We start from the raw sequence: 54,601 nt of genomic DNA, 5'->3' as shown, positions 1-54,601 counted from the left end.
CCGTCGCCCCAGCCGTAGGAGCCGAACAGCGCCGCGCGCTTGCCGCCGAGGCTGTGCTTGCAGGCATCGAACATGGGCTGGAACTCCATTTCCTCCAGCACCTCGGCGCCCATGGCGGGGCAGCCGAAGGCGATGGCGCCGTAGGCATTCAGATCGCCGGGTGCGACCTCGGCGGGCGTGAGCAGCACAGCCTCTGCGCCCGCGGCGGTCATGCCCTCGGCAACGGCACGCGCCATCGCCTCCGTATTGCCCGTACCGCTCCAGTAAATAACAGCAGTTTTCATGTTTGTAAGTTCCTTTCTTTTCATGATTTTATATGATCAAACCGCGACGGCAAGCTGCTCCAGCTTCAAGCCGCTTTGCCAGAGTGTGCAGTAGATCTCCGTACATTTTTTGTATTTTGCGAACAGTGAGCGCGCCTTTTCCTCGTCGCCGTAGACCTTCCAGAGCCCCGCGCACTTGAAATCGTTCGCACGGTGGTCGATGAAGCCCTTTACATCCTCCGGCGGGTAGCTGAGAAACAGCCCTACCTCATGCGGAAACTCTCCGCTCTCGTCTCCTTTGAATGTTTTCCGGTTAGCATACTCTAACCCTATAGCCCTTGAGAAGCCGCCCGAAGGCGGCTCTTCAAAAATCACCGACTGCCGCCGTGAACGGGCGTCATGGTTCTCTGCCAAGTAAGCCTCGGATGCAGACCGGCATTGCTGATGTCATCGCCGCCTTACTTCCTTCCCACCAGCAACGTTGAGCCGCGAAGCATCAGGCGTTTGGCCTCCTTCGGCGTCATAAAGCTGCCATCGGTCGTGTCCATCAGCTCCACGCGCTCATAGCCCATATCCCTGAGCTTTTGGACAAATGCCTGCATATCGCCGTATCTACCGGGCGACATCAGGTCGTGGATGGCAAACGTTCCGCCCTTTTTCAGCACACGTAACGTTTCCAACAGAAGCGCCTGCTTGTCTTTCCCCGCGATATTGTGATAGACATAATTGCTGGTCACCGCGTCGAAGCTCTCGTCGGGGAAATCCAGCTTCACTGCGTTCCCACGTTGGAACGAAGCGTTTTTCACGCCCTCCGCAGCAGCGTTTTTTTCGCACAGCGGCAGGCTGAAGGAGGCGTATTCCTTGCCCCAGCGGTCGATGCCGACCATTTTTCCCTGGGGATTGCGCTTTGCACAGGCAATGGTCAGCGCGCCGCTGCCGCAGCCGATATCCAGTCCCACGCCGCCCTCCGGCAGCGTGATATGCTCCGCCGTGCCGTCAATGATCTGCTTTGAGAGCTTGCGCTCGCCGTCATAGGAAAAGCTCCGATAGGCATACACGCACCACTGGGTGTACTTTGCACAGACGACAAAGGCGACTCCGAATACCACGCCCAGCACGACGCGCAGCTTTCCGCTCACTTCGATGCCGAATACGCCGAAAACCAGCAGCAGCGCAAGCGATAGTGCTGTTCCCGCAATGAGCGAAAACATCATTCCCTTGGGGATCCAGTTTTTGTAGTCAGGCTTCATTCTTGGACTCCTTTCTTTTCTAACGGTCCTCATGCGAAAATCCCTGCGGTCGTCGCCGCGTCTCAGCGTTTTCGTTCGATGCCGGGTGCAGACCGCGTCATAGGTAATATCATAGCTGTCGCAAAAGCAGCGGCACCTCCGCGCCTATCCCAGCGCCACATCCAGCGTCATCATGACGCTGAAGCCCACGGCAAAGAAAATCGTGCCGATGTTGGAGTGCTTTCCCTGTGACATTTCAGGGATAAGCTCCTCCACCACCACATAGAGCATGGCGCCGGCGGCGAAGCTCAGCAGATACGGCAGTGCTGGGATCACCAGCTGCGCCGCAAGAATCGTCAGCACCGCGCCGATGGGCTCCACCACGCCGGAAAGCACACCGCCGAGAAATGCCTTGCCCTTGCTCTTGCCCTCCGCCCGCAGCGGCATGGAGATGATCGCGCCCTCGGGAAAATTCTGAATGGCGATGCCAAGGGACAGGACAAGCGCGCTTGCCGCCGTGATCTGCGCGTTCCCCGCAAGGAAGCCCGCGTACATGACGCCAACTGCCATGCCCTCCGGAATGTTATGCAGGGTCACCGCCAGCACCATCATGGTGGTGCGGCCCAGCCTGCTTTTCGGGCCCTCTGCCTGCTCGCTGCCCACATGAAGATGCGGGATCAGGTGGTCGAGGGCAAGCAGGAACAGCACACCCCCCCCAAACCCAACAAAGGCAGGAAGGAAGGACAGCTTGCCCATGCCCTCCGACTGTTCGATGGCAGGGATCAATAAGCTCCAAATCGACGCTGCCACCATCACCCCGGCGGCAAAGCCGGCAAGGGCGCGCTGCACCAGATCGCCAAGGGATCTTTTCATAAAGAACACGCAGGCCGCGCCCAGTGCCGTACCCAAGAAAGGGATCATGATTCCAAGAAAGGTTTCCATTTGTCTCACCGCCTTTGCGTTGCAGTATTATTTGTTCTTTCTGAACCCCGCCTCGTCCCGGTATTCGGGATGCGCCTTCAGATACGGGTCTTTATCGCCGCAGATGGTATAGTCGCATCGGCAGCCGTCCACGCAGGTAGTCGTCCGCACCAGTCTTGCGTGGAGCAGTTCCATGGACGCATAGTCCACATTGCAGAGGGCAGGCATGATGTCTGTAAGACCGTGCCGGATGGCAAACTCCGCTGCCGGACACGATGTAAACTCATAATAGATGGGCTTGTCGGTTTCATAAGGTGCAACCGCCATCTCGTAATCGTGCCATTTGTCGCAGCCGCCTTTCGCCCGCACAAACGCTCTGTACATCAGCTTCCTCCAGAACGGCTTGTTGCAGTCCACGAACCGCAGCTTGCGGAAGATCGGCAGGATCAGATTTTCCTCCATCTCCTCGATCTCGCGGAAGGATGTGACGGCCTTGCAGACCACATAATAGCTCATGATGGCGATGCAGTCGTAGGTGCCGCCTACGCCGTTGTGGAAGTTCCGTTTGCCGCCCAAGTCGGTGCGCCAGTCGGAGAGGAAGTCCGCATACTGCCGCTGTACCTGTTCCCAAACCATCTCCCGCTCCGCTTCCGGGTAGTGCAGGGCGATCTTCGCCCGTATCTCCTTCTTGCAGGACCGGGAATACAGCACATGGCATTTGCGGTCGAATAGGAGCTTCTTGTCCTTCATCTGCCTGCTTCTCCCTCATTTCCGCGCCGTGACGCAGAGCCAGCCTTTCTTTTTGTGTATCTGCACATCGTGAAAGCCCGCCTGCTCCAGATGCGCCTTTAATTCAATGTCCTTGTAGATGGTCATGCCGCCGATGATCTCCGTCCACTTTTCGTCCCTGTCTGTGTCGCCGTTGCTCTCGTTGCAGATGAGAAATGTCCCGCCGGGCTTCAGCACCCGATAGACCTCCCGGAAGCACTGCGGCAGATCAGGCCAGAAATAGACGGTTTCAAAGGCCGTGACCGCGTCGAACCAGTTGCCCGCAAACACCATATCCGCCACACTGCCTTGCAGAACGGCGCAGCGACCCTCCACGATGGCGGCCTCATTGACCTTTTTGGATTTCTCTACACTGACGGGTGAATAGTCGATGCCCTTGACGACGCCCTGCGGGCATTTTTTCAGCAGTCTCTTCATGTTCGCACCGCCGCCGCAGCCGCAGTCCAGCACCCTGGCGTCCGGCGCAAGCTCTAAAAACTGAAGGCCCCACCGAGCCACGGCGCTGTGACCCAGATTCATCATGGCGACCATGATTTTCCCGCCAAGGCCTACGGGCTTGCGGGTATTTTCAAAGAATGACATCTTACCCCTCCGATTTCACACATTCCGCATAGGTCAATGGGAACGAAGCTTTCAGCACAGCGCTTTTCCGCACCGTCCAGCCGTTCTGCCGCAGGAAGCGCAGGTACTCCTCACTCGTCCACCTGCTGTGAAGAGGGAAGCCTGCCAGCCTCATGAAAAATGCCCTGACCTTGCCGGAAAAGGAGTTTTCCGCGTGGGTGAAGGTGGGCGCGATGAGCACGCCGCCGTCCTTCAGTACCCGGCGGATCTCGGCAAGGGCCTTCTCCGGCTGCGGCACGATGTGCAGCGCATTGGACACGATCACCACATCGAAGGATTTGTCCGCATACGGCAGGCGGAACATATCCTGCACCGAAAAGTGCAGCTTCGCCGAGCGGTTATCCCGTCTGGCTTCGACAATCATCTCCGCGGAGGCGTCCGTCGCCTCGATGTGCGCCGCCGCGTTCACGATGTTTTTTGCAATCAGCCCCGTGCCGGTCGCCAGCTCCAGCACCGTTTTCGCTTTCACGACCGTCCGGATGTGCGCACACATTTCGTCATACGCCGCCCGATCCTTTCGCATAAAGCGGTCGTACCGACCGGCATTTTTGTCCCAAAAGTTCTTTTGTTCTTTCATAGCTGTTGCCCTTATCTCTTCTTTGTTTATTTGCCGCCTTGCGCCTCTCGCAAGACCTCACATCGCCGCTAAATTTTCCCGTGCGGGCATCTGTCCCGCCGCTCTCTGGCGTCTTCCAGCAGGGCGGCACACGCCGGGCAAAGTGTCTCACCCCTTGTCCCATGCACGCCCCGGCAATATCGGCGCACCATGAGGGTAACGGTTTCGATCTCCTTTTCCTTGTTCAAGCTTTATGTTCCTTTCTGCTCTGTATTTCAGTTAGCCATCTCTAACCGCTTGGTGGAAGAAAAGGCAGGTCGCCTGTGTGCAGTCTGCCTTGGCTTCAGTCGCATATCAACCCCGGTTATCACAACGCCGTTGTCAGCGCAGAGACCGTCAGCAGTTACTCAAGCAACTGATATATACTGCTTCCGTCCATCATCCCTCGGGCCGATCCGGTGTATCGGCTCTTTTACTCTTGCTGTTCCAGCGTGTCCAGCAACTGGCTTATGCTCTTTTTCCCGAACAGCACCTTTTCGCTGTTCAGCACGAGACAGGGTACGCTCATGACATTATACGTTTCCTTCAAGGCGGGGAAGTGATTCAGATCGTATGCCTCTGCCCTGACATTAGGGTTGAGGGCGGCTATGTGCTGGGCTGCAATCACCAGCTCCGGGCACATGGTGCAGGAAAGCGAAACGAATATCTGCATATCTGTGGGTGCGTCAAGAGCCTTTATTCGGTCCATAGTTTCCTCGTCAAGAGCCTGTCCCGGTCCGGCCACGTTATAAAGCCCCATGATAAAAGAAGTAAATTCGTGTCCGCCCGGTACCCCGTGGAAGGCGAGACCGGAGTCGCTGCCGTCAGAGCGCAGCACACGCACCAGCGGCACATGCTCAGCGCCGTCGGTAGATTTCCTTACTGTGAGTTTGGGTGTGAGCTGCGCAAGCTCCTCCATGTAGGAGCGGAGTTCCGTTGAAATAGCCTTCTCGTCAAGGTAAAGCTCCAGTATCAGGGGCTCCTGCATCCTTTCAAATACTGCCTCAAGCTGCTGCATTACCTGCTGCGGGAGCACCCCCTCGGGCTGAGCCTCGCCGCCGGATGCCGCCTTCGTTTCTTTTATCTCAGGCTTTTGGGGGCGGAGCCCGGTTTTTTCCTGCATGGCTGCGGCATACTTTTCCAGCGCCGTCGCAGCCTTTGCGCCATCGCCCACGGCGGTGACCACCTGCCGCAGCTCCTTCACACACACATCGCCCGCGGCGTATACGCCCTCAAGGCTCGTCCGCTGCGAGCCGTCCGTAACCATATAGCCCCTTGGATCAGTCTCAATCTTGTCCCGGATCAAGGCCGTTTCCGGCTCGTAGCCTGCAAACACAAACACGCCGAAGGTACCCCCATGCGGTGCGAAAACCGTTTCCTCTCCGGTTTTCAAATCTCTGTATCGTAGGCTCCGCAGCGCCGTATCGCCCGTGGCCTCCACCACTGCGGTATGGGAGCGGACAGTGATCTTCGGATGCTCTTTGGCGGCGCGCGACACAGCCTCGGCGCAGGTGAAATCCTCGCCGCGAATCAGTACGGTGACGTGCTTTGCGTAGCGTGTCAGGAAAACGCTCTCCTCCGCCGCGGCAAAGCCGCCGCCTATGACAAAAACCTCCTTGCCGGTAAAAAACTCGCCGTCGCAGGTGGCGCAGTAGGCTATGCCCCGTCCACGGAACTCCGCCTCGCCGGGAAAGCCTATCATACGCGGATGGGCTCCCGTGGCCAGAAGCACTCCAAAGCAGCGGTATTCTCCGCGCCCGGTCTTCACGGTCTTGACGTCCCCATCCAATTCAAAAGCCGTGACCTCGGCCAGCAGGAACTCTGCGCCGAAGCCCTCTGCCTGCTGCCGCATTGTGTCCGTCAATTCTCTGCCGCTGGTTTTTGCTACGCCGGGATAGTTCACGATCTCATTCGTGATAGTGATCTGGCCGCCGAAATGCTCCTTCTCCACCACCAACACGCGATAGCGTGCCCTGGCAAGATAAAGGGCCGCCGTAAGTCCGGCCGGCCCTCCACCTATCACGATTACATCATAGAGCTGTTCCATCTCCATTACAGCATGCCCACAAGGTCAAGGCTGGGCTTGAGGGTCTCAGCTCCGGGTTGCCACTTGGCGGGGCAGACCTGGTCGCCGTGCTCCGCCACAAACTGGCTGGCCTGAAGCCTGCGGAGAAGCTCGTCGGCATTGCGGCCCACGTTTCCTGCGTTGACTTCGTATACTACGATCTTGCCCTCCGGGTTCACAATGAAGCTTCCGCGCTCTGCAAGGCCGTTTTCCTCGATATACACCTCAAAGTCGCGGCTCAGCGCATGTGTGGGGTCGGCCAGCATGGGATAAGTGATCTTGCTGATGCGCTCAGAGTGGTCGTGCCACGCCTTATGTACGAAATGTGTGTCGGTGGATACGGAATAAACCTCGCAGCCAGCCGCCTTAAACTCGGCGTATTTGTTCTGCAAATCCTCAAGCTCGGTGGGGCAGACAAAGGTAAAGTCTGCGGGGTAGAAGAAGAACAGGCTCCATTTGCCCAGCACATCCTGCTTGGTCACGGTCCGAAACTCTCCGTTCTGATATGCCTGTGCGGAAAAATCGCTGATTTCTTTGTTAATAAGTGACATGGTTTAATCTCCTTTTCTTTTATGATTGGTTTGATTGCCGAATCGGGGGACGGCGCCATTCCATCGTCATGGAGGGCGCGGTGTAGACCCGTGCCTTCAGCTCGCTGTTGAGCATATACAGCCCCTTGCTGTCTCCGCCGAACAGCTCCATCTTGGTGATGAGGTCGGCGGCGTTCTTCTCCTCCTCGCCCTGCTCCTTAATGAACCAGCCCAGCATCTGCATGGCGCGGAAGTCCCTGACCTCGTACGCGGCGGCGTAGATGGCATCGATGCTGGCGGTGACAAGCCTCTCATGCTCCAGCGCCTTTTTCAGCGGCGTCATGTGATCGTCTCGTTCCCACTCCGGTTTTGCAATGGTCTCAAAGGTGACGCCCTCGCCGTTATTCTGCAAATACTGATAGAACAACATGGCGTGATCCCGCTCCTCCTGCGCCTGTACCCGGTACCAGTTCTCAAAGCCGTCTAAGCCTACTGAGGCGTAGTAGTTGGCAAAATCCAGATACAGATAGGCGGAGTAGAATTCCTTGTTGATCTGCTCGTTGAGCAGCCTCGATACGTTAGCGTTCATCGGGTGCCTCCTTCAGCGTTGTTTTCTTCCTGTTCCCTGCAATCGGGACAGATATACCGGATTTTAAGATCATACGAGAGGATATCGCGTCCCAGCGCGTGCTCGATCCGGCTCTGCATATCCGGCAGGTGAACGTCCGCGATTTTCCCGCACCGGCTGCAAATCAAGTGATCGTGCCGTTCCGTTCGGTCGTACCGGTCCGGCGAACCCGACTCCGTGATGCGGTGCAGCAGACCCTCCTCCGTCAAGGTGTTCAGATGCTTATACACGGTGCCAATGGCGATGCTGGGATGCTCCTTTTTCATCTCCATGAACACCTGTTCCGCCGTGGGGTGCCGCTGAAGCTCCGTTACGGCAGCCAATATTTCCTCTGCGTATTTCGGCATACTGCCAGCCCCCTAAATACAAGAATAAGTCTTATTCTTTCGCCTTTATTATACCCATATTTCTCTCTTTGTCAACAGTCACAAGGGTCTTGCGCCCCAAAATTGCTTCAAAAACCTTGACAGCCTCAACTGTATCTGTTATAGTCACAGTATAAACTGTATCAGCGATAAGCACAAATGTTTTGGAGGTGTATTTATGCGTCAGATATTGCTTTTTGCGGCACTTGCCGCCTCGCTTGCGCTGCTGAGCGGCTGCGCGCTGTCCAAGGCAAAAGCGGACACGGCGGAGGACATGACAGGCAAGGCGGCGTATCAGAAGATCAGCGCCGAGGAAGCCTATGAGATGATGGTCTCGCAGGAGGTCGTGGTGGTGGACGTCCGCACCCGGGAGGAGTACGACGGCGGGCATATTGAAAACGCCGTCCTTGTCCCCAACGAGAGCATCGGCAGCGAAATGCCCGAGGCGCTGCCCGATAAGGAGGCGACGCTGTTGGTCTACTGCCGCAGCGGCCGCCGCAGCAAGGATGCCGCCCAAAAGCTGCTGAAGCTGGGGTATCAGAGCGTCTACGACTTCGGCGGCGTCATCGACTGGCCCTACGAACTTGTGAAGGAGGGATAAAGGGTGGACAGTTCCTTTAATCTGGCCGTCCACGCGCTGGTCTGCCTGAGCCACAGCGGACGCTCCCTCAGCAGCGAAGCGCTGGCGGAGAACATCTGCACCAACCCCACCCGTGTTCGCCGCGTCATGGCGGGGCTGAAAAAGACAGGCATGGTGGAGACCCGGGAGGGCTTGGACGGCGGTTACCGCCTGACGGCAGACCCGGCGAGCCTTACCCTACGGCAGGTGGCGGAGGCAGTGAATACCCGCTTTGTGGACTGCGCGTGGCACAGCGGCGACATTGACCGGGACTGCGCCATCTGCTCCGGCATGGCGGGCGTGATGGACACGCTGTACCGGAACATGAACGAGCAGTGCGCCGCGTATCTCTCGCGCATTACCGTCACGGATATTGAAACACAGCTTTTTACACAGGAATAGGAGGATTTTACGATGCTTACCATTACGACCAACAGCTTTGAAAATGACGTCCTGCACGCGGACAAGCCCGTGCTGGTGGATTTCTGGGCCCAGTGGTGCCCTTACTGCCGCCGTATTGCCCCGGCCTTCGACAAGGTGGGGGAGCAGTACGCCGACACGCTCATCACCGGGAAAATCAACTACGACGAGGAGCCGCAGCTCATCGAGCGTTTCGGCATCGACACCATCCCCACGCTGATGCTCTTTAAGAACGGCGAGGTGCTCGGCTCCATTGTCGCACCCGGCTCCAAGGCGGCCATCGAGACATTTATCCGGGAAACGCTGGAGCAGTGAGGATGTGGCTATGGAGCAGATCTATGACATGATCGTCATCGGCGGCGGCCCCGCCGGATACACCGCCGCCCTGTACGCCGCCAGAAGCGGGCTTTCTACCCTGGTGCTGGAAAAGCTCTCCGCCGGCGGGCAGATGGCGCTGACGGAGCAGATCGACAACTACCCTGGCTTTGAAAGCGGCATCGACGGCTTTACGCTGGGCGAAAAAATGCAGCAGAGCGCCGAGCGCTTCGGCGCGGTGACGGAGCGGGCGGAGGTGTACAAGGCCAGCCTTTCCGGGGAGATCAAGACCTTGGACACCAGCGAGGGCGTCTTTCAGAGCCGCACGGTAGCCATCGCCACCGGCGCGTCGCCTCGTCCCTTGGGCGTTCCCGACGAGGAAGTGCTCATCGGCAAGGGCGTTCACTTCTGCGCTGCCTGCGATGGCGCGCCCTATCGGGGCAGGACCGTGGCGGTGGTGGGCGGCGGCAACTCCGCCGCGGCGGATGCCCTGACCCTGTCCCGTATTGCCCAAAAGGTCTACCTCATCCACCGCCGCGACAGCCTACGGGCAACGAAAGTCTATCATGATCCGCTGATGAGCGCGCCCAACGTGGAGTTCTGCTGGAACAGCACCGTCTCCGCGCTGCTGCACGAAAGCCGCCTGACGGGGCTGCGGCTAAAAGACGTCAACACCGATGCGGAGCGGGAGCTTGCCTGCGACGGTGTGTTCATTAGCGTGGGACGCGCCCCGGCGACGGAGCTGTTCCGAAATGAGCTGGCACTGGACAAGTCCGGCTACATCATCGCGGACGAATCCACCCGCACCAGCCTCCCCGGCGTGTTCGCCGTGGGCGACGTGCGAACCAAGGCGGTGCGGCAGGTGGTCACCGCCGTATCGGACGGCGCGGTAGCCGTCCACTATGCGGAGGAATATCTGGCGGAGAATCGGTAAAGGGGCTGCGAACGATCCTCTCATCGGCAGTTCATGTCCGCAGGCAACACGATTGCGAGCCTTGCCTCATAGGGGTGCAGGGTAAGAGAATTTAAGGAGACAATATATGTGGCTGTTTTTAGGAATTTCTGCGATCATTTTTACAGGATTTAATTTGATTTGCTCTTTTAAAAGTAAAATGAAAAATGGTTTAGATTCGGAGCTATTTCTTTCACTGCATTGACCGTATGTTCCTTTTATTCAGACGGAGCGATGCGTGTGCTAAATGAAGATTGGGGAGGCTTGATGGATATCATGCCAACCATGAGCAAGGCTCTGGGGGTATGTGTAGGAATATCGATTTTATTAAACTCTGTTTCGCTCTTTAGAGAGAAATAACCACATCTCTATCCCAAGGACAACGCCCTCGGCTGCACACGGCAGGTCTGTGCCTTTGCCGTAGCCTACGTGAAATTTGAAAAGCTGAACGCCAATGCTTGTATATGATAAAGAAGCAAACTAAAAATGACAGCTTTCTCTAAAGATTTCACGCATATTTTAGCAGGAACATCGCCGTTGCGGCAAGCAATGCAAATTAACATTCTATGATTTGAAGTCACTTTGCAGCGTTGATGCGCTTTATCTGGTTTTCTCCACAGCTTCAGCGGAGGATAATATAAGAAATCCCCGATCGGAGTCGGGGATTTCTTATATTGGCAGCAACGCGCAGTCCTTAGTCGAGCACGGAGCTTCCGCTATCCGGGTTTGGACGCCAGCCGTCCATAAGCTCGTCGTTCTCCATGATAAAGGGGCTCGCCGTATTCTGTCCCCATGAGGTGTCATATTTCCCCATAAGATAATCGCTCAGCGCCGTTCGGTCCGCAAAGCGCAGCATCCGGTACGGCTCCTGAAAGGCGACCTTTTCTACAAAGTACAGCGTCCCGTCCTCCGCCGTCAAAAGTACGCCAACATGCCCGACAAACAGCAGAGATTCCTCCTCGGTCGGCTTATCGTGGAAGAATACCGTGATGAGGCGGATCCGTTCATTCTCCCGAAAGGCAACGCCGCGGGATGCCCATTCCTCTTGTACGGTTTGCACATGACGCTTGATCTCCGTGGTATCCTCCGCCTTCATGGAGGAATACAGTGCTTGGAAATCTGCAAGGCTGCTTCCGCCCAGCGCATCGGGATCTGCTTTCAGCGTTTCCTCGTCCACAAACAGCACATCTTCACCGGTATTGATTTGAGAGTCCGCGCTCACGGAGAGGAAGTCCCCAAACAGGCTCATGGCGGTGATCCGGCAGTTATAGCCCGGAAACGTCCCGTTCTTCGCCGTCCATTCGTCCTGCATTGCGTAAGGGTCATATTTCGTATATAGCAGCTCCGCTTCCTCAAAGCCATCCGTAAGCCATTCCTGCTTCACGCTGTCATTAAAGCGGTCCACACGGCGGAAAAAGCTCTGAATACGCCCGTCCGACACGCCTGTGTCGGAGAGCAGCTCCTTCAAAAGTTCCCTTGATCCGCTGTCGTTCAGGTTCGTGTACTCGATCCTATCCAATGCCGGTCGCTGCTCGGCCGCGCCGCAGCCTGCAAGTATGGCGGCAATAAGCACAATACATAAAATAAAAATGCCATCCCGTTGTGATCTCATAGTCCTAATCTATCCTTTCTTTGGCGATTGCCCGGTTTGCTGAGGTTATTATAGCACCGAGCCATAAATCTTATGTTAAGATACAGATGCTGGGTTGTTGAAGCAAGCAGTTTTCTTCACTTCTCCGGGTGTTCTGACATGAGAAGTATTATCTGGAGTCGGCGGCGTATAGGAGTATCGAAGCAAAGAACCAAAAAGCAAACGCTCATGAGTGCTTTCAATAAAGGGCGGCTGCGGAGATGTTCCTCTCCGCAGCCGCATTATGGTTTGTCAGCGCTTCAGCAGCACCTTCAGATCCTCCTCCGGCGTGGTGACCGGGGCAATATGAAAGTTTTCCACGAGATAGTTCAGTACATTCGGCGAGAGGAACGCCGGCAGGGTGGGGCCAAGGCGAATATTCTTGATGCCCAGATGCAGCAGCGTCAGCAGGATACACACCGCCTTCTGCTCATACCACGAAAGCACCAGAGACAGAGGCAGGTCGTTGACCCCACAGCCGAACGCCTCCGCCAAGGCCAGCGCGATTTTGACAGCCCCGTAGGCATCGTTGCACTGTCCTACATCCATCAGCCGCGGCAGCCCGCCGATGGTCCCAAGCTCCAGGTCGTTGAAGCGGAATTTGCCGCAGGCCAGCGTCAGCACCACAGTGTCGGCAGGCGTCTGCTTGACAAACTCAGTATAGTAGTTCCGTCCGGGACGGGCTCCGTCACAGCCGCCCACCAGGAAAAAGTGTCGGACGGCGCCGCTTTTTACCGCACCAATCACCTGCTCCGCCACGCTCAGCACCGCGCCGTGGCCAAAGCCGGTCATGACCGTGCCGCCGCCGTTGATGCCGGTGAATGGCTTGTCCTCGTTGTAGCCACCCAGCGCCAGTGCCTTTTCGATGACAGGGGTGAAATCCTTGTCCTCACCGATGTGGGTGATTTCGGGATAGGATACCACCGCCGTGGTGAACACACGGTCGGCGTAGCTCGCCCGTGGAGGCATCAGGCAGTTTGTGGTGAACAGCACCGGCGCGGGGATGTCGGCAAACTCCTTCTGCTGGTTCTGCCACGCCGTGCCGAAGTTGCCCTTGAGGTGTGGGTATTTCTTCAGCTCCGGATAGCCGTGGGCTGGCAGCATTTCGCCGTGCGTGTAGATATTCACGCCCTTGCCCGCCGTCTGCTCCAGCAGCAGCTTCAGGTCGTGGAGATCATGGCCGGTGATGACGATGAACGGCCCCTTCTCCACCGTCAGCGGAACGGTCACGGGCGTGGGTGTGCCATAGCTCTCGGTGTTGGCCTTGTCCAGCAGCGCCATGCACTGGAGGTTCTTTTCGCCGACCTCCATCACGATGGGCAGCAGCTCGTCCATGCCCCAGTCCTCGCCTACGGCAAAAAGTGCTTTTCCGAAGAAGCGGTTTACCTCCTCATCGGCATAGCCCAGTACCATGGCGTGATGTGCATATGCCGCCATGCCACGCACACCGAAAAGGATCAGGGATTTTAGACTGCGCACATCCTCCTGTGCGCTCCAAAGCAGGTGCATGTCATAGTCGTCGTTCCGCCCACAGCGAGAGGTGCAGCTATAGCAGTTGGGCACCAGCCGTGCCTTTTCCGCATGTACCCGGTCAATCAAATCCCGGATAGTCTTTTCGTTAAAGTTCACATTGGTGACAGTGGTGAACAAGCCCTCGATCATCAGCCGCCAAGTCCCCTCATTCGTATCCGGGGCATTATCTACCGCACGGGACAGTCCAACCAGAGCGCCAGTCAGTTGATCTTGAAGCTCCGCCACCTCAGTGGTTTTGCCGCAGACGCCGGCTTTTCCAGTACAACCAGCGCAGCCTGCCGTCTGCTCGCACTGAAAACAAAACATCCTGTTATCCATTGTCGTTCGTCTCCTTCTGCTTTTTAGTTCAGAACCTGCATCTCCGGGTTCTTCTCCCCAAATTTCTCGCGCAGCGCGTTGCAGATATCCTCCCGGGACTTGCCCTGCTTCTCACCGTTTTTAATGAGCTTGTACGCCTGAAACAGCGCAGAGGGGCCGATCTCGCTGCTGAAAAAACCGATGCCCTGATTCCATGCCAGCAGCTCGAACACGTCGTCCAACGCGGCGCTCTCCACACCGTGGATATATGCCTTTACCAGCTCCCGCGCCGCCTGCCGCATCCGGCCCGCACCGACAGCGTTGGTGAGGGACAGCAGCAGCCGCGTTTCGTAGGGCAGTACGCGCTTCTCACTTTGCCATGTGGTCTCCCAAAAATCCACGGCGATCTGCCCCAGCTTTTCATCGATCATGGGATAGTTCAAAAGAGCCAGCGGCTTGAAGGGAGCGGAGCTGTCGCCTTCCTTATTCTCCACACGGCAGAACCAGACATGGAACTCCGCCTCACCCCGCTGCTCGGTGTGGTGCTCGTAGCCCAAACCCTCCATGACAGCGTACAGTGGATGCGGCTCAAAGGTCTGGATGATGTGTAATCCTTCGCCCACCTCCAACACCTCGGCTCGTTTCCTCAGCCCTTCAAAAAAGCTTCCCTGTATATGGCGCACATCCATGGTCTGAAACCCCTGCGCTTTGTCCTTCCAGTTTTCGTAGCTCATACGGTTATTCTCCTTTCCTCACTCGATAAAACCAGACGTGGTATTCGCTGCCGCTCACCTTCTCCGTGTGACGCTCAAAGCCCATAAGAGCCAACACCGGGTACAGAGGGACAGGCTCGAAGGTCTGGATGATATGCAGTCCTTCGCCGTTTTTCAGCGCGGCGGCCTTTGCCTTCAATGCGGGGAAGAAGTCCATCTTTTTGCCCCGCACATCCATCACTTCGAATGTGCCGATTTTGTCCTTCCAGTTTTCATAACTCATAGTCTTTGCCTCTCTTGCAGAAAGCTCACGCCTCCTCGAAGCTGTCCTTTCCCACGTGGCACAGGGGGCATTCAAAGTCCTCCGGTACCTCGCTCCAGGGCGTTCCCGGCGCGATGCCGCCCTCGGGATACCCCGTGCTCTCGTCGTACTCCCAGCCGCAAACGGTGCATACATACTTCATCGTGCGTCTTCCTTTCTTTTTCTAATGATTTTGTTATTCCTCTTTCAGCCGGCCGTCCACCGTGACGGTGACCACCTGCCACGGAATGAATTTCCCGCTCTGCTGGAGCGCTTTTTTCGCCGCCAGTTCCAGCCCGCCGCAGCAGGGCACCTCCATGCGCACGACGGTGACGCTCCTGATATCGTTCTCCCGGATGATCTCCGTCAGCTTTTCGGAATAGTCCACGCTGTCCAGCTTGGGGCAGCCCACCAGGGTGATGTGCCCCTTGATGAACCGCTCGTGGAAGGCGGCGTAGGCGTAGGCGGTGCAGTCGGCGGCGATGAGGAGCCGCGCGCCGTCAAAATACGGGGCGTTCACCGGCACTAACTTGATCTGCACCGGCCACTGGGAAAGGCAGCTCGTCTGCTGGGCTTGCGGCGTTTCCACGGCGGGCGCGTCCTGACGCTGAATATCCCGGGACTGGCTGCCGGGGCAGCCGCAGGACAGGGTCATGCCCTCTTTCCGCATTTTCCGCTGCTTGTTCTCCATGACGGCTTTTTCGTCGTAGGCGGCGGCCTCCCGCTCCACAAAGGTGATGGCCCCGGTGGGGCAGGTGGGCAGGCAGTCCCCCAGCCCGTCGCAGTAATCGTCCCGCATCAGCTGCGCCTTGCCGTCCACCATGGCGATGGCGCCCTCGTGACAGGCGGCGGCGCAGGCGCCGCAGCCGTTGCATTTATCCTGATCGATTTCAATGATCCGTCGTTTCATGTTCAGTCCTCCTGTTGCTTTTGTGCGTTCATTGTACTATACTAAAAGCAACAAGTCGGTTGAATTTTCAACGAAAGAGGACTTTTTATGAAAGAATTTTTTCCGGTGCTCCATACGGCGGCGCTTTTCTCCGGCATTTCCGACGATGAGCTTGCCGCCATGCTCTCCTGCCTTGGGGCAAGGATCGACACCTTTCCCAAAGGCTCCCGCCTGCTCCGCGCCGGAGACGCGGTGGAGGAGGTGGGCCTTGTGCTGGCGGGCAGCGTCCTCATCGTGCAGGAGGATATCTGGGGAAACCGCAACATTCTCTCCAAGGCCGGGCCGGGGCAGACCTTTGCGGAGGTGTTTGCCTGCGCGCCGGGGGCGGTGCTCAACGTGAGCGTGGAGGCGGAGAGCGCGGTGACGGTGATGTTTCTGCGCGTAAGGCGCGTTTTGAGCGTGTGCCCCTCCGCCTGCTCCCACCACAGCCGGATCATCCGCAACCTGCTGGGCGAGTTGGCGGAGAAAAACCTGCGGCTCAACGAAAAACTCACTCACATGGGCCAGCGCACAACGCGGGCAAAGCTGATGTCCTATTTTTCCGCCGAGGCGCAGCGCCGGGGCGGCTACGAGTTCGACATTCCGTTCTCCCGCCAGCAGCTTGCGGATTACCTCGGTGTGGAGCGCAGCGGACTGTCGCTGGAGCTTGGAAAAATGCGGGATGAGGGCCTGCTCGACTTTCACAAAAGCCACTTTCTTCTCAAGGCGCCAGAGACGGGCGGTCTTCCTCCTTCTGCGCGTTAAGAATCTCCCCTTCAAGCCCCCTTTGGGCGTATTGGAAAGTGCGGATACACCGGGCAGAATATTGGGCTTTTACAGAAGGAGAGCGCAACTACGAACCTTCAGAGATTGACAAGGTAGCGTCAGCTCGTACAATCTGATTTGATCATACCCACAGCCGCTTTGGCTGTGGGTATTTTCTATTTGAACTCCAAAAGCTTTGCAGAACTCAAGGAGCCTAATGCCAAATTCAGTATGTCACCAGCTATGAGGAAAACATCCTTTAGAGAAAGGTCAAAACTCAAATGATTCGGCAAGGAAGATGAACAGTGTCCTTTTGCAATGCCGCTTCCGAAAGATTACAACTTTCCCCCTTAACGAAGACTTTAAGTTAAATCTGTTATACTGCTGCAGTCCCCTCAAAAATACAGACAGGAGAAAAAATTGACCGTATGATGAAAAAAAGATATTTCGCTATTCCCATTCTTGCAATCGCGCTGCATTTTTTGCTGTCCAATCTATTATATTTTCTTGTGGAAAGGCTCGTTTTGGATGTTTTTCATATCCCCCCGCAGCAATTTATGAAACACTCATATTGGGGCGAGATTTTGATCTACGCTGTTCTTATCCTCGTATTCTTCACGCTCTATAAACTGCTTTGGAGGAAAGATATAAGCGAACCGCGCACAGCGACAAATTTCAAAGATGTGCTCGGCAGTCTGGTCGTGGGATTTGGCATTTGCGGGATCTCCGGTCTTTGGATCATGCTGGCAGAACAGCTTCCCTCGCTGCAAAAAAGCGTTGAGGCAATGAACGCCGGTGCTGAAAATATTGCCGGCGGAAATGCATTTGGAACATTTATGATTGCGGTGATTGCTGCACCTGTTGTAGAAGAAATTCTGTTCCGCGGCATTGTGCTTCGCTCCATGCGGAAATTCACCCCCGCTTGGGCCGCGATTCTAATATCATCTGTACTCTTCGGTGCTTATCACCTGAATATCGTGCAGGCTGCCTATGCTACCTTCATGGGTATTGCCGCAGGAATACTTTACGAGAAGAAAAAGAACCTGCTGTTTCCCATCCTCGTGCATTTCGCAAACAACCTCATTACTATGCTGCAGGGCTTTGCGCCATCCGAAGTGAATGAACTGATCAGCATTTTCATTCTGATCATGATCGCTCCGGCAGGGTATGTCGTCTGCCGCTCACTTAGGCAGGGCAAAAGAGCAGATAGCGTGTAAGGTTTTTACACAATGTATAAAGCATACAGCGGCACAGAGCAAACTCTCTGTGCCGCTGTTTTTTAGCTTCGTAATAGATTCAGCATGGAAAAAGGAACCGGGGCACAGTAAGCAGCGCCAAAGCCGCGGCAGCTCTTCTTATCTGACCAGGTATTTCCACAGAAATCTGATCCATCTCCATGGTCGCCGATCAAGGAAGCAGGTACACACGGTTGAAATGACCGTCCCCAAGCCTCCAAAGATATTCAATGACCACAGGGCTTGTGTATGAGGAACACAACCCCTGTGGTCAACATATCCAGGACGAATATCCATTATGACGGCAAAAAGCAGAAGCCACGTCGGCGGATCAAAACCACACCTTTGCAGATATTCGACCACGCGCTCCCTTATCTGCTGTTATGGCAGTCGCCTATGAACTGCGCGGTTCGTTGCATCTTCACATATGCCCTTGGAACAGGTGTTGCTCACATATTCGCGTAGTTTTCCGCAGTAGAGCAGTGTGTGCGGCATTCTAAGGAACTGCATCGGCTGTATGATAGAGGAACGTAACTGTTCCGTGCCGTCAACCCGACTTTTTCTGAGAAGCTCTCCGACAAACTCTGAGCAATAATAGCAGCCCTCCTGCTTCCAGACAATATGGAAGTATGCCAGACATAAGCCAATATAGTTGTAGCCGTATTTCCTCCTCCGCTTCCACATCACATCGAGCATTTCTTTGAGTTCTGCGTGTTGTTCTTCTGTGACACTCACGCTCAGAACCAACACCTTGGTTTCGGAAAAACGCTTGAAGGTACCGGTACGGGGCGACTCTATCACAAAGCCGCCCCAAAACGGATTATAGGGATTCCTGCGGCCAAAAGAGTACATCCTCTCTAAATCTCTGGACAGGCTGATGGAGGCGTGGTTATATTCTGCGCCGGTAATTTGTTTAAGGATCCGGGACAGAAGTGTTCCGGTCTGGCTGATTACGATATACAGCTGTTTATTTTGATTGCTCATATGCGTATCCTCACAAGATTATCCACAGTACCATGCTATTGGCATAAGAGGTGCTGCAGGTCTCGAAGAAGTCCGTTTCGACCATGTTAGCGTTGGTGTGCTGGCTGACCCACTTCATGCTCTCTGGCTCGATCTCGAAGCCTCGATGCAGCGTTGGAAAGCCGAGGCTCATTCGGCAGGTCTTTGTGTATACAGCTGCAATTGTTCGACCTTGAGCGTATTCTCCTCGTTGCCGCCGCTTCGGAAGCTCTCCATTTCCGAGCTCCTGATACACATAATAACCTTATCATTGACCTGTAAATCCTCAAAAGAAATCTTTGTAACCTTCTGCGTGGCAAAGTCGCAATAGGCCATAGGAACGGACGAACAGTCGAGCAGACATTCTTCGCCTAAAGTACTTTCATCGACATCGTCCTTTACCGTTATGGTCTGCTTTTCTGTATCGATTTCCGTGATCACTGCGTTGGCGATCAGAAGCGTGTCATCCTTCAATGAACCGCACCCGGACAGGGACAGCAAGAGAGTCAATAAGCACAGAGCGATGTCGATTCCTCTTAAATTTCTATCCAGCAATGTCGTATCCTCCTGTTTTTGCGCTGTGGGACTTATCCAATCTATGAAAAAGACACTTCTTCCGCCCTTTGCGTCAGGCGGGACAACGCACAGACCGCGTACATATAGCCTGCAAGAATCAGCGGTGCCGGTAGCCCGTAAAGCAGCGGTGCCGGGATGATACGCCAAAACAGCTTGAGCACACCGATCTCCGCGCCGTAGGTGAAGAAGTAGTTCGCCTCCGGGCAGAGCGTGAGGCGTAACAGGAGATTGATAAGGTGCGCGCCTACGGCAAGCAAACCAAAGGTCTTGAGGATCCTCGGGATATCCCTGGGGTCGGGGCGGTAAAAGCCCAGCGTCGCCAGACTCAGGCCGCAAACAACAAGGATTGCGTGGGTCACATAGTAGCCGAAAATTCGCGGCATTAACAGCGAAAAGCCGGAGAATAGAGGCTCCGGGAAGAGCAGCGCCATCAGTGCGCCAAGGGGCGCCACAAAGAAGGAAAAGCCCATGATCGAGCGGTTTCTCTTCCACACGCCCAGCGGAATCAGAAACAGATTGATGTTGCACAGGTGCAGCGGCAGCTCATTGAAAATGCTGAAGCCATTGGGATAGTACGCACGGATATACGCTGCGTCCATGGACAGCGAGAGCTTGTAGCCGGCAAACAGCGCGAGATTAAAAAAGCAAACGCCGATCAGATACCGGGAGCGCCGTGCTTCCGGTTTTCCGCGCAGCAGCAAGAATATGAGCAGTACCGCCGTTGCCGTAAGCAAAAGCAGAAGCAAATGCGGCCCGCGAAAGGGCGTAATAGAAAATTCGTTCATTTCACACGCCGGAACGACTTTCCGGTCCTCTCCTCAAGAAATCGTTTGAATTCCTCCACCGTCCCGCCGGTAAGAGTGTGCTTGTCCAGAGGCTGCGCATAGCGTTTTTTCATCAGAAAGATGATGTAGTCCTGCGACTCAGCCAGTGCGTCGATCAGCTCATAGCGGAACGTGGAGGTAGTGGCCGCCGTAACGACGGTATAGGAATCCTCACCGAATGCGACATGATATTCCTTTGTGCCCGCCAGCGCGTTTTTGCGGGCGATCATGCCATTGAATCGATCCTGAAACAGCAGAACGGACAGCAGCATCACCTCTACCAGCAGGGAAGTCACCGTTCTGACATCAAGCGCAAAAGGCTCTCCATCGAATGGAATCAGCAGCAGAGCGTTGATGAAAAAGACGGTCCAGCCGAAGATGGCCCAAATAATGCTTCTCTTTCGCCGCAGCACCCTGCGCATCGCGCGGGCAGCTACGGTCATAGATTGATTTGTGATATCACTGTGAATTTCAAAAGTCATTCATATTCTCTATCGTTGATCATTTCTGTTTTTGCAGCCTGTCTGGTTCCTTGCAGAAGTGTTCCGTCCAGAGCAGGGTATTTATAGATTATGTTATCATAACAGGAATAAAGTTTATGTTAAGTCTGCCTATTCTTTAAGGGGTCATCTCAAATTCAACACACTGCTTTCCTCATGAGAATTTTTCTGCAGCGGGATAAATGACGTCCTTTGTCCGGCTCTTATAAATTGCAGTCAGGCAGCACCGGAATACCTTTCTCCCTGAAATCGTCACGCTTACTATGTATGCAGCGCTATCACGGTATCACGCCAGCCTTGCGTTCACCAGATGGTACCATGTCATCCCGTTTTCTTCATAGGACTGAAATTCACCGATGACGGTGATCTCCGTCCCCAGCTCTGGATAATCGTCTGGGTAGGTGTAATCGCCTTCCAGCACAAACTCCATGCCCTCGGCACAGCAGGCGGCGGCGTCTGAAATGATGCAGGCGTAGGACACCGGGTCAGGCTGTAAAACGCCGTCTGTCACGAGCTGATAGATGGAAAATTCTCCTCTCGCCTTGACGGTCTTGCCGAGATAATGCGCCGGGTCATTGTAGAGCATATTGTAGACCTCGGAGTAGACCATGGTGCTGCTGAGCACCGTCAGATCCACATCCACTTTGCCGGCAGAGGGCTGTGACGGCTTAGATTTCCCCGGCGTTTCCTGTTCATTCGGCGTTGGAATAATCTCAGTCGATGCAGACAATTCTTCATTGGAAGAAGATGCGTCATTTCCTGCGTCCTTTTCGCGGCCTTTCTCGCAGGCGCAGAGGGAAAGCATCACGCAGGCAGCCAGCAGCAGGCAAAAAAGCCGTTTCATCCCGTTTCCCCTCCCCTTGCGCGGCCAAGGGCCGAACAGATCAAAAATGCCAGAATATCCACCGCCACGATGGTAGAACCCACCGGCGTCCCTGCGAGAATGGAGATCAGAATCCCCAGCGCCGCGCAGCTTACTGACAGTACGGCCGAGCAGACCGTCACGGACCGGAAATTCTGAAAAAGGCGCATGGCGGACAGCGCCGGGAAAATCACCAGCGCGGAGATCAGCAGGGAGCCGACCAGATTCATCGCCAGCACAATGACCACGGCAACGATGACGGCGATCAGCAGGTTGTACAGGTCAGCCTTTGTGCCCACCGCCTTGGCAAAGTCCTCGTCAAAGGTCACAGCAAAGATTTTGTTGTAAAACAGCAGGAACACTGCCACGACCACCACGGACAGTCCCGCACACAGCCAGACCTCGCTTTTTGACAGCGTCAGGATGGAGGTGGAGCCGAACAGTGTGCTGCACACGTCGCCGGAGAGGTTGGACGAGGTGGAAAACAGATTCATCAGAAGATACCCGATGGCCAGCGCCCCCACCGAGATCATGGCGATGGCGGCGTCGCCCTTGATCTTCGTATTTTGTCCCGTGCGCAGGAGCAGCACGGCACAGACCACCGTGACGCCCAGCGTCAGGGGCATATCGTCCGTCAGCCCCAGCACAGCGGCGATAGCCATCGCGCCGAACGCCACGTGGGAAAGGCCGTCGCCGATGAAGGAAAACCGCTTCAGCACCAGCGTCACGCCCAGAAGCGACGAGCACAGCGCGATCAACACACCGACAATGAGCGCGTAGCGCACAAAGGGATAGGTCCAGTAGAACGCGAGTTTTTCAAAGATCGCCGTCATTGTGCCGTGCCTCCCTTCTGCCATGCCTGGGGGAACTCGTTCAGGTAGGCCGCCTTGGTGCCGAAAAACACCGTGTCCCCGATGTGCAGGATGTGGCTTGCATATTGCAGCGCCGCGTTCAGGTCGTGGGAGATCATCACAACGGTAATGCCATCCTCGTAATTGAGCTTTTGAATAAGTGCATACATTTCCGCCGTCACCTTGGGGTCAAGGCCGGAAACAGGTTCATCCAGAAGCAGCATTTTTTGCGTGGCGCACAGGGCGCGGGCGAGCAGCACCCGCTGCTGCTGACCGCCGGAGAGTGTCCGGTAGCAGCGTTTGGCAAGGGGTGTGATCTGCATCTTTTCCATGGCGTCCGCCGCCAGTTCCTTCTCTTCTCTGTTGTAGAAGGGGCGGCTGCCGCAGCGCCCCTGACACCCAGAGAGAACGATCTCTCTCACGGATGCCGGGAAGTCCTTTTGGACAACAGTCTGCTGCGGCAGATAGCCGATCTCATTTTTCCTCAGCCCGTCGCCCGTCAAAATTCTGCCGCCGATGGGCATCTGCAAGCCGAGGATCGTTTTCATAAGGGTACTCTTGCCGGAGCCGTTTTCTCCTACGATGCAGAGATAGTCGCCTGCAAAAACCTCAAAATCAAGGTTTTGCAGAACGGGCTTTCCATCGTAGCCGACGCAGAGCTTTTGACAAGTGAGCTGAGCCATCATCCTACCCCCCTTAACCCAGTGCCTCTTTCAGCACGGAAAGGTTCTGCTCCATGGCAGAGAGGTAAGTTGTGCCGTTTGCCACATCCTCAGAGGTGGTGGACTGCATGGAATCCATGGTCAGCACCTTCTGGTTCTTCCCGGCGGTGCTCTGCACAATGGTTTCCGCGAGCTTGTGGTTCTTGCCCTCAATGGTCAGCACGCAGGGCATCTTCAGTTCGTCCACTTTTTTTGCGAGGAAGGACACTGTCTCAAAGCTGGCTTCGCTCTCGGCGGAGCAGCCCGAAAAGGCGGCGTAGTAGCTCAGACCGTAATCGTCCGCCAGATAGCGGAAGGGGAAGCGGTCGCCAAACAGAACGGTCTTGCGCGCCGCGCCGTCCACGGCGGACTGATACGCGCCGTCCAGCGCGGAAAGCTTTTCGATATAGGCGGAGGCGTTGGCGGCGTAGGTATCCTTGTTATCGGGATCAAGCTCCTGCAGGGCGTCGGAGATCGCACCTACCAACGTTTCGGCGTTCTTCAAAGACAGCCAGACATGTTCGTCAGCTTCCTCCTCATGCTCGTGGTCATGCCCCTCCATGTGCTCGCAGATCTCCTCACCGGTCATATCAGCGGGGAAGAAGGTCGGCCAGGAGTTTTCCGGATCAACGATGGCGTCAAAGCTCTCATTGCTCATCCGGATGTGGAAGTGTTCGGCGGCGGCCGGCTCGATCATGTGGTCGTTGAACTCGATATAGACCGGCGCACCGGAGGTTCTATCTACTGCTTCAAAGCGATACATGGCCGCCTTGGTACCGGTAGACCAGTTCTGAATGTAATAGCCGACATACTGATAGTCAGAGCCGACCTTTTTGCCGTCCTCATAGGTGAACTCAATATGGTCGCCCTCGATATCAATGTTGGTAATGTCCGTTTTGTAGCCGTTCTGATAGTAGGTCTTGTACTCGTCGGCTGTCATCTCGCCTTCCTCTGCCATCGCGGCAAACGCGTCATCCAGCGTTCCGTCCAGCGCAAAGGGATAGGCAGACTGCCAGTCGCCCGCCCAGTCGGACAGGCTTCTGTCCTGAACCTCGTCGTCTTCAAAGGTGGAAACTTCCTTGCTGTGGTCGTGGGCATGTTCCGTTTCCTGCATACCCTCAACGGTCTCTTCTGTTTTCACGGAATCGCCCAGCATCTCCAGCAGGTTGATGACCTTCACATTCTTGTTGGCAGCATTTTTCAGGACGCTCTCCACCCAGCCGTCAGACTCACCGCCCACATGGACGAAGAGGTCGCAGTCGGAAATCTTGACGATGTCATCCGCCGTGGGCTGGTAGCTGTGCAGGTCAACGCCGTTGTCCAGCAGCATGGTTAGGTCGGTGTTCTCGGCCTTGTCGCCGAGAATTTCCTTGACCCAGTCGTATTCGGGGAAGATGGTGGTGACGATCTTTAATTTATCGGAATCGGTTTCACCGTTCTCCGCGGCGTTCTTTTTGCCGCAGCCGGCGAACAGACTGACCGCCATGGTCAGCGCAAGAAAGATGGTAAAAATTTTCTTCATCATACAGATAAAATCTCCGAATTTTTGAAAAATAGGCGCAAAAATACAAGGGCAGCGGCAAAGCCGCAAGAGCCTATCCGAAAACGGATAGACTTCGCCCTTGTAAAAGTCCTATTTTAATTTGAAAGCTTTACCTTGAGAGAAACGAGTGTCAGTGTGCCGATCATCTCTGTGCAGGGTAGGATCGCCTTGCACATGGTATATGTAAACGCAGCAGTGATCGCTGCGGCAGCACCGGCAAGCCCCAGAGATTTCAGCAGATTCTCGCAGACGCCGATCTGATGGCAGATGGCGCAGTCCTCGCCGGAGCAGTCATGGTCGGCTTCGACCGCAATATAGATAGCGGAGGACAGCATGACAACGGCCAGCACGGCCGCCAGCAGGCGCGTCATAAAGCAAAGCTTCTTTGTCATGGTCTGTCCTCCCTTCTGTTCGTTATTTTCCCTTGCAGTCCGAGCAGATCCCATAGAGGATCGTGTCGGCTGCGTCCAGCGTGAATTGCTCGCTCTGCGCCAAGTGCTTTGCAAACAGGGCGGCGTTGCTGTCGGCCATGTGAAAGGTTTTGCCGCACTTCACACAGCTCATGTGCAGCGCGCCCTTGCAGCCCTTGGCGTCAAGATACTGATAAAACGCTTCGTGCGACCCACTTTTTGCGCTGCGGCGCACCTTTTCTTCCGCCTCCAACTGTGCAAGGTTTCGATACACGGCGCTGAGGCTGATTTGTTTCTCTGCCAGCGCGTCCGCCATCTGGCGTGCAGTCAGCAGCTCGTCCGGGTGTTCCCCTAAAAAAGCAAGCAGGGCTCTTCGCTGTTTTGTGTTGTAGATTGACATCAGCTGCCCTCCAATATGCGAATTATTCGCAGATATTATAGCATCATTTCCCCCTTTGTCAATATCATCCCGCGATACCGGCGTCTTTCCGACAGTTCAAGAGCCGTCAGCGTCAAAGAAAACAGCGTCACATCAAAGGCTTCGAACCGATGGGCGCTTACGCGGTCAAAGCAGTCTGCGTCTCACGGCATCCTTCACCGGCTCCAGTTCTTTTTCCATCGTACAGGATAGATCCCATAGCAGCTGACATTCCTCGTTATCCTCTGTGGTCAAGCTGCCTAATTCATCCCACCGCAGAATGATTCGATACAGCGTCAGAGCCTCCTGCTCCGTGAGTCTTAATTCCACAAGAGACGCCTCTCTCAGTTGCTTTTCAACGGGAAATCAGCGGTAAACGATACCGTACATTTCATCGCGTCAGCCGCATCTCATTCTCAAACTGCTCCATGGCCTCCTGCCTGCTGGGGACTTGTGCAAGCGTACAGGAAAACGGCTGGCCGAACAGGGGTTGGGACAGTGTCTCCGCCCAATGCGTCAGCACCTCCGGAGTGAGGGGGCGCTCCTCCCGGAGAAAGATCACCCCGTAATAGGGCGGTACAGACGGGGAAAGCAGCTGTGTCAGCGGGACGCCGCTCCGGACGGAGGCGTTGCAGAAATGCATCTCCGGTGAAAAAAGCGGATAGTACAGCGCCCCGACGAACCAGTCCTGTTCACCGCTTCTGAGCCGCCTTGCCTGCTCCAGAAAGTGCGGATGATCCGGGTTATCCGGCTCCACAAACTCACCGTCCAGAATGGTCTGGTGAAGGGCAGGGAGGTTATGGAAATCAAAGTGGAAAAAGGGAGCCTTTCCCGCCTCGTCCTCGGAAAGAGAAAACTCCGCCGCATGGAAAGGTTCCCAGTCCTTGCCGCAGCGGTAATAGCCCCACCAGTAGTTCCAGTCATAAATATGCAGATATTTTTTTGCTTTGCAGTCCATAGATGTACTCCATTCTGACAATGTGGGCACAAGAGGAAATCACGGGAAACTCTCCGCCCGGCACCAGCAAAGATTCTTTCCAGGCCCGTCCTTTTTGCAAGAGGGACGCTCAAAGGAGGCGCGGTGATCTTCTTATCTGCTCACCGGAATGGAGATCTCGAAAACGGCGCCGGTGTCCCCGTTGCGGGCGCGGATGGTTCCCTTGTGCAGGTGGATGATCTCCCGGGTCAGGGCAAGGCCGATGCCGGATTTTCCGCTTTTGCCCATGTAAAAGCGGTCGAAGATGTGGGGAAGATCTTCCTCGGCGATGCCGTCCCCGTCGTCCTGTATCCGTATTGTCACATGCCGCTTGTCCGCGCGGCAGGTCAGGCGCAGCTGGCTGCGGGCATAGCGCACGCCGTTGGATAGGATATTGGTGACCGCTCTGCGCAGCCGGGTATCGTCGCAGCTGACCATAACGGGCTCCTCGGGGAAATCCGGCACGATTGCGATGCCGCCGGCGGCTGCCGGCTCCACGGCGCGTATGCCGTCGTAAAGCAGCTCCCGAACATCCATCTCGGAAAGGGCAAGCTGCTGCCGCCCCATATCGATTTTCGAGATGTCCAGGAGCTCTTCCACCAGCTCCGTCATGCGGTCGCTTTCCTCCAGGAGCACCTCCGCCGCGCTGCCCGTGTCCATGACGCCCGCCTGTATGCCCTCCGCATAGCCCTGTATCGCCATCAGCGGCGTTTTCAGCTCGTGTGAGGCATTCTGGAAGAAGGTCTGCTGCCGCTCCGCTTCCTTCTCAATATCACGGCCAAACCGGAACCCCAGCAGGCACATGACGGAGGAGATCGCCAGCAGCACCGCAAAGAACGCCCAGTTCAGCGTCACGATATATCGGGTGATGGGCCCAATGTCTATGTACATGATATAGGCGTATGGCTTTTCCCAATCGTCCTGCTCCTCCTGCACGGACATGAATATCAGGTGATGCCTGTCCGTTTTGAAGGTATAGCATTGGTTGAGCGATATATCCCGCCCCTTGTAGTATTCCAGCAGTTTTTTCTCCAGCCGATATGCATCCCTGTTCCAATCACTTGATTTATTGGCATTATCCAGCTCTAAAAATACGATGCTGGGCGTAAGGAAGTGTTCCTCCGTGTCATTCCATCCATCGTCAAAAAAGGATCCATCGTCGGTATAGGGGATGGTGCGGTTTTGATACTGTGCCTCGCTGATGAGCGCCTTTTTTGCCTCACGCACAAAGTGTGCAGGTATAATGAGGTTCACCGCCAGCATGAACAGTGCAAAGAGCAGCAGAGCCGAGCAAAGGATCAGGTACACGATCCGCAGCTTGATGTTTTTCACGTGCGCTCTGCCCCCTTCAGCTTATAACCAAAGCCCCAGATGGTGCTTACGCTGACGGTGCTGCCCGCTTGCGTCAGCTTTTTTCGGATACGGCGCAGGGTTTCGTCGGTCACGCGGGTCTCCACCTCCGAGTCGAAGCCCCACACCGCGCTGAGCAGCTCCTCGCGGGAATAGGCCTTTTCCGGCTGCTTCATCATATAGCTGAGCAGCCGCAGCTCGGTCTGGGTCAGCGCCACGATCGTACTTCCGCAAAAGACGGTGTTTTCCGTAGCGGAATAGCGGATATCCCCGTAATGCAGCTCATCCTCTGCCGCCGCCGTTTTCCCCCTGTCCATCTCCACACGGCGCAGCAGCGCCTTCACCTTCATCAGCAATATCGTTGGGCGGAAGGGCTTGGTGAGATAATCGTCACTGCCCTGACTGATGCCCATGACGTAATCCAGCTCGCTGTCCTTGGCCGTAAGCAGGATGATGGGAATATCGGAAACAGAGCGAAGCTCCCGGCACACGGCAAGTCCGTCCGTGCCGGGCATCATAATGTCCAGTATTACAAGCTCCGCAGGCTCCTGACGAAACGCCTCCAGCAGCGCGTCACCGCTTTCAAAGGAGCGCACGGTATATCCGTCGCTTGCGAGGAAGCTATGGAGCAGCTCCCGGATGCTCTTTTCATCGTCCGCCAAATAGATGGAATGTCCCATGCGTCCTCCTTGAAAGCAGCGCCAAATGCTGCGCGTGGGCGCAGCATCGGCAGGATGTTGATTTTATACTATCAGAAAACCGCCTTTCCGTCAAAGGGGGCAGATGCCGCTTTCGCAGCCGGTGTTGCCCCAGATGGAATTGTACAGCTCGCACAGCCGGCTGTCGATCTCCGTAAGACGGTTGTAGTCGGCGATCAGCGCGTCCTTTTCCGCGTCGGTCAGGAAACTCAGGCTGCGGATGAAGGCGGCCTCATCGTAGTTGTCGAAGTCGTAGTCGTCCGGAAGATCAAAGTACGCTTCATCTACCTTGTCCCACAGGTCGGCGTGCTTTTCGCAGACGCGGTCATACTCCTGCTCCAGGGTGTCGATCTCATCCAGCACCTTGGGGTCGGCCTTTTCCAGCGCCTTCTCGTAAAGCGGCATATTGTCGCAGTCGGGCAGCTGAGCGTACAGTGCCTCCATTTGGGCGTCCAGCTCATTCAGCTCCTTGATGTCTGCCAGAAGCGTTTCCTTCTCCGCTTCCGTCAGAGCGTTGGTGCTGCGGATAAATGCCGCCTCGTCAAAGTTTGTGAAGTCGTAGTCGTCGGGCAGGGCGTTGCAGATTTCGTCCAGCTTTTCCCACAGCGCTGCGTTTCTTTGGAAGATGGCGTCGCTCTTTTCCTCAATCGCCTCGATCTGCTCCCAGATGGCGTCCTCGTTCTCGGTTGCGATGGCAGTTGCAGGCTCTGCCGTGTCAGGCGCAGCCGCCAAAGCTGCGGTTGATGCGCCGATGGCAGATACCATCAATGCCAGTGCCAGCATAAAGCTCCAAACAGTTTTCTTTTTCATGCTATTTTACTCTCCTTTTTTATTGTTTGGTTGTGTATCAACCATGTCCGTAGCATACCAGGGATCGTCTTGGATTTCCCCCGCGAAAGTGCAGGGAAAGTGTCACAAATTCGTCACAGCGCCTGTGTTATACAAGGAACACCCACCCGGAAGCCGACCGATGGGTGTTCGTTTCAATCAATTGTGGTGCTGAATTTGCCCGCCCCCGCAAGCATAAAAACATGAGCTTCTGCTCCCTGCTTGTTCTTTCTCTGGCTTAATCTCCGATAGAGTGGGCTGTTCCGGTGGGGTCATATTGAACCCCTCCTCGGTCCAGCAAATAGACGTGATCCTCCCTTGGCGGAACGATACAGTCTTTCTCTTTATTCGGGTAAAGAGGTTGGTATCACATTATGATACCAACCACTTTTGCTTTATTTGAGCGTATAGAGGTTGGAGGTGTTGCTCCCGTTGGGGCGGTATCGGGGCAGCTTGGCAAGATAGCCGTGCTGCTCCAAATCTGCCAGCGCCCGCTTGACGGTGCTGCGGGAGAGGTTCATATCCCTTGCAATCGTCTTGATCCCCGGCCAGCAGCTTCCCGCGCTGTTGGACCGATCCTTGAGATACATATAGACAGATACAGCCCTGGGCGGTAGGAGCGTGTCGGCATAAATGCTGTCAAAGTAGCTCACCGATCCACCTCCTGCCGGGGAAGATTATACGGGGTGCGCTTGTGCGGCATACGGTCATAGTCGATGTCCTCCGCTACCACCATCTCCTGCACGGGCGCGTCGTGGAGCTGCCCCTCACCCTTAACGGAGCGGTTGGTCTTCTGCTCCGTCAGCTTGAGCGGGTACTTCCGCACGATGGCGCGGGTCAGCGCATCCCGATCGGCATAATAGACCTTCCGAGCCACCTGTTCCTCCACACGGTATTCCTCCTCGAAGGTGATGCCCCATTCGAGGAACAGTCGCAGGCGGGTGCGCATGGGGTGGCATCCGGTCTTCTGCACGATAAAGCTGCCTTTTGGAATCGACTTGAGCTCATCCGCCGTCAGCAGGGGGCGTTCCATCATCTGCAGGCTCTGGCTGGGATCGTTTTTCCCGCGGCTCACGGAGCCGGAGAGCACCGTGCGGCTGCCGAGGGCTTTGGAGAAGGCATCTGCCGCCTCACTGTTAGGAGCAAAGCCGCCGCAGATCACATCCTGGCAGTTGTCCATCAGGATGGATGCGCCTTCTTTTCCGTAGTTTTTTACAAGCTGATCCACTGACTGGATGATTGGTACCATCATCAGGCGGCGAGAGCGTCCAGCACTGAAAAGCGGCAAAATATCAAAGGGCGGCATGGTACCCAGCTCATCGCAAAAGAGAATAACACGATTTTTCAGTTTGCCGCCGTTCTCATCCGCTACCGCGAACAGCTCACGGGAGAGATTCTGGATCATCAAGCCAGCCATGAAGTTCTTCGTCTGATCCTCCTCCGGCAGGATGAGAAAGATGGCGGATTTCTCCGCAGCGAACATTTCAGCGTCAATGGCACTGTCGAAGCACAGAATTTGCTCCAGCTCACTATCGAGGAACGAGTTGAGCCGGGACAGCACCGTGGACATGACTGATGCCATCGCCTGCTCGGAGCTGTTGAGTGCGGCGCCTGCCAGCCAGCGCGCTTTGTGCTCGGACGGCAGCTTATCCATGAGCAGTTGGAAACGGGAGCGTCCCCGCGCACCACGCGCCGGCTCCAGCAGATCCTGCACCAGCTTGAATACCGACACGATGTGCCGCCGCTCCTCCGGGTGCTCCTCATCCGGTGGCAGAAACTCTGCAAGCAGCAAGATCGTGGAAGACAGCAAGCCCTCCGCCGCATCGTAGAAGAAGGCGTTCTGCCCGTGGTCGGAGTTTCCCTCCGGGCTGACGATGGACTTGGCAAGGATCTTGGCGTACTTTTCGGCTTTGGCGCGGGCAGCGAGGTTATCCGGTTGCTTTCTGGCGATGTCCATATAGCGGTTGATGAGCGTCAGCAGGTTGTTGCCGTCCGAGCGGGTGGGATTACGCAGGTCTATAACGGAGATATGCTTATAGCCGTAATACTTTTTGGCAATAGAGCCGTAGTTGCGGGCGAGATCACCCTTGGTATCCAGCGCCAGAAAGCTCATGCCAGACGCGCAGGCATATTCAAGGTTGGGATAGAGGAAGAATGCCGTCTTGCCCGCGCCGGAGGCGGCGATCATCAGGCAATGGATGTCGTCGCTGTCCACCAGCGCAGTCAGTTCATCTTTCTTGCCCTTGCAGCCCAGCACCAGCCCCTGTTCTGCGGGAAGGCTTACTCCCTTGCGCCAGTCTCTGACCTTGAACGGCACGTGGGCATAGGTCTGGCGGATCTCCTTATCGGTTGCCCAACGCGCCGTGCCGTGCTGCCCGTCACCCACGGTGCGGGACTTGATGCCGCTGAGAGTATAGTGGTAGGACAGCATAGAGAGTCCACCGATGACAGCGAACATCCCCAGCCCTGCCGCGACCAATATTCCGATGTTGGAGCTTTTGATCGTGTCCCACATTGTCAGCAGAAGGTTTGGCATAGCTCGCTCCTTTCCATGTTGTTTTCCTGTTCTGCCTTGAGATCATCGTTCCAGTCCTTTTGCTGCGGTACGAGTCGAACTGCATTGAGATCGTGTTCTTCCAAAAGCGCAGCCATACGCTCACTGGCGGCATGACCGGCAGCGTCATTGTCCAGGCAGAGGTACACCTGCCGGAGCTGCGGGAGCTGCCGCAGCATCTCCAGTACGGGGATGGAGGATGTCCCGCAGCAGGCCACATAGTTATGCTCCTGCCACCCATCCGGGAAAAGGGAGATGTAAGAGAGCAGGTCGATAGGGGCCTCGAAGACATAGAGTGTGTCATCGCCGCCGAGATAGTGAAAGCTGTGCTGCGGGTCGCTGCCCTCAATGTTGCCGCGATAGCTTTGCCCCATGGTATACAGCCCACGCTTATGCCCGTGACGGGGAACGCCGTGTTCATCGAATCCGACGAACACGGCGTTGTGGTATTCCTTTGTCCCGTCCTTGGATCTTTCACAGCTCTCGTAGATGAGCCTCTTGCGCACAAAGGAATTGAGTATCTCGCGGTCGATACAACGCTTTTGCAGCAGGTAGGCATACACACGGCGCATGGACTCGCTCTGCGGCGGCAGTACGAAGGGCTTTGCAGGCGCTGGCACCTTCTCCTTTGCCGCAGGGTAGCTTCCGCCGAGATCATCGCCGAGGAGCAGAGACATGGCGTCCGGGTAGCTGAGTCCATAGAACTGCTTGACGAAGCTGATGGCTCTGCCGCCCTGCTCGGTGGCGTGATCGAACCACTCGCAGCCGCGGATGGTGATGCTGTGGTCGCTGGCAAGGCGTTTGTCCCTGCCGGATGTGATGAGCTTTTCTCCTCGGCGGCGGAGGAACTCCTCCAAGTCCACCGACGCGGCTCGTTCTTTCTGCTCGGTTGTAAACGGAATGTACTTTGACATAGTCCCTCCCTTATTGTGTCTGTTGCGTCAGTCCGCGATCCTCATGGTCATCCGCCTTGTGTCCCATCGCCATACGCTTCTCCTGCAATCTGCGGCGACGCTTCTTGTCGATCTGCATTCCTGCATAGATGGCAGGCTGGGCGGCGTTCTCGCGGAATATGCGGCTCATCTGATGGAGCATCCGAAGGATAGCGGTTCCCGCCGCCGCACCGGAGAAGTCCTCCTGATGGTCAATGAAATATTGAGCGTAGGTGTTGCCCTGTGCCGCTGCCTGTGCGAAATAGCGCAGAGCTTCTTCGCGGTCTGCTTTTACCTCCTGTCCCAGCAAATAGAGCTTTCCCAGCGTGTATTGGGCAAACGAATTCCCTTGCGTGGCAGAGCCCTTCAGAAGCTGAATGGCCGCATCTATATCCTTCGGCACACCTTCCGCGCCGGTGAGCAGCAGCTTGCCGAGCCGGTATTGCGCGTATGGATCGTTCTGCTCCGCTGCCTGCCGCAGCCAGTGAAGGGCCTGCGGGAATTGCTCCTGCTCCAGCAGCAGTTTGCCCAGCGCGTATGCGGAGCAAGTATTTCCGGCCTCCGCCGATTTTTGAAACCACTCTGCCGCCGCTTTTCGGTCAATCGATATGCCAAGCCCGTCCTGATATGCCTTTCCCAACTGGTGTGCCGCGATGGTATAGCCCTCCTCCCACAGACGGTGGAGTGTGACCAATCCCATTGACTTCTCGCTGGGATCTGCGTCCGCAGCATCTAATACGCTTTTTGCTCTGCGGTAAAACCGAGCCCGCTGATGGATCATCCGCTCCGCACTTGGATCTGGAGGAACAGGCGGTTCTTCCGGCTCCGGCTCATCCTGCATGGCATCATCCTCGAAGGTGAAGTGCATCTCCGAGAGGCGGAGCGTTTCCCGGATGACCATGTTGCGCACAGTCTTGAACTCCTTTTGCTGCGACAGCGGTACACGCTGCGGCGGTGTCTGATTATAGTCAGTGCAAAGCTGCTCTCGGAGATCCTGCCATAGAGCATAGGCGGACGACACCCGTTCGTCCTTCGCCAGTTCGTCCACGATCTCATCCACGATGCGTTTGACACGAGGCGGCAGATAACCGTAGACCTTTTTGCCGCTGATTTCCCGAAGCCGCTGGGCGAGATCTGTCACCAACAACTCCAGCTTATCGCTTTGCAGAGTACCGGTTGCCATCTGCCCGATGAGCGTTGCCATCCGTGCTTCCGCTTCCTGCCGGAGCAGGCCGCGCTGTTCGTCCTTCTGCTCATAGATGTGCAGGCGGTCGTTCCGGTAGATCGTGCTGACCAGCGCGGACTTGATGCTGCGGATACCCTGCCGGGAGAGGTAGCCCTCCTTCGGATCGGTTGAGAAGAGCACCATGTGAACATGGATGTGCTTCTCCTTTTCGTGCATAGCTGCGTACCAGCGAAGGCGGTCCGGGTGGATCTTATAGCCCTTGGCGATGTCCGTGATAGATGCGTTGATGAACTCCTGCCAGTTTTTAAGGTCGGTATAGCCCAGCCGCTCCGCGTTCTCACGGGAGAGGGAGATGACCGGCGTCCACACATTCCCCGTGTGCCGCGCCACCTCTGCCACGGCATTCTCCAGCGACGGGACCTTGCCATGGGCATCCCACAGGCCATGTTCGCCCAATGCTTTTACGCCGGGACGGTTTGCGACATAATCCAGATAGTTTTCCCGGCCATCCATGGGCTCGATAAAGTCCTCGTGGATCTGCGCGATGAGCGCAAAGGCAGTCTGCCGGTTGGGTGTGTTTGCATAGTCCTCATGCTCCGGCAGCTCCCTTGCCTCCGGGAAGCTGCGGAGCAGACGCCGGATGTACTGCTGCTGTTTCTTTGTAACAGGAAGATGGGCATTGTCATCCTTGAGAAGCTGCACACCTTCGCGGGTGGCGAAGTAGCGGGTGCGATGGGCCAGCCGAGCGGCATCTCTGCCGCCCTTCATGTATGGAGAGATAAATATCAATCTCGCCATGTGTCATCCGGCAGCTGCCGTTGGACATCCTGGGCATCCTCGAACCTGATCTGACCATTGGTGCGCTTTACCTCGTCCACCACATACCCGCGCAGGGCGCGGCGATCCTCCATCGTATCCCGGAAGTGGGCGGCGATGGTGTGCGCCATGATGCCCTGCTCTACCGCGCACTTGAAGAGAATGCCGTTGGTGCGGTTGGTGCTGTCCGCGATGATCCCGCGCAGCGTTGCCACCAGTGCGTCCGAGAGATACTCGGAGGTGTCCTCTGTTCCCAGATAGCCCATGTAAAAACGGACCGCCTTTTCAATGAATTCGCTGCGACTCCTGCAGTTCGCCTCCTCCAGCCATGCGTCCATGCGGCGAATGACGCTGGGCCGCAGCCAGATCGTGGTGCATTTCTTATTGTCCTCCATTTTTCCTCCTTCCTTCCGCTGCCATCGGTCAAAAACGCCGGAAAGCCCTGCAAACGCTGCACTCCTCCTGCGGACCGACATCGGTTCATCTTGACAGAGCCTCAAACCGACATTGGTTTGTGACCTGTGAAAAAGCCCCGCACTGCGGGGCTTTGTGGACAGCCCGCGGTCGCTTCCGACTGCGGGCGTTTATCTTGTGCTTTTATCGAACAGGTGGGTTCCCAGCACAGTTCCCCATAGGAGGGGCGAAAGCGGGGGCAAACAGCGCCGATGCCTGTCCGGGGTGCAGGGATGCCACCCTCGCCCCCAAAGCCGCACACAGCGGCTCACAGGGGGCATAGCTGGCGAAACAGAGGAGCCGCCCTCCGGTGGGCGGCTCCTCCTGTGGGGTGTGGTCAGCTGACCGGCTCCATCCAAGCCTGCTTTTCCGCCGGCGTCTTTTCGATCCAGTCCAGCAGGTTCTGATACTCCTCCAGCCACTTTGCCATCTCGAACAGCCTCGTCCTGGCGTATGCACTGTCTGTGCGCAGAGTTGTTTCAAACAGATCCCAGATGTTATCCAGCGTTTCAAGGCCGCTGGCATTCATGGGCAGTTCTTCCTCCGGCAGCACATGTGTCACCGTGCCATTTTCTCCCGCGGCAAGGATGGCCGCCTGTTCACGCTCCAGCAGTGAGGCGACCTCCTGCGTGTCACTTACGGGGATGCCCCACACCGTCCCAATGTGGGAGATGCACTCTCGGTGGAGCTGCACATCTGCGGTGGGGTGGAGCACCAGCAATGCCAGTCCCTCTTTTGCGATATTCATCTGCAGTTCCTTTGCGTTATCAATTGTCATGCTTGTTTCCTCCTGATTTTTGATTCGGGCAATGCCCGTGCAAACACAATGGCACGGCGCAGGGAGAAAAGCTATCCACGAAAAGCAACAAAAAATCCATGGCCGGTTTTGTGAAAAGCCAATGGAAACCGCAGTTATTACATGGTTTGCTCCTGCGCGGTGTTCCGCATCTTTTAGATAAGCCGCGGGTGCAAAAGGGAGAGCCACGCCAGTTGGCACGGCTCTCCGGGCAGCGTATTCGATTTCACATTCCCAGCACCGGTGAATCGCGCTGCTCCTGTTCCGGTGTTAGGATAACCAGCCAAGAGAAACTCCGCTTTCTTTTCCTTTACGATCACAGCTGCAGCTCCGCAGTCTGTGCCTGCTCCTCGTGAAGCTGTTGGGCATACTCGCGCAGGCTCATGCCGGTCTGTTCCATGCAAAACGCATCCATCTTCCGCAGCAGGACATCCTTCTCTGCTGCGTTGAGCGGATAGCTCCAGCTCTCCTCGGAGCCGTCACCCTTGCAGAGCGTCAGCTCCAGCGTGTCGCAGGGTCTATCCTCCGCGATGTCGTAGTTGGCATAGATGTTGAGCCAGTCATCGTTTTTGTCCGTGAGGACGAAGGTTCCGAAGGCAGCGTCCACATCAAAATCTGCGTCCACATAGAAGTTGAGCTTACCGTTCTCCTCCATCATAATCTCATCACTGAAGGAAAAATTCCGCGCGGAGAGATGTCCCGCCGAGGTGATCTCTTTGCCGCTGAGATGATCCAGCAGCTTGCGCCACTTATCATCGCTCGACGCGAATTGCGACCGGGTGGCATGGTACACCGCCGCTGACACATCCCGCATCGCCCAGGTCTGCCAACCGTCCATGATGTGAACGGCGGAGAACTCCCGCTTGTCGAAGTTGAGATCGAACACACCGCGCACCTTACCGGTGTTCTCCATACGAAGGGCGGTCAGGGCGTCAAACTCTTTTGCTGTGATGGGTTGCCCGCCGAAAAACATTCCGATAAATTTGTCCGGTGCAGCACCATTGCCCTTTGTAAGATAACCGCGCAGCTTTTTCCCGACCGCCAGCAGTTCCTCGCCGAGCGAGGTCTTGAAGTACCACTCCTGCCCGCGCTCCGTCACATGGTAGGCGGCGTAGGTGCGGGCACCCTCTTTCTTTGCACGCTGCGCGGCGGCTTCCGACTGGATTGCACAGCTGATACGTGCATACTCTTGCTCCGGGAGCTGGTTGCACAGCGTATCCAGCACATCTTCCAGATGCTCCTGCAAGGTTTCACCTTTGAGATGCTTCTCAATGGCATCCTTCCAACGCCGGTCGATCCACAGTGTGATGTCTACATGATCCGCCATCTCAGTTGCCCTCCTTCACAGCCGCAGGCTTCGGCTCACTGCTCTGCGGCTTGGGTGCGGCGGGCTTGACCGTGCGCTTGGGTTTCACCGCCGCGGGAGCGGCCTTGCTGTCCAGATACTCCCGCAGCGGCTCCGGCACGGTTTTTTCATACAGAGCGTTCAGCGCATCCTCCAAGTGCTCCTGCACAGAGGAGTGTTCCTTGCGGAGCGAGAACTCCAGTGCGCCCAGCTTCTCATCGTCAAAGGTGACGGTGACAGTTGCTTTTTTCATGTGCGTGTCCTCCTTCTATATGCTATTTTCGGCGTTTTTGTGTTGTGGGTGATGTAACTACCCTCGGCACGAGACAAGTGTTGTTGAAACGCTGCGCGCGCAGGGGTCATAGCGGCTTACTTGCCGCTTTCCGAGCCCTTGCAAGAGCTGCTTTTTGCGCTTCACTTGCGATCCGCGGCGGTACGATCTTTATCCATGATTTTGGAATGGTGTAGTCAACTGCCCGTCCGCTGCGGGACGCCTTCACGAGCCTGCAGTCCTCCGGCCTGTCACGCGCCAGTGCTGCCAGCTTCTGACGCAGTGCCTTGTTGTGGGTGTAAATACCGGCGGTCTTTTCTTCCTCGTTGAAGTTGATAATGGTTTCCTGCTCATAACGAGCCATGTTCATGCAACGCACCTCCGATCACAGCATCAGCGGCTCATTGAGTAACTGCTGATGCTCATCCTCATATACTTCGATGAGCAGGCTCTGGAAGAGCTCACCCTCATCCATGGTCCGACGCTCCATCCAAGCCTCGCTCAGAAGCTCCAAGGGCTTCTCCTGGCGCAGCAGGAAGAGCATCTTCTCTCGGGAGAGATCTTCGCCCAACGCCATCAGCTCGGCGCGGCAGGTCGCCATGGCGGAGATCTCGTCTGCCGCCATGATCAGCTCACTGCGGGGAAGCTGATTTAGGCTGTTCATATATGCGGCCATCTCGTTCTCTGTCTTTTGGAACAGAAGCTGCCAAAGCGCCCGTGCCGTCCGCTCTGTATGGGGCGCTGTATCTTGTCCACCGACGAAGAGAGCAGAGGTGTTTCTGATATCGTCCATATTCCCCTCGTTTCTCACATTGTCATTTCCGGTTGCTGCGCTTGCCGGATGTCCTCGCAGAACCGTAGGATCGTGTGACTGAACCCCATGTCATAGTTTTCAGCCTGCTCTGCCTGCCACGCCTCTCTTACAGAGGTAAGCGGTTTGTCATTAGAGAGAAGCAGGATCAACTGCTCCCGTTCAAAAGCTGTGGTGAGCAGGGCATTATAGCAAATCCTGTTTGCCTCGATCTCCCCGGCGTTGGCAATGAGCTGCCCCTGCGTCATGCGGTAGAGGGAATCGGTGTATTCCCGCTGTTCACGCTCGATGTGTTCAAATAGGAGCTCCTGCAGTTCCGATGTGGTCTGTACCGACTCTCTCTGCACGATCTCCTCCGTAAGAAACAACGCCACATCGATGACCTCCGCGTTGCGGAAGGTGAGGTCGCCGCGGTAGCCGATCTTCAGCCCTGAAAATTCCTTCGCCGCCTGCACCAGCTCTTTCGGGCTGCCGGGAGGGATCTCCTGATTCCAGCGGTACCAATTATCTTCGTAGCCGCAGGGCGTGAGCTTGAGAAGAACATAGTCCTCCGGCACAAATTTGGGATAGCGGCAGAGTTGCCCGCTCACGGCATAGTAGGGCTTTCCCTCACACATTACGGTCTGCTCCATGTACGCTTTCATTTTGCCGAGGCTCTCACAGAACCAGCACTCGCTGTCCATGAAGCGGCGGATCTTGCCGTCGTCCAGAACGCTGTCGAGGTTTTCCATCCTCGTCAGATGATAGACCACGGACGGTGGGATTGCTTTCACATAGGCCATGTCCCATTCCTCCTACATCTTCAGCGTGGGCATTGGACCGCCTCCGAACAGGCCGTCTGCCGCCATGTCGGAAATCTCCTGTACACTCGCACCCTGCTCTGCGGCCTCTGCTGCCGGAATGATCTCGTTACTCAGCAGGGCGTTGTCCGGTACATGGATGGTCTGATAGATCGTGTTCACCACTTTGGGATCGAATCGCTCAGAGATCTCTTGAAAGGCCGCGACCAGCGAGACCGCTTCTCGCTCAAAGCCGTTTTCCACACCGTCTGCCAACTCCTCAGCGAAGGCGATCCACGCTGCGGTGGTGTGCGCATCGTGCTGCGGAATCAGCTTGTCCAGCATGTCTGCATACTTCCTCTGCGGTGTTCCCCCTGCCCATTGGTATTGAAAATGCTCTTGCTGATCATCCTGTCCGTAATCCGCAGATTCCGGTGTAGTACTGTCTAATTCTTGAGCGGCGTATTGCTGCACGAACGAATTAAACAATTCCAGCGTTTTCTGCTTTGCCTCCCGCACAGAATAGTACGGTCCAATCGTTTCAGCACACTCCATTTTGTCGTCGCGCACATAACCATAATAGTGATTACAGAGGCTTCCGGGGTCGTGTGCATATCGGCGCTCCATCTCTGTATAGATAACGACCTGAAATCGTTCATAGGTCGTGGCGGGGTCGCGTCCCTCGAAGGTGTATCGCGGTGATCCGTCAGTAAAGTCTGCGCCTTTTGTCCAGACGACTTTGTTCTTTACTTCATCTTTTGGAAATTCCATTCGATCCTCCTCAGTCATAATTGATATACGGCACCTTCAGCCAGTGCGTCCAGCCGCGGCCCACCAGCTCCGTTTTGACGACACCATACCTTGTCCCCATAGCTTCGACGACCTGACCGCCGCCGATGTAAACACCGATGTGTCCCTCATGCCAAACCGCAAGGCCGGGAATGTCCGGCATTGTGCTAATGGGGCCGGATTCCCTGGCGTTATAGTACATCTGGTTTGCGCCGATATCCGGCATCCCATGGGTACCATAGTCGATGGTCATCGTTTCCGGGGACAGCCAGCTGTAGCCCTTGATGAGCCCTACGCAGTCGGCGGTCCTGCCGCCCAGCCAGTGACCACGGATGAAGTTCTCATGATTGCCAACACCGTCCGGGTATTGCGACACCTTGTAGGTGAGGAGTGACTCCGTCAGCATATTACCATAGGTGCCCCAGACATAGCCCCAGCTGGACTCCCATGCATGAACCGCATAGGTAACAAGATCGGCGGCATTCTTGGTAGTAGGATCTGTAAAGGTGGAGATGTCCAAGTCGATACTGCTTCCATCCCCGCGAAGGAACTCGCCGCTGTAGCTGCCGCCGCCTGCGGCACCGGCGATCATGGTATAGATGTGGTTGATGTTGCTCTTGTCATCCTCCGTGATCGTCCGGCCCAGCTCCGCTTCCAGATTGGCATACACCTGATATAGCGAAACCGGAACAGCGACGGTGTATTCTTCTTCTGTACTGGTGACCGTTCCGTCCTCGTTCTCAACTTCTACCGTGCGAGTACGGGTTTCCCAAGTGTAGAAGCACTCCACAAAGCGGTTTGCCGCCCGTCTGCCGGGAGCGTTCTCGCCAAAGCAGAGGGCATAAAAAACAGCCTTGACTCGGATCGGGTCAAGGCTGTTTCCGCCTTCCGTCCGCCCGTTGACGGAGGCGACCGCCGAATCCAGAAGAGAAAACGCGGAGCGCATCTCCTCAATATGATACCGGAATGCTGCGGGTACTTCTGTTGAGTAACTCACGCCATAGAAGGCTGCAGCTACCGCCTGGTTGTTGTGATCTGCACCGCCTGTGCCGATGGAGCACAGCGCGGCGATCAGGAGGATGACGGGCGAGAGAACAGCGACCAGCCCCCAGCCGATCCCTTTGCGGAGCTTCTCGTTGGAAAGGGCTGTCGCCGCGGCTTTGGCGATCATACCCGCGGTTACTGCCATCAGCGGCCACCCGCTGTGCCAAACAGCTTTTCCTTGTATGCAGGGGCGTGTACCTCCAGCAGATATCGCTCGTTGCCGCACTTGTACAGACACACGCCACGCTGGGGAAACTTGATGAGATTGTATTCCGCCTCATCCAGCTGGAGCATCTCCATATAGCTGCGCTTGTCGATGGAGCCTGCGTTGAACAGGAACTGGTGAGGCGGGATGCTGAATAGCGGCTTTGTCATCTCACGGATACCCTCCTGGTCAAAATCCTCCAGATTCTGACTTGCCAGCAGCATGGCAGATTCCTTTTTGCGGACACGCTTGAGGCAGTTTCGGATGTACTCAATGGCTGTGGGATTGGACAGCCAGATATACAGCTCGTCCAGCGCCGCCACGGTATTGCCCTCGGTCAGCAGCTTATCCGACAGGAACGACAGAATATTGAATAGCATGGCGTTGCGGACATTCTTCGCTGCGCCCAGCAGTCCTTTCACACCGAAAACGAGGAAGCGGCTGGAGGTGATGTTGGTGTGCCCATTGAAAAACTGCGCGTCCGCGCCCTTGCACATGGAGTGCAGCCCCAGCAGCACCTCACGCAGGATCTGCTCGGTGTAAAGCTGGTGGGCGGCCATGTCATAGCTTTTGTACTCCGCCTCGATCAGGTCATAGAGATCAGAGAGGATGGGATAGTCCTCCGAGCGCATACGGCGGAAATTGGTCCGCTCTGTGATGCCCCATTTTCCATACAGCTTGGAGAGCATGATCTCAATGGTGTCGATATGGGCATCCGAGAAATCCTTGTAGGCGCGGAAGAAGTCCTTGAGGAAGGAAATGTGCTGCGCCAGCAGGGTGCTTTTTCGGAAGGCTTCCGGGGCGGCTGTATCGTCCGGGTCGCCGCCGTCATCCCAACATTTCGGCTCCAGCACATTGATGATGTACTTACCGGCCATAAGGTCGGCAAAGCAGCCGCCGACAGCCTCGCACATTTCCTGCTGCTCATGCTCGGCATCCAGCGTGATAATTGATTTGCCGGACTCCAGCAGATTGAGGATGAGGAGCTTCATCAGATAGCTTTTCCCCTGACCGGAGTTGCCGAGGATAAGGATGTTGGCGGAAGTCTTGTCCTCGTCACGCTGGTCGAAGTCCACGAGGATGTTGCTGCCATACTTGTCCCGTCCGACATAGAAGCCCTTTGCGTCCGTTTTACCGCTGTAATTGAAGGGATAGAGATTTGCTACAGAGCTTGCCGGCAGGACACGCTCGAACTGCGCTCCGAAGGCATTGTATCCCACAGGGCTGGCGCAGCAGAAGCCCTGCTGCTGGCGGAGCAGGAGCCTGTCCACATTGAGTTTGCTTCGCACCAGCTCCGTCAGCACATCGGTCTGGAGCAGCTTGAGCGTGTTATGATCCGAAGCGGTCAGCTCAATGTAAACGGCACAGTGGAATAATGGCTCCTTGTTGCGGTGGCGGCTGCCCTCCATGGAGATCATGTCCTGCAGATTGCTTTCCGCCGTGATCGTCTGCTGCAGATCATTTGTGTTGGAGCTGCCCATGCGGTTTTTGTTGGCGGCATTCTGGATGATGCGCTTTTCCTCGGCAGGGGTGAGCTGCCTGGTATAGATACGCAGGGTGATCCCGTCCTTCTCGCCCAGATGCCGCAGCAGAGCCTGCTCGTCGGTCTGGGTAGGGTATTCCCGCAGAGCCCACACGCAGCGGAAGGTGTTGCCGCAGATGAAGTGGTCGGGATTAAACTGCACCACGGAGGGTGCGATCATATCCAGGAAGGATTTGATGCGGAGACCCTCATGGTTTTGGGATATGGTTTTTTTCACTTGTTTTTTCAATATGGCTGTTCCCCTTTCTGCATAGCTTTACATGGTAAGCTGTGAAAAACCCGGTGCTTCAAGCTGTCCTTCTCGGCGGTATGCGTGGCACATACGGTCGATGTAGCTTCGGATCATATCCTCTGGGTCCGTTTCAGCCGTGATCTCATCAGAGTGGATGCAGAAATCGTCGATCTGCTTGTCGTCCGATGCGCGGAACACTTGGCAGTAATAGCCGCCCTCGTTGGGTCCGCAGTCCTCCATGTAGTCGATGCGCAGGTGTCTATACTGCATACGCTCACTCTCCGAAAAGCACCCAGCGTTCGCCGTCGTGATCCTCGTACCGCTCGGTGGTCACGTTCTGCTCAAAGTAGACTCCCAGCATCCTTTTGAGATCCTCCTCGGTGGCACGACGGACGGTGAAGCCGTTATCCTTGATGCTTTTTTCGATGCGGGAGAGGTAGCTGAACACATCGGATTCCTTTTTACCCTGCAGCCGGACGAGGATATAGAACTCCCGGCTGGATGCCATGAGCACCTGAATACGATCCAGGTGCTTGCTGTCCTGCTCCAGTAGCTTTCGAATGACGGGCAGCTCCTCCTCGTTTGCCCGCTGGCGATAGAATGCCTTGTTGTTCTCAAAGGACTCCTTGGAATTTAACGCCAACATCTCGATCTCCGCCATACCCTTGACCACATTGAGCAGGGCATAGATCCTTGCGCCCACGCCGGCGTCCGGCAGAACGGAGATATTGGTGGGCTTGATGGCAAAGAACACCAGCTCCCCCATGCGGGTGGCGATGCCATAGTCGGTAATGACATCAATGCCCATGAGCTGCCGGGTGGACTGCTCACGGGCATCTTTCTTTTTCTGCTTTCTGCTCATGGGTCGAGCCTCCATTCGTAGTATTGTTGTTTTGTCAGCAGGAAGGCAGCGGCATAGCGGATGAAGTCCAGAATGCTGGTGCCCTCATGCCGGATCGTCAGGAAGGCGAAGACCGCCGTCACCACCAGCGGCAGGGCGATGCCGGTCTGGGTCAGCGCCAGGACAGAGAGAAGAAGCCCAACGCCGATGATGCCGATGTCCCGCAGCTCCCACAGCCACAGCGTGGCCTTTGCGGACAGGTTGTCCGGGTAAATGTACATGGCTGATTACCTCCAATGAGAATGAGGGAGGCCGCGGGTGTTCCCGCGCCTCCTATGATGAATGGTCACTCCGCTTCCGTGTCATCCAGCGCATTCTCGATGAGCTGGATGAGGAACTGCTTTTGCTTGAGGTTGCGGGCTGCCAGATATTCCTTCAGCCGCTCGAAGAGCTCTGCCGGGATCTGTACCGCCAAGGTGCGTTCTGCTTTCATGCTGATCTGTCCTCCTTCGAAGTGTTCGGTGAAGATGCGCTCCACATATTCCGCCAGAGTGTTCAGCTCCAGCTGTTCTTTTTCTGCCATGATTTTTCCGTGGAGCTCGGTGGATATCATGGCACAGAGGTTCTTTTTTCCCTCCATCGGTTCTGCTCCTTTCCTCGATTTTGCAAGCAAAGCATACCGGAAGAAGGCGCGGAAAGCTATTCACCAAGTCTAACGAAGAAGCATAGCAAAACAGAAGCGATACCACCAAAGCGGCTATGCCGTCCGCAGCCAACAGGCAAGGGAATGAAAAGATCAGCCGCCCTGCGATTCGCAAAGCGGCTGATCCATTGCTCTTACGCTGTATTTGCATTACAGCTCCATTTTTGGCGCGTAATCCGCGGCAACTTCCTCTCGGACATCGTCCTCGGTGGTATCGAGCTGCCGTGGCGTCTGCGTCATCGCAAGCTCCTGCAGATGACCGATCCGGCGCTGCACGCTTTCCGTGATCGCATGGATACGTCCCTCATCGATATAGTCGGCAGCTTCCTCGCAAGACAGTACGCTGGAGATCAGCTCGTCTACATCGGAGAGGCGATCAAAGTCGATCCAATCAAAATCGGTCACCAGCTTCAGCTGCTCGGCGTGGTGGTTTTTGAAGGGTTTGCAGATCACATCCTTTTCCGAGCGCATCTGACCGGGCATCTTATCATAGCCAAGGGAGGAGCCGCTGTCATAGATCGGAGCCATACCGAGCCATTCCAGCGTTTCCGCGTTTCGCAGTGCCCCAAAGTTATTGAAGTGGCGATCCTCGTTTGCGATGATATAGTCCAGCACCAGCATCCGGTCTAAAAACGGCGTAATGTTCCCGATGCCGAGCAGCTCGCAGCACTCCAATAGATGCCGGTATCGGGAGGCGCTGTTCTTCTGCTTTTTCGCCTGCAGCAGCCTCCACGCCGGGATCAACTCCGTATTCTCCGTAACAAAATCCTCACAGACCGAGTAGGGTGCATCCTTGCTCCAGATGACTGTATATGATACATGAGGAATGCCGAGCCGCTCCATGATGCCGGAGGCGATCACCTCGTTGAACGGCTGCTGCCGGAACGGATTGCTGCCGCCCTTGATCAGGCATCGCTTCCCATCGATGATCTTCCACCGCTTTTTCAGATTGCCGTCCGATGTGCTGTCGGGGGAACTGAAATTGAGTGCGTCCTTCTTCTTTCTTTCTCCGAACAGCACATCCCCGATGTCCTCCGAGAAATCATTTTGGAAAAAGTTGATGTCCTCCCACCGAAGCTCCGCGCCTTCCGGACAGATCCAGTACTGATCCGAGAGGCTCAGCCCGTAGCAGCGGACGAGCAGCATTTTGGTGTCTGCCACCCCCAACGATTCCAGTGCTTCCCGCACACCGCTGCGGCTTGCCGGAATAGAGCGATCCCGCCACCAGTCGTTAAACGCCGCACGGTCGGCGATCTCGTTTCGCACAGGGATGCCGATAGGCAGATGCTCCGGTGCGTAGACACTGCCAATTTTTTGTATAAAGCCGGTCACATCGTCCAGATCGAGCTCTGCCACGGGGGTTCGTTTATGCATAAAGGTGCATTTCATACCTGTCGCCTCATTTCGTCTGCTTTTCTGTGATTTCAGCATGCGCAGCTGCGCCTGCAGTTCCTTGCGCTTTTCGATTTTATCTGCCAGCGGCGCGATCTCACTGTCGTGCAGATAGCGGCTCTGCTTGACGCCGTTTTCCGACCACTGGTGATAGTAATAGACCTTTCCGCCGATGGTTTTTTTGGAAAGATACCCCTTCGGCAGTCCGGCGATCTGCTCGGTCAGTTCCGTGATGCGCCTTAGCTGCTCCCTGTTATCCATGTCTGTCACCTCGTCTTTCAGGGATATTATACCCCGACTTAACCCCTGTTGTCAACGCTGTGCTTCATAAAAGCGCGGCAGCGATGCGCGACATGATAAACTCCACGCAGGGTATCGCCACACTGTTGCCGAGGGCTTTGTAGCGGGCGGAGTCCGATGCGTTGGGGATGTCCGTCCAGCCGTCCGGGAAGCCCTGCAGTCTTTCACACTCCAGCGGAGTAAGACGACGGATGAGATGGGCACAGGCTTCTGCCTGTTGGCAAATCAGGTCGGTTGCGTCCTTGTACTGACGGGCACTCTGGGTACTTGCCACATCATTATGCCGAAAGTCATCCACACGCTGGCGGCTGTAGACCGCGTGGCGGTCTGTGGCGGTCAAAGTATACGCCAAGTCATCCTGACAGCCAAGACCGTTGCCGCCGTTCTGCGGCTGCCGGTCGACCGTATTGCCTGCAATGCAGATGGCATCTGCCTCCTGCTCGACCAGCGGCACGTTGTTGCCGCCCGTGCCGTATCGTGCGGACATGGTAGGGGCTACCTTGTGCGGGCCGGTGTAGCGGCTGTCGATGCCGTGATTTTCATATACGAGAGGCTGGTGTCCATGCTCCTGCGCCCGCAGCGTGCCGGATATATTTTCAGAGCAATTCATCACGCTGCCACCCTGGTCGTTGAGGCACAAAACCGACGGCATACAGTTCCCTCCGGGGCTGCCCTTGAGTGTGGGAGCAACCGATTCGTTGTATCCAATGCCGCCCGCGCTGGAACCTGCCCCGGCAGAAAAACCAGCCACGAAGGTCTGCTGTTTCATTCCCGGACTTGCTTGCAACGCGCCCGCTACATCATGCAGGTCGCGCACCTCGTCCCGCTGATTGGCGGCAAAGGCCATGACTCCGTTTCTGCCGGTGGACATCCCACAGTTGACGCCGAGCGTGGCCGCCACATCGCCGGTCAGGTCGCCGTTGTAGCCGTCAAAGCCCTCCACAGCATCGTCCGGCTGCGTCACGAAGGTCTGCATCTGCATATTCGTCGTTGCCAACAATGCGCCTGACACGCCGTGCAGGTCGATGCCCTCGTCTCGCTGGTTGATGTGGTACGCTTCTAATCCTGTGGGCTGTCCGTCCGGGCGCATGAGCCCCGCTTGGATTTTTAGGGCACGCTCCAGCTTCTTCGGCAGCTCCTTGCCGCGCTCAAAGGCTCGGCGCAGGATGCCAATGCAGGCGACTTTCGACAGATAATACTTTTGCGCCGGGTTTGCCTCCAGTATGCCGGAGAGCGGGACTCGGATCGGAATACGGGGGGCAGCCCCGGTATTGAGGGGGCGTTTCCCTTTACGCCATGGAGATCGGAGCTCCCAGTGGCGCTGCCCGAAGAGGTCGACAGAACCGGATACCAGATCCAGGTGGAAATACGGGATCGAAATCAGTTCGGAGTCCGGTTTGCCCGGTCTGCGCTTGGGCGGAGCCCCGGTCCTTTCGGCTGCTTCCAATTCAAGCATCATCAGCTGCCCGTTTGCATCGAATCGGTACATCTATGTGACCTCCTTCCCGCAGTTTCCCGTTTCGCCAAATACATCAAATAATAGCTGCGGCGCAAGCGGTCCGGCGAAGTCAGCAAGGAGAAAAATACGCTTGCGACGCTGCGCGACGCCCCAAAATTGAGCGTCAAGACAGCGCCATGCAAGAGAAAACGCACCGCCTGCCGTGAGCTCACCGGCGTCAGGCCATCCGTAAGGATAGGGGCTTGGGATAAGCTCATTGGGAAAGCAGATCCGCACGATCTCCTCCATCACGATCCGAAAATCCTCGTACTTCGGGGTTCCGCTCGAAAAAGCACCCGGCACATTCTCCCAACACATCCAGCGCGGCCGTATGTTGACACCCTCCTGACCACGGGCTTTCTCTGCCAACCGCATTTCGCGCACGATGCGCATCTGCTCCATAAAAAGGCCGGAACGCGCCCCCGCAAGACCTGCCCTTGCGCCGGCAACAGACAAATCCTGGCATGGGCTGCCCCCGCAGATGATGTCCACGGGCGGCAGCTCTGCGCCATTCAGCTTTGTGATGTCGCCCACATGAACCATATCGGGGAAGCGCAGCTTTGTCACCTCAATGGGAAAGGCTTCGATCTCCGATGCCCACACCGGCGTGATGCCACTGCGGATCGCGGCCAAAGGGAATCCACCGATTCCATCGAACAAGCTGCCCATCGTCAGTCTGCTCATTTCGCCACCGCCTGTACGACCGTGCGCGTGGTGTTGACGGCGGCCTGTGCGGTATAGACAGCACTCATGAGGTTTGCCTTGGTGGAGGTATCCAGTCCAAAGGCTCCGGCGATACGGGGGATCTCGCCGGCAGAGAGCATGAGGCCAAGCCCTAACAGGGCATGATCCTTGAACACCATAAGTCCGGCGACAAGGATCGTCGCCTGCAAGAACGCCGACAGGCATAAGCCGATGATCTGCTTGCACCATTGGATAAAGCCGTCCGTATATCCGCGAGGGACACTGAACATATAGAGGCTTCCCACGGCGATCTGGATGAGCAGGATGCCGCCGCGCTTCAGATTGGCGAAGAAAACCTTGACGACGGCATAAGCCATGAGGATAAGGCAGAACAGGATCATGATCCCGCTGGTAATGCTGCCGAAGCCCAGCAGCGGCCCTGCCGTCAGGTCGGATATCGATTCCACGGCGTTGAACTCCTGCATGACCTCTCCGGCCACATCCCCGATAGAAGTCCCATAGCCGGTGAGCGCCGCGGTGAAGGTCCCCTGCAGCGAAACGCACAGCTCATAAAGCCGGACCGGAACAACGGTGAAGAGGCTGACAGCCATAAAGCCCTTGATGGCATTGAGGGCGGTCTCACGGATATTGCCGCGGCCGCTGGAATACTCCACGCCGGTTTCAAAGCAGGCCACCACCAGCCCTGTGCCGTAGAGTGCCCATGCCAAATAAGAGAAGAACAGCACGATGCTCTGCACCCAATCCATGGTGAAGAGCTCCGCGCCCATGTTTCCCATCTCTGCGAAGAAGTTGCCGAGAAAGCCTACGATCTGACTGTAGAACCAGTCCACGATCTGGCCTAACACCTTGGCGGCAACAAAATCCCAAATGAACATTGATCGGTTTCACCTCCTCCGGGTGAAGCCGTACCAACTGCTTGGGATATGGCAAAGGCCGTACAGTTGGTACGGCCTTTAAATCACACTTTTGTTACATTGTCTGCTCCCACGCCCGGTCAGCGGACTGGCTCATATCCTGAAATACCTCCAGATAGTCTGACACCGCATCGGACAGCACCGCATAGTCCTGCCGGGTGGGGTGATACACATACCAGCTCACCTTTCCATAGTCATCCCAAATGTGCGGCTCCACGCCGTTTCGGAAATTGGGATTTGAGGTCATCTTTGTCCCCAGCAGATCCGAGAAGCGCAGGCGCAGGGCATCCACCTGTCCTTCGCTGCGGTTGAGGATCGTCAGCTGCAGGGCATTGTACTGATTGGAGACGATTCCAGTGACAAATTGGATCTTTGCCCGGTTCATATCGCTCAGACGCACATAGCAGGCTCTGCCTACATAAGTAGCGTCGGGGTACCGTTCTCCGATGATCTTCCGAAGCTCCTGTTCGTAAAAAGACATTGCCTATACCTCAAATTCCGATGATCTGCCAGATGTACAGCGGAGCCGTCAATGTGAACACCAGGCAGGCGAACAGGATGGCGGGAGCTGTCCACTCGAACTGGCCGCTTTTTCTGAAGTCGAAATAGGCCGTCCCCAACTTGGCGAAGAAGAATACCGCCAGGATCAGGTCGATGGCGGGAAAAACCACATTGTTCACCACGGTCTTGATCTGACCGGAGGCCGTTTTCCAGGTGCTCTCCACGGCGCTGGCTACATCGCCTGTGCCGGCAGCGAAGGCCGTGGCGGAAAAAGCACAGCACAGAAGCAGCACAAGGGCGGTCAGAATCAGGATTCTCTTTTTTCTCATAAGTTCCTCCGTTTCTATCGTTGTTTTGCGGGAGCAATATGCCACTCCTCCCAAAGATTCCCCCGGATGGTGACGCTGTCCGTCAGGTTCATGGAGAGCATTCCTGCCGGCGTCCAGCAATCCAGAAGCCATGTGTAGGGCGTATAGCTGCCGTCCGGGTACCAAATGGGCGTGAAGTGGGTGCGGCGGTTGTAGGTGCTGTAGGGATTGGCTTTGAATTGGAAGGTCGTGCTTCGCCCGGAGATTTCTGCCTCCAGCAGCCGCCAATAGTTCTCATAGCCAAACTCCGGGAAATAGGTCACGGCATTCTGCGCTGCCGTCACCGCCGCACTCTGATTTGTGGTGACTTTTGCGGTCACCTTCTCCTGAACGCCATAGCCGCTTTTCAGCGTGGATGCGGTCGCCGTGGGGCTCTTCTCGTCCGGCGTGATGCGCATGGATGCAGTCAGGCTTGCGGAGTAGCCGTTGTAGTCAAACTCCCACCAGCCATGATCCTCCCACCAGCCGTTATCCACCCAATGGTACCAGCGGTCCCTGTGGGTCTTGCCGTCCGCATCCGTCCAGCGGTCTGTGTGCCAGCATTTCTGCCAGTTTTCTACCCACTCCCAATTCTCCTGCCACCACGGTGACCAGATGCCCCAGGACGCCGAAGTCACCTGCTCCTTTTCGAGAACAGACGCCGGCCTGAAGCCGTTGTTGCGGTCATCCGCCAGGGGATTGGGAGGGTCGTTGCCGTCCAGATCCACGATATTACAGGTGATGGTACCCTGTGCCGAGCCGCCGCCGTACACGCTGACGGAAATCGTTATGACGCAGGGTTCCGCGGGAGTTCGCCAGCGCACCCATGCCAGCTGGCTGTCGCCGTCCGGGTAGTAGACATTGCTGACAGTGTAAGTCCTGCCCTGAATGTTAAAGCGTACCGATACAGGGTTGTCCGGGTCAGACTGGCCACCGCGCACCTCCACGGAGGTGATAACTTCTGTGTTGACGCGGTATTCGTAGTCATATTCGCCGGGATCGGGCGGCGTGGTCACCTCGTTGAAGCGGACGATGCCAATACCAAGAGAGGAGATGATGTCGCCGTTGGACGCCTTATCCGTGCGGCTGCCGGACCATGCGGCGTAGCCGAGATCCGCTTCCTCCAGAAAAATCGCCAGCGGCAGATTTTTATGGGTGAGCGTACCCAGCTTCTTTCTGAGATCGCCGTTGACGACCTGGTCATACAGAGCCGCTTCCGTGGCGGTCATGGCGAACTGCTGACCGTTGTAGCAGAGATAGGCCAGCGGCTCCACCACGATTCTGTAATCTCCACTGATAAGCAAATCAAAGTCGATTCCCACATATCCGGCAATCGCTCGGATGACCTGTTCATCGGTGAAATAGCTGCGAGTCGCGGCGATGCTGGCCTTACTGCTGCCGGTGGAGATGATCTTGGGCAGCTTCTGCGTTGGCTGCACGCAGACATAGCCACCCACCGCGGGAGATAAGGTTCTCCCAGTATTATAGGAGAGCTTGGACACTTTTCCGAAATGAGCAATGTTTGCGTTGGGCTTCTGATTGCTCCAATCCACCACACTTCCAATAACTGCTCTGTTGTCAGCATGAACGACAGATAATCTCACTCCGTCCATGCCGGGATTCCAGTAGTTGGTCTTTGTGCCGTCCCCCATGCCGCTGCCGCCGCTGTCCATGTTACCGTCCCCTGTGGCATAGGCAGGAATAGCGGCGGATATCGCTATCACCAATGCCAGCAGCAGGGATATGATCCTTTTCATACGCATTCCTCCAGTTGTGAAGATAAAAAGAGACACGGCCGTTTCTCAGCCGTGTCTCTCTTGGAAGGGCGGGCTTAGCCGCCCATGATACCGATCTTGTTGCCGTTCTCATAGATGTCCTGCCCATCGATGACTGTGTTGGGACCGCTGGGCGTGATGTAGCCGAAACCGGGGACATATACCTGTCCGGCATCATTGGTGCTGCCGCCCGCAGGCTCCGTGGGCTGGGGCTTCTCCTCAGTCTGCTCCGGCTTGTAGGTGGGCGGCGTTTCCTTGTTGCGGTCCGCTTCCGGCACATCGTCCGCCGCATGGTCCTTCTCCGTCTTGCCGGGATGCTCCGGTGCATCCGGCTTGGTGGGCGCACCCTGAATGGTCTGCTCTGTGCCGGAGCTGTCAGCATCCCTGCCGGGATCATGCTGTTTACCATCCGTCCTGCTATCCACCTTTACCTCTGGATCGCTGATGTTCACTACCGGATCTTTCGTGTTGGGTGTATCGTCCGGGATGGCGGGGTCGATGGGCATGGGCACCGCCGCAAGGCGGCTGACGATCCCCACCACCAGTGCCGCGCAGAGCAGGACGCCTGCCGCAATGAGGATGATGCGTTTTGTTTTGTCTGTCATAGGTCGAACTCCTCCTTTGTAGGGGTCAGTGGTTTTTCTTCTTATCCCGAACATACCACAGCTTTCTTCGGAAGTCTACTGCAAGAAGTGAAAAGAACTAAAACTTCGGGATATACTTGGCCTGCACCTGCAGATTTAGGCTCACGGGCGGCAGCACCCGTCCGGCAAAGCGGGTGGGGATCTCCAGATGGAGGGTGGCGGTTGCGAGATACCCCTCGCTCCGGCCTGAGGCGATGGCGTTGTTGGAGATATGAACGGACAGGTCGGAGAGCGTATATTCCAGCTCGTTTACGGCGTATTTCATGTAGCCTTCGCCATCTTTGGTAAGGCCAAGAATATAGGACAGGTTGCCGTAGATGTCACCGGCGTCAATGGACTCGAACCACTCGCCGTCCCCCTCCGGGAACCAGCCTGCTGCATAGCCCTCCCGCACAGAGTGGTACACATCGTCATAGTTCTCATTGACCGTGGCAATGACCGCCTGCTGCACCGCGTCCCGCACACCCTGCACGATGATGTTCACCCGGAAATATTCCGCTATGACCATAAAGAGCATGAGCAGGCAGAGGGTCACAGCGATGACCATGGGATAGCCCTCACCGGAGCGGGAGCGCAAGAGTCGTTTTCTCACTTCCAATACACCTCCGATCTGCCGCTGGCCTGTGCCGTCAGCTCAATGGGGAAGCTGCCAAGCCCGCCAAAGCCGATGTCCACATCCAGGGTCAGCGTCACCGTCACCTCCTCATTGAGCTGGATGCGGCCGGTGCGGGACCAGCGGATGTCCGGGTCGATCTCCAACCGCTCAGACAGCACCTGCGCGCGTGAGGTCGTTTCACTCCCGACCCTGCCGGTGATCTCGGCTTCCCGCACCAGCTCGGCGGCGAAGGTGTCGAGCTGCTGCTTCGCCACATACACCGGCAGCACCTTCACCGCCAATGCGATCACCAGCATGGCGCAGAGGATGAGGACGCAGGTATCGATGTAGCCCTCGCCGGAGCGTTTCTTCCATGTGTGCTTCATCATCCGAACAGCCCTCCCATCGAGGTGAGGATCTGCATGAGGATGACCACAATGTAGATGAGCATAAAGCAGACCAGCATAACGAAGGAGTACACACGGATCTTGGGCGGGATCTTTGCCGCCTGCGCCTTGAGCCGCTGAAGCTCCAGCTGTTTCATATCGTGCGAGAGCATCTGAAAATAGACGCGCCCGTCATCGCCGCGCAGGACGCCGATGAGCCCGCGCACGATGTCCGAGAGCATGGGCGACGCCAGCCTGCCCTCGAAGCGCACCAGTGCCGCTTCGTAAGAAGACGAGCGCATATCCGCCGTCAGCACATCCAGCTCACGGGCGAAGTCGGGACCGGCGTGACGCTTGTAGTTTTCCAAGATCGTCAGCACATCGCGGCTGGCTCCCAGCTCCTGCTCCACTGTGGCAACAAAGCGGGGCAGTTCACCCTCGATCTTCTCGCGGCGTTCTGCAACCATTTCATCTGCCTTGCGGCTCTCCTTGAAGTAAAGCAATATCGACAGCAGCACCACGATGGGCGAGAGCAGAGGAAAGATCAGCAGACACGGAATGACCGCCAGCAGCGCGGCGGCAGGCTTGAGAATGGTATAGGCCAAGTAGACCTCCGGCGTCATATCCATGCCGGCGGCACTCAGCGTGCGCTCCAGCCGATGCCTCTTGTATTCATCCATTTGGATATACTTGGAGAGCTTGATAGCCCAGCCAAGGAAGATCGCGTCCAGCGACTTCATCCGCTTTTTCTCGGCTCGCCCTGCGGATAGGAGGGCCTTCTCCGTGGAGAGGCGGGGCAGCTTCAGAATGTCCGCCAGAATGAAGAACAGACCCGCGGCAACGGCCACGCCGAAAAGGAACAATAAGATCGTCATGTCCGTCACCTCCGATATTCAATGGGCTGGGTCAGCTTGACCACTCTGGCAAAGGAGAGAAAGATAGCGGCGGCACAGACCGCCAGCACCGCCTTGCCGGGTACGGTGGTCATCAA

67 protein-coding genes and 1 pseudogene (1 of these 68 cut by a window edge) are annotated in these 54,601 nt (G+C 56.3%); 6 read left to right on the top strand and 62 right to left on the bottom strand.

What is annotated here, in order from left to right; all coding sequences use genetic code 11:
- The 12 genes from OCV80_RS04570 to OCV80_RS04520 all read right to left on the bottom strand — a co-directional run.
- Nucleotides 1-284 carry the 5' portion of a flavodoxin gene (locus OCV80_RS04570; RefSeq protein WP_256151945.1) on the bottom strand. Its footprint begins 139 nt before the window's first position, so the window shows 284 of its 423 coding nt (coding positions 1-284); the start codon lies at nt 282-284; its stop codon lies off the left edge, out of view.
- A 36-nt stretch (nt 285-320) separates the two neighbouring features.
- Entirely contained in the window at nt 321-677 is a 357-nt protein-coding gene (locus tag OCV80_RS04565) for a DUF3793 family protein (RefSeq protein WP_110440240.1), read from the bottom strand.
- Nucleotides 678-721: 44 nt separating this feature from the next.
- Nucleotides 722-1,513 carry a class I SAM-dependent methyltransferase gene (locus tag OCV80_RS04560; protein ID WP_055245618.1) on the bottom strand — a complete coding sequence of 264 codons (792 nt, stop codon included), beginning with the start codon at nt 1,511-1,513 and terminating at the stop codon, nt 722-724.
- Between the two features lie 144 nt (nt 1,514-1,657).
- The gene (locus tag OCV80_RS04555) at nt 1,658-2,434 is read right to left on the bottom strand and encodes a ZIP family metal transporter (RefSeq protein ID WP_267288239.1); all 777 of its coding nucleotides are present in this window, start codon (nt 2,432-2,434) and stop codon (nt 1,658-1,660) included.
- A gap of 27 nt (nt 2,435-2,461) precedes the next feature.
- Nucleotides 2,462-3,163 carry an L-2-amino-thiazoline-4-carboxylic acid hydrolase gene (locus tag OCV80_RS04550; RefSeq protein ID WP_055245620.1) on the bottom strand — a complete coding sequence of 234 codons (702 nt, stop codon included), beginning with the start codon at nt 3,161-3,163 and terminating at the stop codon, nt 2,462-2,464.
- Between the two features lie 15 nt (nt 3,164-3,178).
- Entirely contained in the window at nt 3,179-3,784 is a 606-nt protein-coding gene (locus OCV80_RS04545; protein ID WP_055245621.1) for a class I SAM-dependent methyltransferase, read from the bottom strand.
- A gap of 1 nt (nt 3,785) precedes the next feature.
- The gene (locus tag OCV80_RS04540) at nt 3,786-4,400 is read right to left on the bottom strand and encodes a class I SAM-dependent methyltransferase (RefSeq protein WP_055245622.1); all 615 of its coding nucleotides are present in this window, start codon (nt 4,398-4,400) and stop codon (nt 3,786-3,788) included.
- Between the two features lie 68 nt (nt 4,401-4,468).
- Nucleotides 4,469-4,627 (bottom strand): nitrous oxide-stimulated promoter family protein, encoded by a 159-nt coding sequence (locus OCV80_RS16535; RefSeq protein WP_110440238.1) that lies wholly within the window; start codon nt 4,625-4,627, stop codon nt 4,469-4,471.
- A gap of 224 nt (nt 4,628-4,851) precedes the next feature.
- Nucleotides 4,852-6,471, bottom strand: a complete 1,620-nt coding sequence (locus OCV80_RS04535; protein ID WP_267288238.1) for an FAD-dependent oxidoreductase — start codon at nt 6,469-6,471, stop codon at nt 4,852-4,854.
- Nucleotides 6,471-7,034 carry an alkyl hydroperoxide reductase subunit C gene (ahpC, locus tag OCV80_RS04530; protein WP_015565305.1) on the bottom strand — a complete coding sequence of 188 codons (564 nt, stop codon included), beginning with the start codon at nt 7,032-7,034 and terminating at the stop codon, nt 6,471-6,473. Before ahpC ends, OCV80_RS04535 begins: the two co-directional genes overlap by 1 nt.
- A 19-nt stretch (nt 7,035-7,053) precedes the next feature.
- The gene (locus OCV80_RS04525) at nt 7,054-7,602 is read right to left on the bottom strand and encodes a ferritin (protein ID WP_055245624.1); all 549 of its coding nucleotides are present in this window, start codon (nt 7,600-7,602) and stop codon (nt 7,054-7,056) included.
- A complete protein-coding gene (locus tag OCV80_RS04520) occupies nt 7,599-7,988 on the bottom strand; it encodes a Fur family transcriptional regulator (RefSeq protein WP_055245625.1) in 390 nt (129 codons plus the stop codon). The genes OCV80_RS04525 and OCV80_RS04520 overlap by 4 nt, the downstream gene beginning before the upstream one ends.
- A gap of 196 nt (nt 7,989-8,184) precedes the next feature.
- Here OCV80_RS04520 and OCV80_RS04515 point away from each other — a divergent pair, with 196 nt between their 5' ends.
- Genes OCV80_RS04515 through trxB form a run of 4 tightly spaced genes read left to right on the top strand, consistent with a single transcriptional unit; the run spans nt 8,185 to nt 10,294 of the window.
- Nucleotides 8,185-8,607, top strand: coding sequence for a rhodanese-like domain-containing protein (locus OCV80_RS04515; RefSeq protein WP_055245626.1), 423 nt, complete (start codon nt 8,185-8,187; stop codon nt 8,605-8,607).
- A gap of 3 nt (nt 8,608-8,610) precedes the next feature.
- The gene (locus tag OCV80_RS04510; RefSeq protein WP_055245627.1) at nt 8,611-9,027 is read left to right on the top strand and encodes an RrF2 family transcriptional regulator; all 417 of its coding nucleotides are present in this window, start codon (nt 8,611-8,613) and stop codon (nt 9,025-9,027) included.
- Nucleotides 9,028-9,039: 12 nt separating this feature from the next.
- A complete protein-coding gene (trxA, locus tag OCV80_RS04505) occupies nt 9,040-9,360 on the top strand; it encodes a thioredoxin (protein ID WP_055245628.1) in 321 nt (106 codons plus the stop codon).
- A gap of 10 nt (nt 9,361-9,370) precedes the next feature.
- The gene (gene trxB / locus OCV80_RS04500) at nt 9,371-10,294 is read left to right on the top strand and encodes a thioredoxin-disulfide reductase (RefSeq protein WP_055245629.1); all 924 of its coding nucleotides are present in this window, start codon (nt 9,371-9,373) and stop codon (nt 10,292-10,294) included.
- 712 nt (nt 10,295-11,006) lie between these two features.
- On the opposite strand, the gene OCV80_RS04495 is transcribed toward trxB, so the two are convergent.
- From OCV80_RS04495 to OCV80_RS04470, 6 genes are all read right to left on the bottom strand, one after another.
- A complete protein-coding gene (locus tag OCV80_RS04495) occupies nt 11,007-11,831 on the bottom strand; it encodes a DUF4300 family protein (RefSeq protein WP_256264202.1) in 825 nt (274 codons plus the stop codon).
- 363 nt (nt 11,832-12,194) lie between these two features.
- On the bottom strand, nt 12,195-13,793 hold the full coding sequence (hcp, locus tag OCV80_RS04490) for a hydroxylamine reductase (RefSeq protein ID WP_172678065.1): 1,599 nt from the start codon (nt 13,791-13,793) through the stop codon (nt 12,195-12,197).
- A 23-nt stretch (nt 13,794-13,816) separates the two neighbouring features.
- The gene (locus OCV80_RS04485; RefSeq protein ID WP_267288237.1) at nt 13,817-14,506 is read right to left on the bottom strand and encodes a DUF2249 domain-containing protein; all 690 of its coding nucleotides are present in this window, start codon (nt 14,504-14,506) and stop codon (nt 13,817-13,819) included.
- A gap of 4 nt (nt 14,507-14,510) precedes the next feature.
- Complete coding sequence (locus tag OCV80_RS04480) at nt 14,511-14,768, bottom strand: DUF2249 domain-containing protein (RefSeq protein ID WP_134107492.1); 258 nt, start codon at nt 14,766-14,768, stop codon at nt 14,511-14,513.
- A gap of 25 nt (nt 14,769-14,793) precedes the next feature.
- A complete protein-coding gene (locus OCV80_RS04475; protein ID WP_256151932.1) occupies nt 14,794-14,949 on the bottom strand; it encodes a rubredoxin in 156 nt (51 codons plus the stop codon).
- Nucleotides 14,950-14,982: 33 nt separating this feature from the next.
- Entirely contained in the window at nt 14,983-15,696 is a 714-nt protein-coding gene (locus OCV80_RS04470) for an ATP-binding protein (protein WP_256151931.1), read from the bottom strand.
- Between the two features lie 87 nt (nt 15,697-15,783).
- Between OCV80_RS04470 and OCV80_RS04465 the strand changes: the two genes are divergently transcribed.
- On the top strand, nt 15,784-16,479 hold the full coding sequence (locus OCV80_RS04465; RefSeq protein ID WP_256151930.1) for a Crp/Fnr family transcriptional regulator: 696 nt from the start codon (nt 15,784-15,786) through the stop codon (nt 16,477-16,479).
- Between the two features lie 428 nt (nt 16,480-16,907).
- A complete protein-coding gene (locus OCV80_RS04460; RefSeq protein ID WP_110440229.1) occupies nt 16,908-17,696 on the top strand; it encodes a CPBP family intramembrane glutamic endopeptidase in 789 nt (262 codons plus the stop codon).
- Nucleotides 17,697-18,095: 399 nt separating this feature from the next.
- On the opposite strand, the gene OCV80_RS04455 is transcribed toward OCV80_RS04460, so the two are convergent.
- The 44 genes and pseudogenes from OCV80_RS04455 to OCV80_RS04235 all read right to left on the bottom strand — a co-directional run bounded on the left by OCV80_RS04455 (nt 18,096) and on the right by OCV80_RS04235 (nt 54,485).
- Complete coding sequence (locus tag OCV80_RS04455) at nt 18,096-18,698, bottom strand: hypothetical protein (RefSeq protein ID WP_055245636.1); 603 nt, start codon at nt 18,696-18,698, stop codon at nt 18,096-18,098.
- A 168-nt stretch (nt 18,699-18,866) separates the two neighbouring features.
- Nucleotides 18,867-19,271, bottom strand: coding sequence for a hypothetical protein (locus tag OCV80_RS04445; protein ID WP_242857777.1), 405 nt, complete (start codon nt 19,269-19,271; stop codon nt 18,867-18,869).
- A gap of 41 nt (nt 19,272-19,312) precedes the next feature.
- Nucleotides 19,313-20,077, bottom strand: coding sequence for a YwaF family protein (locus OCV80_RS04440; protein ID WP_055245637.1), 765 nt, complete (start codon nt 20,075-20,077; stop codon nt 19,313-19,315).
- Nucleotides 20,074-20,598 (bottom strand): YcxB family protein, encoded by a 525-nt coding sequence (locus OCV80_RS04435; protein ID WP_110440226.1) that lies wholly within the window; start codon nt 20,596-20,598, stop codon nt 20,074-20,076. Before OCV80_RS04435 ends, OCV80_RS04440 begins: the two co-directional genes overlap by 4 nt.
- Before the next feature lie 304 nt (nt 20,599-20,902).
- Nucleotides 20,903-21,460 carry a hypothetical protein gene (locus OCV80_RS04430; protein WP_055245639.1) on the bottom strand — a complete coding sequence of 186 codons (558 nt, stop codon included), beginning with the start codon at nt 21,458-21,460 and terminating at the stop codon, nt 20,903-20,905.
- Nucleotides 21,457-22,311 carry a metal ABC transporter permease gene (locus tag OCV80_RS04425; RefSeq protein WP_172678067.1) on the bottom strand — a complete coding sequence of 285 codons (855 nt, stop codon included), beginning with the start codon at nt 22,309-22,311 and terminating at the stop codon, nt 21,457-21,459. The genes OCV80_RS04430 and OCV80_RS04425 overlap by 4 nt, the downstream gene beginning before the upstream one ends.
- Nucleotides 22,308-23,015, bottom strand: coding sequence for a metal ABC transporter ATP-binding protein (locus OCV80_RS04420; protein WP_449588113.1), 708 nt, complete (start codon nt 23,013-23,015; stop codon nt 22,308-22,310). The genes OCV80_RS04425 and OCV80_RS04420 overlap by 4 nt, the downstream gene beginning before the upstream one ends.
- Before the next feature lie 10 nt (nt 23,016-23,025).
- Entirely contained in the window at nt 23,026-24,555 is a 1,530-nt protein-coding gene (locus OCV80_RS04415) for a metal ABC transporter solute-binding protein, Zn/Mn family (protein WP_317258890.1), read from the bottom strand.
- Nucleotides 24,556-24,668: 113 nt separating this feature from the next.
- Nucleotides 24,669-24,965: a hypothetical protein gene (locus tag OCV80_RS04410; protein WP_055245642.1), complete on the bottom strand. Its 297-nt coding sequence runs from the start codon at nt 24,963-24,965 to the stop codon at nt 24,669-24,671.
- Nucleotides 24,966-24,987: 22 nt separating this feature from the next.
- Entirely contained in the window at nt 24,988-25,383 is a 396-nt protein-coding gene (locus tag OCV80_RS04405) for a Fur family transcriptional regulator (protein WP_253098894.1), read from the bottom strand.
- 165 nt (nt 25,384-25,548) lie between these two features.
- Nucleotides 25,549-25,731, bottom strand: coding sequence for a hypothetical protein (locus OCV80_RS04400; protein ID WP_055245644.1), 183 nt, complete (start codon nt 25,729-25,731; stop codon nt 25,549-25,551).
- A 61-nt stretch (nt 25,732-25,792) separates the two neighbouring features.
- The gene (locus OCV80_RS04395; RefSeq protein WP_256264199.1) at nt 25,793-26,359 is read right to left on the bottom strand and encodes a hypothetical protein; all 567 of its coding nucleotides are present in this window, start codon (nt 26,357-26,359) and stop codon (nt 25,793-25,795) included.
- Nucleotides 26,360-26,491: 132 nt separating this feature from the next.
- Nucleotides 26,492-27,709, bottom strand: coding sequence for a sensor histidine kinase (locus tag OCV80_RS04390; protein ID WP_267288236.1), 1,218 nt, complete (start codon nt 27,707-27,709; stop codon nt 26,492-26,494).
- Complete coding sequence (locus tag OCV80_RS04385; protein ID WP_256264197.1) at nt 27,706-28,407, bottom strand: response regulator transcription factor; 702 nt, start codon at nt 28,405-28,407, stop codon at nt 27,706-27,708. Before OCV80_RS04385 ends, OCV80_RS04390 begins: the two co-directional genes overlap by 4 nt.
- Nucleotides 28,408-28,497: 90 nt before the next feature.
- Nucleotides 28,498-29,235, bottom strand: a complete 738-nt coding sequence (locus OCV80_RS04380; RefSeq protein ID WP_256264196.1) for a hypothetical protein — start codon at nt 29,233-29,235, stop codon at nt 28,498-28,500.
- 413 nt (nt 29,236-29,648) lie between these two features.
- Complete coding sequence (locus OCV80_RS04375; RefSeq protein WP_055245649.1) at nt 29,649-29,906, bottom strand: helix-turn-helix domain-containing protein; 258 nt, start codon at nt 29,904-29,906, stop codon at nt 29,649-29,651.
- Nucleotides 29,903-31,768: a type IV secretory system conjugative DNA transfer family protein gene (locus tag OCV80_RS04370; RefSeq protein WP_110440165.1), complete on the bottom strand. Its 1,866-nt coding sequence runs from the start codon at nt 31,766-31,768 to the stop codon at nt 29,903-29,905. The genes OCV80_RS04375 and OCV80_RS04370 overlap by 4 nt, the downstream gene beginning before the upstream one ends.
- 2 nt (nt 31,769-31,770) lie before the next feature.
- The gene (locus OCV80_RS04365) at nt 31,771-32,721 is read right to left on the bottom strand and encodes a DUF3991 and toprim domain-containing protein (RefSeq protein WP_256264195.1); all 951 of its coding nucleotides are present in this window, start codon (nt 32,719-32,721) and stop codon (nt 31,771-31,773) included.
- Between the two features lie 10 nt (nt 32,722-32,731).
- A complete protein-coding gene (gene mobP3, locus OCV80_RS04360; RefSeq protein ID WP_110440163.1) occupies nt 32,732-34,723 on the bottom strand; it encodes a MobP3 family relaxase in 1,992 nt (663 codons plus the stop codon).
- A complete protein-coding gene (locus OCV80_RS04355; protein ID WP_110440162.1) occupies nt 34,711-35,136 on the bottom strand; it encodes a hypothetical protein in 426 nt (141 codons plus the stop codon). The genes mobP3 and OCV80_RS04355 overlap by 13 nt, the downstream gene beginning before the upstream one ends.
- Before the next feature lie 395 nt (nt 35,137-35,531).
- Nucleotides 35,532-35,972, bottom strand: a complete 441-nt coding sequence (locus tag OCV80_RS04350; RefSeq protein ID WP_110440161.1) for a hypothetical protein — start codon at nt 35,970-35,972, stop codon at nt 35,532-35,534.
- 334 nt (nt 35,973-36,306) lie between these two features.
- On the bottom strand, nt 36,307-37,317 hold the full coding sequence (locus tag OCV80_RS04345; protein WP_110440160.1) for a hypothetical protein: 1,011 nt from the start codon (nt 37,315-37,317) through the stop codon (nt 36,307-36,309).
- 1 nt (nt 37,318) lies between these two features.
- On the bottom strand, nt 37,319-37,588 hold the full coding sequence (locus OCV80_RS04340) for a DUF6103 family protein (protein WP_110440159.1): 270 nt from the start codon (nt 37,586-37,588) through the stop codon (nt 37,319-37,321).
- Nucleotides 37,589-37,694: 106 nt separating this feature from the next.
- Complete coding sequence (locus OCV80_RS04335) at nt 37,695-37,976, bottom strand: hypothetical protein (RefSeq protein ID WP_110440158.1); 282 nt, start codon at nt 37,974-37,976, stop codon at nt 37,695-37,697.
- A 15-nt stretch (nt 37,977-37,991) separates the two neighbouring features.
- The gene (locus OCV80_RS04330) at nt 37,992-38,399 is read right to left on the bottom strand and encodes a hypothetical protein (RefSeq protein WP_110440157.1); all 408 of its coding nucleotides are present in this window, start codon (nt 38,397-38,399) and stop codon (nt 37,992-37,994) included.
- 14 nt (nt 38,400-38,413) lie between these two features.
- Nucleotides 38,414-39,199 (bottom strand): hypothetical protein, encoded by a 786-nt coding sequence (locus OCV80_RS04325; protein WP_256151929.1) that lies wholly within the window; start codon nt 39,197-39,199, stop codon nt 38,414-38,416.
- 12 nt (nt 39,200-39,211) lie between these two features.
- Nucleotides 39,212-39,967 (bottom strand): hypothetical protein, encoded by a 756-nt coding sequence (locus OCV80_RS04320; protein WP_110440156.1) that lies wholly within the window; start codon nt 39,965-39,967, stop codon nt 39,212-39,214.
- Nucleotides 39,968-39,977: 10 nt separating this feature from the next.
- A complete protein-coding gene (locus tag OCV80_RS04315) occupies nt 39,978-41,174 on the bottom strand; it encodes a hypothetical protein (protein WP_110440155.1) in 1,197 nt (398 codons plus the stop codon).
- The gene (locus OCV80_RS04310; protein ID WP_110441771.1) at nt 41,174-42,937 is read right to left on the bottom strand and encodes a VirB4 family type IV secretion system protein; all 1,764 of its coding nucleotides are present in this window, start codon (nt 42,935-42,937) and stop codon (nt 41,174-41,176) included. Before OCV80_RS04310 ends, OCV80_RS04315 begins: the two co-directional genes overlap by 1 nt.
- 96 nt (nt 42,938-43,033) lie before the next feature.
- A complete protein-coding gene (locus OCV80_RS04305; RefSeq protein WP_110440154.1) occupies nt 43,034-43,279 on the bottom strand; it encodes a hypothetical protein in 246 nt (81 codons plus the stop codon).
- A 4-nt stretch (nt 43,280-43,283) separates the two neighbouring features.
- The gene (locus OCV80_RS04300) at nt 43,284-43,871 is read right to left on the bottom strand and encodes a hypothetical protein (protein ID WP_110440153.1); all 588 of its coding nucleotides are present in this window, start codon (nt 43,869-43,871) and stop codon (nt 43,284-43,286) included.
- A complete protein-coding gene (locus tag OCV80_RS04295) occupies nt 43,868-44,131 on the bottom strand; it encodes a hypothetical protein (RefSeq protein ID WP_110440152.1) in 264 nt (87 codons plus the stop codon). The genes OCV80_RS04300 and OCV80_RS04295 overlap by 4 nt, the downstream gene beginning before the upstream one ends.
- A 65-nt stretch (nt 44,132-44,196) precedes the next feature.
- Nucleotides 44,197-44,490: a 4-oxalocrotonate tautomerase gene (locus OCV80_RS04290; RefSeq protein WP_110440151.1), complete on the bottom strand. Its 294-nt coding sequence runs from the start codon at nt 44,488-44,490 to the stop codon at nt 44,197-44,199.
- A gap of 213 nt (nt 44,491-44,703) precedes the next feature.
- Nucleotides 44,704-46,206 carry a HipA domain-containing protein gene (locus OCV80_RS04285; RefSeq protein WP_267288235.1) on the bottom strand — a complete coding sequence of 501 codons (1,503 nt, stop codon included), beginning with the start codon at nt 46,204-46,206 and terminating at the stop codon, nt 44,704-44,706.
- Between the two features lie 64 nt (nt 46,207-46,270).
- Complete coding sequence (locus tag OCV80_RS04280) at nt 46,271-47,734, bottom strand: DNA cytosine methyltransferase (RefSeq protein ID WP_110440150.1); 1,464 nt, start codon at nt 47,732-47,734, stop codon at nt 46,271-46,273.
- Between the two features lie 27 nt (nt 47,735-47,761).
- Nucleotides 47,762-48,427: pseudogene (locus OCV80_RS04275) on the bottom strand (DNA cytosine methyltransferase); the annotation flags it as partial.
- Nucleotides 48,424-49,323, bottom strand: coding sequence for a conjugal transfer protein TrbL family protein (locus OCV80_RS04270; RefSeq protein WP_110440149.1), 900 nt, complete (start codon nt 49,321-49,323; stop codon nt 48,424-48,426). The pseudogene OCV80_RS04275 and the gene OCV80_RS04270, both read right to left, overlap by 4 nt.
- A gap of 94 nt (nt 49,324-49,417) precedes the next feature.
- A complete protein-coding gene (locus OCV80_RS04265) occupies nt 49,418-49,843 on the bottom strand; it encodes a hypothetical protein (RefSeq protein ID WP_110440148.1) in 426 nt (141 codons plus the stop codon).
- A 10-nt stretch (nt 49,844-49,853) separates the two neighbouring features.
- Nucleotides 49,854-50,192, bottom strand: a complete 339-nt coding sequence (locus tag OCV80_RS04260; protein ID WP_110440147.1) for a DUF3852 domain-containing protein — start codon at nt 50,190-50,192, stop codon at nt 49,854-49,856.
- Between the two features lie 14 nt (nt 50,193-50,206).
- Nucleotides 50,207-51,967: a hypothetical protein gene (locus tag OCV80_RS04255; protein ID WP_110440146.1), complete on the bottom strand. Its 1,761-nt coding sequence runs from the start codon at nt 51,965-51,967 to the stop codon at nt 50,207-50,209.
- Nucleotides 51,968-52,041: 74 nt separating this feature from the next.
- Nucleotides 52,042-52,590, bottom strand: coding sequence for a DUF6550 family protein (locus OCV80_RS04250; RefSeq protein WP_110440145.1), 549 nt, complete (start codon nt 52,588-52,590; stop codon nt 52,042-52,044).
- 97 nt (nt 52,591-52,687) lie between these two features.
- Nucleotides 52,688-53,221 carry a hypothetical protein gene (locus OCV80_RS04245; RefSeq protein ID WP_256151922.1) on the bottom strand — a complete coding sequence of 178 codons (534 nt, stop codon included), beginning with the start codon at nt 53,219-53,221 and terminating at the stop codon, nt 52,688-52,690.
- Nucleotides 53,218-53,610: a DUF4320 family protein gene (locus tag OCV80_RS04240; RefSeq protein WP_370867140.1), complete on the bottom strand. Its 393-nt coding sequence runs from the start codon at nt 53,608-53,610 to the stop codon at nt 53,218-53,220. The genes OCV80_RS04245 and OCV80_RS04240 overlap by 4 nt, the downstream gene beginning before the upstream one ends.
- Nucleotides 53,610-54,485, bottom strand: a complete 876-nt coding sequence (locus tag OCV80_RS04235) for a secretion protein F (RefSeq protein ID WP_267288234.1) — start codon at nt 54,483-54,485, stop codon at nt 53,610-53,612. Before OCV80_RS04235 ends, OCV80_RS04240 begins: the two co-directional genes overlap by 1 nt.
- Nucleotides 54,486-54,601 lie beyond the last annotated feature (116 nt).

The organism is Oscillibacter acetigenes (genome assembly GCF_025567605.1).
Lineage (GTDB): Bacteria > Bacillota > Clostridia > Oscillospirales > Oscillospiraceae > Oscillibacter > Oscillibacter welbionis.
Note: the sequence above shows the minus strand (reverse complement) of the source record. Positions and strands in the feature narration are given on the sequence as shown.

Coding starts and splice junctions, on each gene's coding strand:
- OCV80_RS04560 (WP_055245618.1), bottom strand. CDS start 1,513: ATGAAGCCTGACTACAAAAACTGGATCCCCAAGGGAATGATGTTTTCG.
- OCV80_RS04555 (WP_267288239.1), bottom strand. CDS start 2,434: ATGGAAACCTTTCTTGGAATCATGATCCCTTTCTTGGGTACGGCACTG.
- OCV80_RS04550 (WP_055245620.1), bottom strand. CDS start 3,163: ATGAAGGACAAGAAGCTCCTATTCGACCGCAAATGCCATGTGCTGTAT.
- OCV80_RS04545 (WP_055245621.1), bottom strand. CDS start 3,784: ATGTCATTCTTTGAAAATACCCGCAAGCCCGTAGGCCTTGGCGGGAAA.
- OCV80_RS04540 (WP_055245622.1), bottom strand. CDS start 4,400: ATGAAAGAACAAAAGAACTTTTGGGACAAAAATGCCGGTCGGTACGAC.
- OCV80_RS04535 (WP_267288238.1), bottom strand. CDS start 6,471: ATGGAGATGGAACAGCTCTATGATGTAATCGTGATAGGTGGAGGGCCG.
- ahpC (WP_015565305.1), bottom strand. CDS start 7,034: ATGTCACTTATTAACAAAGAAATCAGCGATTTTTCCGCACAGGCATAT.
- OCV80_RS04525 (WP_055245624.1), bottom strand. CDS start 7,602: ATGAACGCTAACGTATCGAGGCTGCTCAACGAGCAGATCAACAAGGAA.
- OCV80_RS04520 (WP_055245625.1), bottom strand. CDS start 7,988: ATGCCGAAATACGCAGAGGAAATATTGGCTGCCGTAACGGAGCTTCAG.
- OCV80_RS04515 (WP_055245626.1), top strand. CDS start 8,185: ATGCGTCAGATATTGCTTTTTGCGGCACTTGCCGCCTCGCTTGCGCTG.
- trxA (WP_055245628.1), top strand. CDS start 9,040: ATGCTTACCATTACGACCAACAGCTTTGAAAATGACGTCCTGCACGCG.
- trxB (WP_055245629.1), top strand. CDS start 9,371: ATGGAGCAGATCTATGACATGATCGTCATCGGCGGCGGCCCCGCCGGA.
- hcp (WP_172678065.1), bottom strand. CDS start 13,793: ATGGATAACAGGATGTTTTGTTTTCAGTGCGAGCAGACGGCAGGCTGC.
- OCV80_RS04485 (WP_267288237.1), bottom strand. CDS start 14,506: ATGAGCTACGAAAACTGGAAGGACAAAGCGCAGGGGTTTCAGACCATG.
- OCV80_RS04480 (WP_134107492.1), bottom strand. CDS start 14,768: ATGAGTTATGAAAACTGGAAGGACAAAATCGGCACATTCGAAGTGATG.
- OCV80_RS04475 (WP_256151932.1), bottom strand. CDS start 14,949: ATGAAGTATGTATGCACCGTTTGCGGCTGGGAGTACGACGAGAGCACG.
- OCV80_RS04470 (WP_256151931.1), bottom strand. CDS start 15,696: ATGAAACGACGGATCATTGAAATCGATCAGGATAAATGCAACGGCTGC.
- OCV80_RS04465 (WP_256151930.1), top strand. CDS start 15,784: ATGAAAGAATTTTTTCCGGTGCTCCATACGGCGGCGCTTTTCTCCGGC.
- OCV80_RS04460 (WP_110440229.1), top strand. CDS start 16,908: ATGATGAAAAAAAGATATTTCGCTATTCCCATTCTTGCAATCGCGCTG.
- OCV80_RS04455 (WP_055245636.1), bottom strand. CDS start 18,698: ATGAGCAATCAAAATAAACAGCTGTATATCGTAATCAGCCAGACCGGA.
- OCV80_RS04440 (WP_055245637.1), bottom strand. CDS start 20,077: ATGAACGAATTTTCTATTACGCCCTTTCGCGGGCCGCATTTGCTTCTG.
- OCV80_RS04435 (WP_110440226.1), bottom strand. CDS start 20,598: ATGACTTTTGAAATTCACAGTGATATCACAAATCAATCTATGACCGTA.
- OCV80_RS04430 (WP_055245639.1), bottom strand. CDS start 21,460: ATGAAACGGCTTTTTTGCCTGCTGCTGGCTGCCTGCGTGATGCTTTCC.
- OCV80_RS04425 (WP_172678067.1), bottom strand. CDS start 22,311: ATGACGGCGATCTTTGAAAAACTCGCGTTCTACTGGACCTATCCCTTT.
- OCV80_RS04420 (WP_449588113.1), bottom strand. CDS start 23,015: ATGATGGCTCAGCTCACTTGTCAAAAGCTCTGCGTCGGCTACGATGGA.
- OCV80_RS04415 (WP_317258890.1), bottom strand. CDS start 24,555: ATGATGAAGAAAATTTTTACCATCTTTCTTGCGCTGACCATGGCGGTC.
- OCV80_RS04410 (WP_055245642.1), bottom strand. CDS start 24,965: ATGACAAAGAAGCTTTGCTTTATGACGCGCCTGCTGGCGGCCGTGCTG.
- OCV80_RS04405 (WP_253098894.1), bottom strand. CDS start 25,383: ATGTCAATCTACAACACAAAACAGCGAAGAGCCCTGCTTGCTTTTTTA.
- OCV80_RS04395 (WP_256264199.1), bottom strand. CDS start 26,359: ATGGACTGCAAAGCAAAAAAATATCTGCATATTTATGACTGGAACTAC.
- OCV80_RS04385 (WP_256264197.1), bottom strand. CDS start 28,407: ATGGGACATTCCATCTATTTGGCGGACGATGAAAAGAGCATCCGGGAG.
- OCV80_RS04380 (WP_256264196.1), bottom strand. CDS start 29,235: ATGAAAAAGAAAACTGTTTGGAGCTTTATGCTGGCACTGGCATTGATG.
- OCV80_RS04370 (WP_110440165.1), bottom strand. CDS start 31,768: ATGTGGGACACGATCAAAAGCTCCAACATCGGAATATTGGTCGCGGCA.
- OCV80_RS04365 (WP_256264195.1), bottom strand. CDS start 32,721: ATGTCAAAGTACATTCCGTTTACAACCGAGCAGAAAGAACGAGCCGCG.
- mobP3 (WP_110440163.1), bottom strand. CDS start 34,723: ATGGCGAGATTGATATTTATCTCTCCATACATGAAGGGCGGCAGAGAT.
- OCV80_RS04355 (WP_110440162.1), bottom strand. CDS start 35,136: ATGGAGGACAATAAGAAATGCACCACGATCTGGCTGCGGCCCAGCGTC.
- OCV80_RS04350 (WP_110440161.1), bottom strand. CDS start 35,972: ATGACAATTGATAACGCAAAGGAACTGCAGATGAATATCGCAAAAGAG.
- OCV80_RS04345 (WP_110440160.1), bottom strand. CDS start 37,317: ATGGCGGATCATGTAGACATCACACTGTGGATCGACCGGCGTTGGAAG.
- OCV80_RS04340 (WP_110440159.1), bottom strand. CDS start 37,588: ATGAAAAAAGCAACTGTCACCGTCACCTTTGACGATGAGAAGCTGGGC.
- OCV80_RS04335 (WP_110440158.1), bottom strand. CDS start 37,976: ATGAACATGGCTCGTTATGAGCAGGAAACCATTATCAACTTCAACGAG.
- OCV80_RS04330 (WP_110440157.1), bottom strand. CDS start 38,399: ATGGACGATATCAGAAACACCTCTGCTCTCTTCGTCGGTGGACAAGAT.
- OCV80_RS04325 (WP_256151929.1), bottom strand. CDS start 39,199: ATGGCCTATGTGAAAGCAATCCCACCGTCCGTGGTCTATCATCTGACG.
- OCV80_RS04320 (WP_110440156.1), bottom strand. CDS start 39,967: ATGGAATTTCCAAAAGATGAAGTAAAGAACAAAGTCGTCTGGACAAAA.
- OCV80_RS04315 (WP_110440155.1), bottom strand. CDS start 41,174: ATGGCAGTAACCGCGGGTATGATCGCCAAAGCCGCGGCGACAGCCCTT.
- OCV80_RS04310 (WP_110441771.1), bottom strand. CDS start 42,937: ATGATCGCACCCTCCGTGGTGCAGTTTAATCCCGACCACTTCATCTGC.
- OCV80_RS04305 (WP_110440154.1), bottom strand. CDS start 43,279: ATGCAGTATAGACACCTGCGCATCGACTACATGGAGGACTGCGGACCC.
- OCV80_RS04300 (WP_110440153.1), bottom strand. CDS start 43,871: ATGAGCAGAAAGCAGAAAAAGAAAGATGCCCGTGAGCAGTCCACCCGG.
- OCV80_RS04295 (WP_110440152.1), bottom strand. CDS start 44,131: ATGTACATTTACCCGGACAACCTGTCCGCAAAGGCCACGCTGTGGCTG.
- OCV80_RS04290 (WP_110440151.1), bottom strand. CDS start 44,490: ATGGAGGGAAAAAAGAACCTCTGTGCCATGATATCCACCGAGCTCCAC.
- OCV80_RS04285 (WP_267288235.1), bottom strand. CDS start 46,206: ATGGATAACAGGGAGCAGCTAAGGCGCATCACGGAACTGACCGAGCAG.
- OCV80_RS04280 (WP_110440150.1), bottom strand. CDS start 47,734: ATGTACCGATTCGATGCAAACGGGCAGCTGATGATGCTTGAATTGGAA.
- OCV80_RS04270 (WP_110440149.1), bottom strand. CDS start 49,323: ATGTTCATTTGGGATTTTGTTGCCGCCAAGGTGTTAGGCCAGATCGTG.
- OCV80_RS04265 (WP_110440148.1), bottom strand. CDS start 49,843: ATGTCTTTTTACGAACAGGAGCTTCGGAAGATCATCGGAGAACGGTAC.
- OCV80_RS04260 (WP_110440147.1), bottom strand. CDS start 50,192: ATGAGAAAAAAGAGAATCCTGATTCTGACCGCCCTTGTGCTGCTTCTG.
- OCV80_RS04255 (WP_110440146.1), bottom strand. CDS start 51,967: ATGAAAAGGATCATATCCCTGCTGCTGGCATTGGTGATAGCGATATCC.
- OCV80_RS04250 (WP_110440145.1), bottom strand. CDS start 52,590: ATGACAGACAAAACAAAACGCATCATCCTCATTGCGGCAGGCGTCCTG.
- OCV80_RS04240 (WP_370867140.1), bottom strand. CDS start 53,610: ATGAAGCACACATGGAAGAAACGCTCCGGCGAGGGCTACATCGATACC.
- OCV80_RS04235 (WP_267288234.1), bottom strand. CDS start 54,485: ATGACGATCTTATTGTTCCTTTTCGGCGTGGCCGTTGCCGCGGGTCTG.